This window comes from Sphingomonas alpina (assembly GCF_014490665.1).
GTDB classification, from domain to species: Bacteria; Pseudomonadota; Alphaproteobacteria; order Sphingomonadales; family Sphingomonadaceae; genus Sphingomonas; species Sphingomonas alpina.
Genome location: NZ_CP061038.1, coordinates 3,832,079 through 3,889,433, shown reverse-complemented (window position 1 = coordinate 3,889,433; position 57,355 = coordinate 3,832,079). Strand labels below are relative to the sequence as shown.

Sequence of the window (57,355 nt, the reverse complement as noted above, 5' to 3'; positions counted from 1 at the left end):
TGCCTAGGCGGTGCCTGACGCATGAGGAAGCACGCGCGGCAGTATAGTTACGCGCGGACCCCCGAGATGCGAGATATCGATCGCCGCTCTTACCGATTCCGCGAGACTATTCTCCAATAGTCGGCGGATCCATTCAATGGATAGGTGACCTACGTAGTATAACGGGTCCGGAATATCACGATTGTACATTAACGGAATTCTGCGACTCGACGCAGCTCGGTTAACCATGTTGCCACGACGGCAACGGGGGATACCAATGGACGAACCTTTTTTCGGCAGCGCTGTGTGTGACGTGACCGGCGGAGGTCACATCCTGCTGCCGCCTCGCTTCGGCGAAACCATCCGACTCCGCTCACCGGATCAGAGGCTTTTCATCGGATTGCATGAGGACGCACAATGCCTTGTTGCGTTCGATCGCCGCTATGCGATGCAGCGCCCGGTCGATGACGAGGCCGGCGGCATGTCGGACGCTCATCGCCTGCGCCGCACCTATGGCTTTGTCGAATCCACGCTGGTCGCGCCGGATGGCATGATCGCGATGCCCGCGCTGATGCGCGAGCGCGGTCATATCGGGCACTCGGTATTACTTGTCGCCACTGGGCAACGCTTCGAGATCTGGGATCTGGTTTGTGTCCTCAAGCGAGGCCCCTCCGATCTCATCACGCTCGCGACCCATCATCTCATGGCTCATATAGGAAACGAGGTTCTCCATGTCCCTGCTCTGTCATCTGTTAAACCACGCCCCGGTGCTCGACGCGCAGCTCAATCAGGGGTTTGCCTTCAGCCAGTGCCGGCGATGCAGCCGCGACATGATCCGATCGGTCGGGGGGCGGCCGGCAACTGAGTGGAAGGCCGTGCCGAGCGGCTTTCGCGTCGTGCGCGGGTCGCATGCCGCCCAATTCGCGCCGGCAGGCGAGGGGGCGCTATCGGGCGACGGTCGGCACCGCATGCCGCCGGGGGATGCCCTGCGCATTGGTGGCGCGCTGCTATACTGGCGATTGAGCGACTTGCTGACGGAATGGCGGCCAAGGCGTGAGGTTGTGCGGCGCCTACCGATGGGGTGAGCTTGCTGGCCCCATGATCGCGTTCGCCGGGACCATTTGCGCAGGATTGGACCGATTCGGACCAGATAGCACTTCCATGGTCATTCCTGCGCGCCTCTAAATCTTTGCAGCGTTAGCGTTCGACTCCGCTATGAAGCGCTATCGGAAAGGAAAGCAAAGATTTGAAGCGGCAACTCGCTGCGCGTCGGACGAACGCCGCAGTCGAAGAGCAGAGGATCGTGTTCGGCCTTGTCACGGCCGCGGGACTTATCAGCGGTATTGCGTTTACCGGATGGTTGTTCGATGTGCCGGTACTTCAGGGGGCGGGCATTGCCGGCTACCCGATGTGGCCCCTGGCGGCACTGGGGTATTTGTTCCTCTTCGCCGGATTCACTGCAACCCTGCGTGACCGCCGCCTGGCGCCGTTGCTGCTTGGCGTCCCTCTCCTGATCGCGTTGCTCGCGTTCGTCGAACAGGGCGTTGGCGGCTTGTCGGGCGTCGAGGCGCGCCAGCCCATAGACCGGTTGATGCAGATCATTGGATTCCGGGACCCGCCCGCGGTGAATTCGATCGTCGCATTCGCGTTTCTCAGCACGGCATTGCTGCTGTCGGCGCATCGCGGCAACACCAGTACGGGGCTTGCCAATCTGCTCGCTGCCGCGTCGCTGTGCGTCGGCCTGTTCTCGATGGTGCTGCTGTTCGCAATCGTTCCGGCGCGCGATAGCGTCACGCAGATACTCATCTCGCCCTTTCCGGCGGCGCTCGCCAACATATTGCTCGCCTCCGCCTTCCTGCTTTGGCGCCAGGGAACGCGCTGGAATCCTTTTCGCGCGCGCAACCGCCTCCGATGGCCCCTTGTCGGGCTGGTGGTGCTGCTGCCGATCCTGCCGATGGTCGTGGCCCGCTGGGTACCGGCCACGCTTCACGTATCGCCGCTCACGACGGACATGATCGCCATTCTCTGCAATATCGGCGTCGTTGGATTGCTGGTCCGGCTGTCCGTCGACCGGCTCGTGCGTCAACAGGCCAGGTCACAGGAGATCGCCGACGCGCTGGATGTCGCAGCGATCGTTCTGACCAGACCCAATGGTGAAATCGTCCATTGGTCGCGCGGCTGCGAACAGCTTTGCGGCTGGTCCGCCACCGAGGCGATCGGCCGAAACAAGACGGCGTTACTGCAGCCGCGCAGCGCGGAAGGGAGTGAGGAGGAGGTTCCCCGGGTGCCTTCGGTCGGCGAACTTGATGTGAGTGTCCGGTGCAGCGACGGAGCGCGGATTCGATTGCTCCAATACACTCAAGTCGTTGAACGCCCCGGTCATGAACCGATGTTCGTGGTCAAGATGCTGGACATTTCCGATCGCGTTCGCGCCGAGGAAGCGCTGCGCGCCAGTGAAACGCGCTTCGCGATCGCTGCGGAGGCCTATCAGCTCGGCATATCCGACTGGAATGTCCTGACCGGGCAACTCGAATGGTCATCCGGGTCCGAGCAGCGGCTGGGCCTGGAACCCGGCAGTCTGGGCAGTTTTGCGCAGTGGGATGCGCGGGTCGAACCGGAGGATGCGAAGGGGGTGATGGACTCGGTCGCGAGGGCGGCCGCCAATCACGATGAACGGATCACCTTCCAGTATCGCTTCAGACAGCCAGACGGCACCATGCGCACGATCGAGGGGACTGCCCGGCTGATCTATCAGGAAAACGGCCAGCTTGCCTCGGTCGTCGCGGCCAATATCGATGTCACTGAACGCAATGAGCGCGAAGCGGCGCAGCAATTGCAAACCATCATTGATATCGTTCCGGGCGCGACGATCGTTTTCAACATGGCCGGCACGATTCGCAGCTTCAGCGCGGCGGCCGAGCGCATGTTCGGTTGCGACAGCAAGGCGGCGATCGGCAGCGATGTCAAACGGCTGATCCCGGAGTTGATCGTGGCGGTGCAGGGCCAGTCGGTCGCGCCTCCATCCGATCGGGGGCGGCGGCATGCGGGCGGGGTCGCCCGCGAACTGACCGGCCGGCACGTGGATGGTTCGACCTTTCCGGTCGAGTTGAATGTCGGCGCCGCCTGGTTTGGCGGAGAACGCATGTTTACCGGCGTTATTCGCGATATCTCCGACCGGCGCGCCACGGAGCAACGGCTGAGCGAGCTCAACGCCGAACTTGCCCATATCTCGCGTCAAAGCGCGATGAGCGAAGTCGCGGCAGATCTGGCGCACGAACTGAACCAGCCGCTCAGCGCGACCGCAAATTTTCTCGCGTCGGCGCGCATGTCGATCGAACGTGGCGAAGACAGTGCGCGAGTCGCCCACCTGCTCAAAATGGGCGAAGATCAGACGTTGCGGTCGGGCGAAATCATCCGGAGATTGCGCGACTTCCTCACCAAGAGCGAGACGGAAATGCGTGCCGAATCGCTCACCAAGACGGTTCGTGAGGCAGTAGACCTCGTCCTGTTCGGCACCGCCCAGTTCGGAATCAAGCTGAGCTATCGCCTCGATCCTGCCGCCGACATGGTCTTCGCGGACCGTATCCAGGTACAACAGGTGATGGTGAATCTCCTGCGCAATGCGGTCGACGCACTGCGCGAACAGCCGACTGGTGCACGCGAGATTGTCATCGCCTCGCGCCGGGTGGCGGATGGCATGAACGAGCTTTCGGTCAGCGATAATGGCCGCGGCTTGCCCAAGTCGGTCGGTGATGAACTGTACGCGCGGTTCGCGACGACCAAGTCGGGCTCCGCCATGGGCATTGGCTTGTCGATATCGCGGCGCATCGTCGAAGCGCATGGCGGCAAGCTGGTGGCGACGGACCGGATCGGTGGCGGTGCGGAATTCCGCTTCACGCTGCCGGCATTGGAGGAGCTGGAGGAACTGGAGGAGTTGGAGGGATGACACGCACAATCTATCTCGTCGACGATGACGACGCGGTCCGCGCGTCGCTTCACACTCTATTGTCGCTGCAGGCCAATCTGGTGGTGCACAATTTCCGCAGCGGCGACCGGTTTCTCGCAGGGGTGCCCGATCTTGATCCAGGTGTTGTGCTGCTCGATTTTCACATGCCGGGGGCCAGCGGACTCGATGTGCTTCAGGCACTCCGCGATCAGGCCGCCAAGGCGTTCGCGGCGATCATCGTCACCGGCGAGGGGAATGTGGGGCTTGCGGTGCAAGCGATGAAGGGGGGCGCAATCGACTTTATCGAAAAACCCTATCAGGCCGAAAAACTGCTCGCTGCGATCGAGGTCGCGTTTGCCAAGCTGACCGAGGACGGTGCCGGCGCGGCGCATATGCAGCAGGCCGCGGCCAAGATCGCCGTGCTGTCGCCGCGCGAGCGGGAGGTGCTGACCGGGCTGATCGAGGGGCGGGCCAACAAGGTCATCGCGCATGAACTCGACATCAGCCCGCGAACGGTCGAAATTTACCGTGCCAATCTGATGACGAAACTGGGTGTGCGCACATTGTCCGAGGCATTGCGGATCGCTTTTGCTGCAGGACTCATTCCGCCCGGATAGTCCGCGAATCGCAGCTTCATGCGCGGCGTGATCAGTATTGGGACGAATATGCTTGATATTCAGCGTGAATTTTTCTTGCAGTTGTGCCTATGGAAATTCACTATATTGTCCGGAACGGCGCCTTGTTGCAGATTCTGACAATCGCCTTCTTATGCGGAAGGCAAGGGGCGGCCTGGATCTTGAAGCGCTCCCGTTGGGATTTGAAAGCCGCCATGCCCCACTATTTTTTCGATATTGCTGATGGTGAGGACCTGCCTGACCTGGACGGATCGGAATGGCCAGATCTGGCTGCGGCGAGGATGGAGGCGGTGCGGTATTCGGCCGAAGTCCTCAAGGAAATGCCGGAGCGTTTCTGGAACTGCGAGGCGTGGAAGATGACCGTTTCCGACGCTGACCGGGTCACGTTGTTCACCCTCAAGTTTTTGGCCGAGAGTGCGGGGCCGTCGACTGCCTCGTCGCTTGCGGGGACGACCGAGATTCCGGCCTGAATCCGGCCGAAGCGATTAGATCATTCTGTCCCGCGTTTTCTTGAGTGTGCTTACGAACAATGGGCCGGCGCTGAGCAACTTGCCCTTATCGAAACATGCCGCCGCCCCGCTGGCCATCGCCTCTTCCACTTCGACTGAGCCGTCCTTGGCGGACGATGACAGGACGATGATCGGGGGATGCGGATGCCCCTTCAGTTCTCGCAGGAAATGAAGGCCGCCCAGGCCGGGCATGGTCAGGTCCAGCGTTATGACATTGGGATGGCTGGTGCGCATCAGGGAGCGGGCGTCGTCGATGTCCGCTGCAATGCCGACCACCTGGCACTCCGGATCGCGTGAGATGATATGTTCAAGCATCGCGCGAATCGTGAGGGAATCATCGACGATCAACACCCGGAAGGGAATCATGATATCTGCCGCGATATCTTTGCGGAGGCCTGTTCGGTAAAGGACGGAGCCGGAGCGCATGCGGTGCCCGGGCGCTTTATGACGGACTGGATCGCAATCCCGTCGCCAGCCCAGTTGCGCGTCCCCGGCAGCCAGGGTGACCCGAGTTCCTCGGTTTCGGCAATAAGGGGGAACAGTTCGCGTTCTTCGCGGTCCAGCCTTATTCGCATGCCGATGATCAGTATCTTCACGGCCTTCTGAAAATCCGGCCAGCGTGCCGCTATCTCCTTGGCCGTCCACATCGCCACATGTGCCTTGTACGCGATATGGAGCTGCTCGATGCCCGCCATGCAATCGTTTGCGGCCCTGCGCGACAGCGGGTCCGGATCATCCCTGAGGCGCCGGAACAATTGCCGTTCCTCATAGGCGAGATGCCGGTGCACCGTTCGCGTCATCTCGCAACGTTTCTGCATCAGCTCCTCCGAATCGCATGGCTCACGGCTCGAAACAAGCACCGCCAGATCTGCGCCGATGGCACGAAGTTTGTCATGATCTCGGAGCAATCTGGTGAGCATCGTCATTCGCCTCTGCCGTCCGGATTGGCGGCATCGAAAGACGATCCCGTCAACCCGCCTGGTTTCGGGCCAACCGTTCGGCGAGGCGGCCCGTAAGCGGAAAATGCGCCCAACGCCGCTTGTCGCAGTCGTCGATGACTCAGGCCTTACGATGTGGCGCTGTACTTATACGGAGGCGAGCCGGCGGCGCTTGATAAACGCCGCCGATTTCAACCCCTTGCGTAGCGCCAGTTCGGGCGTGCCGCCAATGTCAGCGATGCGGTCAGCCGCTCGCATGGCTCCAGTCGAGCACGACCTTCCCCGACAGGCCCTTGCGCATCAGGTCGAATCCCGCAGCAAAGTCATCGACCGCCAGGCGATGCGTGATCAGTGGCTCAAGGTCGAGGCCGCCTCGGATCAGGCCGAACATCTTGCGCCAGGTTTCGAACATCTCGCGTCCGTAAACGCCGCGCACCGTGACCGCTTTCAGGATGATGTCCGACCAGCTGACCTGCATGTCGCGGCTGGGCAGCCCAAGCATGGCGATATTGCCGCCCATCGCCACATGGGCGACGGCCTGCCGGATCGCGCTTTCGACGCCCGACATTTCCAGCACGACACCAAATCCCTCCGGCACGCCCTGTTCATGCATCACATCGCGCAAATCCTCGCGTCCGACATTGACCGGCCGGACGTCGGCCAGCCGCGTCGCCAGGTCGAGGCGATAATCGTTGACGTCGGTCAGCACCACGGATCGCGCGCCCGCCCGGCGGGCGACTGCGGCGGCCATGATCCCGATCGGTCCGGCGCCGGTGACGAGCACATCTTCGCCGAGCAGGTCGAATTGCTGCGCAGTATGCACCGCATTGCCGAACGGATCGAGGATCGCGCCGACATCGAGCGAGACATCCTCCGGCAACGGTACGACATTGAACGCCGGCAGGCTGAGATATTCGGCAAAGGCGCCCTGGCGGTTCACGCCGATGCCCTGAGTGCCGGGATCGAGATGGAACTTGCCCGCGCGCGACGCGGCGCAATTGATGTCGATGATGTGACCTTCGCCGGAGACGCGCTGGCCGATGCGCAGATCGCGCGTGACCGCCGCGCCGATCTCGACGATCTCGCCGGAAAATTCATGGCCGAAGATCATCGGCACCGGCACGGTGCGCGCCGCCCATTCGTCCCAGGCATGGATATGGACGTCGGTGCCGCAGATCGCGGTCCGCGCGATCTTGATCAGCACATCGTCGGGACCGGGCGCCGGGATCGGCGCGCGCGTTGCCCACACGCCTTCCTTCGCCTCCAGTTTGGCGAGACCTCTCATCGTCTTCACGGTCGTTTCAGGGCGAGCGAGAACGGCGGTGTTCATTGAATGATCTCCAGCTTGCGGCCCGCCTGGGCAAAGGCATTGACGGCGTGATCGATCTGATCGTCGGTGAAATGGGCCGACATCTGCGTGCGGATGCGCGCCAGGCCGCGCGGCACGACCGGGAAGGAAAAGGCGGTGACATAGATGCCCAGCGCCAGCAGCTCCTCCGCCATGCGCTTGGCCTTGGGCGCGTCGTACAGCATGACCGGCACGATCGGGTGTTCGCCGGGCAGCAAGTCGAAACCCAGCGCGGCAAGCCCCGCACGGAAGCGATGCGTGTTGCGCTCGAGCCGTTCGCGCAGCGCATCGCCCTCGGTCCCGCGCGCAATCTCGATCGCGGCCAGCGCCGCGCCGCAAATCCCCGGCGCCAGCGCATTGGAGAAGAGATAGGGGCGCGCGCGCTGCCGCAACAGGTCGATCACCGGGCGGCGTGCGGCGACGAATCCGCCCATCGATCCGCTCAGCGCCTTGCCGAACGTGCCGGTGAGAATGTCGATCCGCCCTTCGACACCGCGATAGGCCAGGCTACCCCGCCCACCCGGTCCCAGCAGCCCGGTGGCGTGACAGTCATCGACCAAAGTGAGGGCGCCATGCTGTTCGGCCAGGTCGGCGATCGCACCAAGGTCGGCGATCGTTCCGTCCATCGAAAAGACTCCATCCGTGGCGATCAGGATCGTACGGGCACCCTCCGCCCTGGCCTGCGCCAGCACGCGATCGAGATCCGCCATGTCGTTGTTTGCAAAGCGATAGCGCCGCGCTTTGGACAGGCGGATGCCGTCGATCAGCGAGGCATGATTGAGGCTGTCGGAGACGATCGCGTCTTCCGCGCCGAGCAGCGGCTCGAACACCGCGCCATTGGCGTCGAACGCGGCGGCGAACAGGATCGAATCCTCAAATCCCAGATAGTCGGCGGTCGTCGCTTCCAGCGTCTTGTGGATCTCCTGCGTGCCGCAGATGAACCGGACCGAGGCGAGGCCGGCACCCCAGCGATTGGTTGCCTCCACCGACGCCGTGACCACCCGGGGATCGGCCGCCAGCCCGAGATAATTATTGGCGCAGAGATTGAGGACATGCTGGCCCCGCACCGAGACCATGGCCTGTTGCGGGCCCGCCAGCACGCGTTCCGCTTTCAGCAGCCCGTCGGCTTCGATGCCCCGCAGCGAGTCGCTGATGCGGTCGTAGAATGGCTGATCCATGCTGAGCTCCTTTGAACACAGCATAAATGCAATATAACGGACACGGAGTCCAGTATATAAGAATTCTACCCAATCACGACAAGCAACGCGCGCGCCGGATCCGGTCCCATATTGCTGATTTCATGCGATATATCGGCAGGATAGCGCGCCGTGGCGCCGATTCCGACGATTTGCTCGGCGCCTTCAAGGGTCACGCGCAACTCGCCGTCCAGCACGGTGAGGTGCTCGCGCGTGCCATGCGCATGCGGCGCCGATGTCAGCTTGCCGCCGACGGCAAATCGTATCTCATACCATTCGAGACTGTCCGCCCGGTCTGCCGGGCTCAGGATTCTCAGGACACAGGCTCCGTCTTCGGTCCGGATCTCGGGGGTAAATGAGGGTGAGGCCACTTCGATGTGCGGGCGCCGCTCCGGCCGCGCGCCGCCCATCAGCTCCGATACATCGATCTTCAGCGCCTGGGCCAGCGCCCATACGGTCGCCACCGTCGGGTTGGTCTGGCCACGCTCGATCTGCGACAGCATCGACCGCGACACGCCCGACGCATGCGCCAGCACGTCGAGCGTCATGCCGGCCTTTTTGCGGCTGTGCTGAAGCGCCGGGCCAATTTGCGGAGAACCAAAATCTGACATTGCCGATACGTCACCGTCAAACGCGGCAAGGTCAAGCGTCCCGCGCTGTTCCCGTTTCGGTCAGCGCCAGCCGAGCGCCGGTGCCACATGAGTCAATATGGCATCGATCACATGCGCGTTATAGTCGACCCCGAGCTGGTTCGGGACGGTGAGCAGCAGCGTATCCGCTTCCGCGATCGCTTCATCCGCCCTCAGCTCCTCGATCAGGCGGTCGGGCTCGGCGGCGTAGGACCGGCCGAACACGGCGCGCATCTGGTCGATGATGCCGACCTGATCGCTGCTGTCGCCGCGCCCGAAATAGGCGCGGTCGCGATCGTCCATCAGGGCAAAGATCGAGCGCGAGACCGATACGCGCGGCTGGCGCGCATGGCCGGCTTCCTTCCACGCCGCGCGATAGGCCCGGATCTGCTTGGCCTGCTGAACGTGGAACGGCTCACCCGTCTCGTCCGCCTTGAGCGTCGAGCTTTGCAGGTTCATGCCCATCTGCGCCGCCCATATCGCGGTGGCGTTCGACGCCGAGCCCCACCAGATGCGGTCGCGAAACCCCGCCGAATGCGGCTCGAGCCGCAGCAATCCGGGCGGGTTGGGGAACATCGGATTCGGATTGGGCTGCGCAAAACCGTCCCCTTTGAGCAGGTCGAGGAACACTTCCGCATGGCGGCGTCCCATATCCGCCTCGCTCTCGCCTTCGGCCGGCGCGAAGCCGAAGTGCCGCCAGCCATCGATCACTTGCTCGGGCGAGCCGCGGCTGATCCCCAATTGCAGCCGCCCGCCGCTGATCAGATCGGCCGAACTCGCATCCTCGATCATGTAGAAGGGATTCTCGTAGCGCATGTCGATCACGCCGGTGCCGATCTCGATGCGCTTCGTCTTCGCGCCCACGGCCGCCAGCAACGGGAAAGGCGATGCGAGTTGCTGCGCGAAGTGATGGACGCGGAAATAGGCCCCGTCCGCGCCAAGCTCCTCGGCTGCGACGGCAAGGTCGATCGATTGCAGGAGCACGTCGCTCGCGGAACGCGTCGCCGACTGGGGCGATGCGGACCAGTGCCCGAACGAGAGAAAGCCGATTTTCTTCATGAAAACTTCCCGGATGATGTCATCAGGGAACTGAGGGTCGGTTGCGCCGATCGCAACCCGCTAATCGGAATTGCTTGGTTTCGATTATTGGCTGTTCCCTGCCGGCGCCGAGCATCTGCCTTGCCCGGTAAGGCTAGCCAGCGATGTCGCGGCGAGCCAGGGCCGCACCGAGGGCAGGATGCGGCATCGTTTCCCTTCAGGAGGATGGGATTTCGCCGATGGGTTCGACAAGGTGCGCACGGGAGGGGCCGGGGTCAAACCGATCGGAGAAATATTGCGTCTCCCTGGCGACCAGCCCGTCGCGGAACTCCATGATGCTCACCACGAAAGATGGTGCGCCGTCATAGGTGAGGATGAATTCGGTGATCCACAGGTCGCCGCCGCCAATGATGCGCCGGATCGTAAAGCGCTTCGCGTTCGGCTGAACGCGCCGGCTCTCCTCGATCCTTTCGCGGCTGCGGAGCCTTTCGCCCGACTGCGGATACTCGAGCACGGCATCCGCATGATAGATTTCATGCTCGGCGGTGAAATCGTCGGCGTCCGCGGCACGCCAATGGCGATCCAGCGCGGCCCGTATGGCTCCATCGTTCATTGTGCCCTCCCGCGACATGCTTCCGGCATTCTACGCTGTCCCCAGGGCGGGGCGCCATCGCCGATCAGGATGCCGATCCTGGAAAAGCGCTTTCCGAATCCTGCTCCGGCCTTTTAGGGCGTCGGAGGCGTGCTGCGCATGAGCGGGAGTGATCGGATGAAGACCATAGGCCTTATGGCCCTCCTGCTGGCCGCCGGGACGGCGGTCGTCATGGCGCCGCACCCGGCCTTGGCGCAGCAGGCGACGGCGCCGGCCGATGTCAGTGACGATATCGTGGTGACGGCGCGCCGCTCGGGTGCGCCGATGTGGACGATCGACACATCTGCCGGGGTCGTTATCCTTGTCGGTGAGATCGCTGAAGTCCCAAAGGCGACGCCGTGGCAGCCGGAGCGGCTGGAAGCCGCGACCGGGCGGGCGCAGCGTATCATCCTCGGTACCAAGGCGAAGATATCGCCCGGCGATATCTTCCGGCTCATTTTCAAGGGCGGCCGGCTCACCAAGCTTCCCAAGGGGCGCGTCGCGGCGGACTATCTCAACCCGCAGCAATTGCGCAGGCTGCAGGCGCTCGAGCGCCGCTTCGATCAGGATTACTCGCGGCAGAATTTCCTGATGGCGGCATTCGACCTGCTGTCGAAGCGCCTCGCATTCAATCGCGATACGGCCGATGACGCCTCCGATATCGTCCGCAAGGCTGCCCGTCATGCGAAGATACCCGCCCAGCCGGTCGGCGAAGTGCGTGGCGAGGACATGCTCGACAATCTCTTCGGCGCGGCCGCCGAGACCCATATCCCCTGTCTCGAGGCCGCGATGACCGCGACGGAGGCGGGAGCCGGGATCGTGACCGAGCGCGGCCGGGCCTGGACCAGGCTCGACGTGCCGGCGGTGATGGCCAATCCGCTTGAGGAAGCGCTCGGACGCTGCTGGCCCTGGACCAACGACGGCTTCGGTCACGCCCTGCGCCAGCAATGGGTCGACGCCATCCGCGACGCCACGGTGAAACCCGGCGTCACGCTCGCGGTCGTGCCGCTCAGGGTCCTTGCCGAACGCGATGGGGTACTCGACCAGCTCGAAAAGCGCGGTCTTGAGATCAACGGACCGGCATGGCGGGAATGACAGATATTTCGTGGGCTCGCCATCACGCTGCTGGATGCCGAGACGGAGGCGAGCGTTGCCTATCTGATGGAGTTGTTCGGGCATGTTAATGCCGAGCGGGAGCGTGTGGTCGGGTAGGTTGGGGGCTTGTGGGCGACGTTGCTGCAGGGTGTCCGGGAGAGGTGGGAAGTGGTTGTTCTGAGTGCCCAGGCCGATTGGTGGAAGCGCCGGCATTCTCGCGACGTGTGTGCCTTGCGGCCCGCACGGGGGAACCACGGTATCCTAGGACACCAATCTCGCGCGCGTTATCATCAGCTAAACCGATGCAGGCGAGAATACCGGACCCCGCCAGCTAACCCCAAGAATATACCGGTCGCAACTCTTTTTTCGCCAGCAGGTGATAGACGCTTAGGCCCGACCAATCCACGAAACCTGCCCAGTTCTCAAGTTCCTGCGTCGCGGCTTGGCCAAAAACCTCAGCACCAAAAATCCTGTTGAGGACATCGCGCTTCGTTTGGGGAGTCAGATCGGGCGACGATATCCAATCGTTCAGAAGCAAAAAGTCTTCGGTATCCCGTAAAAAATCAACGTCGGGGCTTGTTATCCTCGTCTCGACGAGAGCGTTCAGCGCGGCCAAATCAGGGGCGAACCGGAGCTGGTCTTTCAGATAGCAAAATTTGAGTGTGATAAACGCAAAGTAAGAGATCGATCCGTTCTGATAAAAGGCCTTGAGAATATCTTGGATGTCACTGGAGCGAAGGAATTCGGCACCAACAAACAGCGATCCCACTATCAGTAGATTAAAGACTTCTACCGAGTCCTTGTAGCCGAACTTTTCTCCTTCCCGAGCTTGAAACGAACGTAGGATCGCTAAGCACTGGTCCATTATGATATGCGAGATCAAATCTTGCTGCTCTTCCGAAAAGAGTTGCGCACCTTCTCGGAGTGAAAGACAGAATTGAGCTATTGAATAGGTGGACCGAACGCGGACATCGATCGCACAGACGTAAAAGGCCTGTTCCAAAATCGTGACGACGACATCACCGATCAGTGGGTGCATTCCGTCTGGAAGCTCGCCCTTCATGGAATGCATGGCGACGCGGCTTAGTCTTTTCAGGCGAGACATGACCCAGCCACTGATGTTAGCAAAGGCGATCTCGTACTTGGAAACGACGAGGCGGATTTCGGCCATCAACGCCTTGAGGTGCCGGTGATGCCGACGCGCCTCTGCGGGTTCCTCTGCCTTACGCAAGTCGTGCAAAGTTGTCCGAATGTTGCGCAGCAACGACCCAACTTCCTGTCGGGCGAGGGATAGCTTCGAGACGAAAGGGCGAACGAACGTATCAACCTTCTTGTCGTTTACGTAGAGTTTATAAAACTCTAGCTGCTTCCGGATTTCGTTTTCGACGATATCCAAGGTATCGGTTGTATTAGAAAACACGAAATAGTCATCTACGTAGCGATGTACGTTGTAATCAACATTGAGCCGTAGTCCCTCAGTCTTGAGGTCCTCAACAATATTATTGTCAATTCTTTGAAGAATGATCTCGGCGAAAATACGAGAAAATTCTGGGCCAACAACAATACCGTTAGTTTCGTTGTAGTTTGAGAGTTGCATCAGTTTGTCAAATTGCGCCTCGAATGTGTAAGCTGACTTGAACTCTTTCGCTACTATCTTCTCCTTGACTGCCCAATTAATCGTATGAGAGTATATATTGTAAAAACACTTAGAAACATCCAGCGTGCGATATCGTAGATATCGACCCTCAAGTCTAATAAATTCGCGCGAGCCAATGAACTTTCCTAGTAGATTATATCTTCCATATGCAAAATACGAAGGAATGTGAGAAACATCTGGCTGCTTCTCATTTACAAGAAGTTGAGCGACGCCTAGGCGTAATTTACCTTCTTCATCAACTGTTTCGCTAGATATGTAGGGCGATGCAAGACTTACTGGTCGTCGGAGGGATATGTGTCCGTTCGAGCAGTGGCTAAGAAGGCTGGAATTGTGGGCCTCATAGAATTCGGCCATTTCTTCCTGAATTCTTGGATGAATCACGCTCAGAACGGTCGTGCGATTATCATCCTTTGCAATCTCGTAATTGTAGGGGATTGTGTAGGCTTTCTTCCCCTCCCGCATTTTTTTCCAAAGCCTCTCGATTTGCGGCGGCATAGTGGCCGATAACGCTGCGTGAAGCTTATCATTCGAGAAGATGACCGGCACTTCATACGGAAGGGTATCGGTCAGCAAGCTCCGTACGCGCAGCGCCTTTGGTATCTCAGGCATTGCGCCAAATCGCTTTCAGTTTGGAGAAGCGCTGAAACGGTACCCGGACCATCCGCCGACCTTCGAAGCCTCGTTCGAACGATAACCCGTCGAGCCTTCGGCGTTGAGGAAGCGGCAGCCCACTTATGGCGACTCTGAATTTTCCGCCGTGCGTCTTCATATGTCCATGCAAGAACCTATCAACGTCTCGTAAACTTTCGGGTGCGGCAGGACAGTGAATCCCATTGATGTATTCACCACACCGCCAATAGTTATAGTATATTCCCGCATAAATATAACGGGATCTGCGAATAAAATTAACGCCTCGACGATTAATACGATAGTTACCGGTCAAAACGCGCAGACGGTCGATTAGCATATTGCCGTCGCCATCCTTCAGAAACGTTTTGAGTGATAGATATACTCGTGTTTTCATCAGCCTAGTTTTCTTATCCGCAATCGAGACCCAAATCTTGCGTGGGCGATCTCGATTGATCCGTTGCTCGGCGGTGAACCGATAGCCGAGGAAATCAAAATTGGCGGTCGAGGGGCGAAGCGGGTCTGGCGGGCTGGTAGTGTCTCCCGCGAACGCATATTCATCGGATTTAGCCTTATTAAAAGCCATACCTGGTAGCTTCTTCAGAGCAGCGTCAACGCGCTCTTTTACCTCTCCCGGATCCTTGTAAGTCAAAATGAGCATATCATCTGAGTAGCGGAAGTATCGATATACGCCTGGTATTGCACGGATCGCCTCGTCAAACGGCTGCATCGCTAGCTCAACCAGCACGGTAGTTAGCCCCACACCTCGCGGAAGACCGATAATGTTCACTCCACAGTGGTGCTCGTAAAACTCACGCAGGTAATGCCGCACGGACCGCGGAATGGCCGTGTCGTAGAGCAGCCGGTTTCTCACCGGCTCAAGCGGCACGGTCTCATAGAAAGAGGCAAGGTCGCGACGGATCACGTAGATCGGCGTCTGATCGAACATCGCCTCGATTACGCCACGTATGATACGATCGCGGCTCGTGGCTACGACGCGAAACCGACGCGAAACGTAGTTTGCGACCGCGCGAAGCACGATATTCTCTGGGTAGGCGTTATAGGCAACGCAGTCTTTGCGCTTGACCTTTGCGGTGATGAATGCGGCCATCGGGACCAGCCGCAAGGCTGCGTCGGCGGCAATCTGCGCTATGATTGCCTCGCCATCGGCTTCCAGCTCTAGGCCGAAACGTCGGCTGTCGCCTGATCGCACGAGACGCAGCAAGCGTCTTACCGAAAAAATGCTTTCGAACATTTGATCCCAGCCCCTTCCCACTGAAGTCTTTGCGTGAACCAGGGCCTGGATCAAGTAAAAGACAATCGGAATGGGCGGGATTTCCAACGCGATACGTAGCGGGAGAAGAGGCGCCTTTGCGACTGGCGCTCTCAGAGCAAGACTAGGGGCCTCGGGATTGCCCCGGAAGAAGACCTTCCCTTGCTGAGCATAGGGACCGCCTGAACGGGCGGCTGCTCTCGGGATCGCTCGCGGATTGCCTGAACAACCGAGTTGGGACGCCTAGCGGCCATCCGCACGAACGTCTGCAGATGAGGCGTCAGCCGTCAGTCCGATTTATGAGCCACGACCTAGCGTCGATCAACATCAGCGCCGGATGGCATGCTGGCCGCATCGATTCAACCCAGCCCCCGCTCATGCCAGCATAACGGCGGACGGAATGCCAGCCGGCGCTTCGTCCCGCTCTTTGACATGACTGGATAGAATTGCGCGCTTTGGACCCGCTGTTTCGGCATGAACAGCGGTCGGCTCACCCCTGTTCCGGCGCGTTCCACCCCTGTTATCCGGAACAGGGGTGAAGGGGGCTCAAGGCGCTGGAAATGGGCCGGAAATTCGCACTCCAAATCCAACATAACAGGGGTGGCGTTTTTTATTTGCAAAGAACAGCGGAAAACCGCGATTCAGGGGTGCGCGACTCGCATCGTACCCGCCCCCGGTCGACCATCGATTGGGCCCGGACCCGCACCGGCAACAATCATCCGCCTGTGACGATCAAGCCGCCGCGTCCAGGGCCAGTCGCCGGTCGTTCAGCACGGCGATGTTGCGGGCATGCGCCGCGCGGTCGATGCGGTATTGCAGGATCGTGATCACCGCCAGCAGCGAAAACAGCGCGGCGCCGGGGCCATAGACCAGGCCGAGCAGGTGCAGGCTGCGCTCCGGCACATCGCCCGCACTCAAATGACTGCCCTTCGGCAAGGCGATGAAACCGAGCAGCAGGCCCGCGACCAGCGTTCCGCCCGCCGATGCGGCTTTGTTGGCAAAGGCATTGCCCGCCGCGAACAGGCCTTCGCGCCGGGTGCCGAACAATACGTCATGCTGGTCGGCCACGTCCGGTCCCATCGCGTTCATCGCGATCCCGGCCGCGCCCATGAACATGCCCATCATCAGCGCGAACAATGTCAGGGCGGTCGCGAGCGTGGCGCCCTCGAACGGGAACAGCCCGGCCAGCCGCAGCAGCACCGGGGCGGACTGGCACGCCAGCAGCACCGAAATGCCCAGCGCCAGCACGGTGCGCTTCTCCAGCCGGGAGAGCAGCAGGCCGCCCAGCGGCGCGCCAAGGAACAGGCCGAAGAACAGCGCCATGGTAACGGCCTGGGTCTGTCCGCCGGTCAGCCCCCAGAACAGGGTATTGGCGTGGATCCCGAGCACGCTGTTGACCCCGAAACCGACGAAGAAGAGTATATTGGTCGTCAGCACGATGCGGAACGACGGGTTGCGCAGGCACTCGGCGAGTTCCCGGAAAAAAGCCGCGCCGGAATGCGCCTCGGCGGTCGGTGGATGCTCCCGTCCCCGCGTCGTCAGCGCCGTCCAGCACGCCACCAGCCCGCCGCCGATGATGATCAGCGACAGCGCGATCGCGAACGGCGTGTACTGGCCGCGCGCCATCAGGCCTTGAGGCCCGGCAAAGAACAGGCCGAAGCCGAGCAGCAGGCCGGCGATGCCGCCCGACATGAAGAAGAACCAGCGCAGCGTCATCAGTGTGGAGCGCTCGCGATAATCGTCGGTGAGCTCGGCGCCGAGCGCGGTCACCGGCAGCAGGAACAGTGATACGGACACGCGCAACGCCACCGACAGGAACGCAACCCAGGCGAACAGGCCAACGCCGGCGAGCGAGGATGGCAGCGAGAAGAGCAAGATCAGGCTGAGCGCGATCGGCAGCAGCGAGCCGAGCATGAAGGGAAGCCGCCGGCCGAGCCTGGACCGGCAATGATCCGACACCGAGCCGATGAGCGGGTCGGCGACGGCATCCACGACCAGGCCCGCTGCAATCGCCGCGCCGGCCAGGCCGGGGGCCATCCCCGCAACGCTGGTCAGATAGAAGAGCAGGAAGATGTTGAGCGGGTGCAGCGCCGTGCCGTCGACCAGACCACCGGCGGCAAAACCGAGCTTTTGCCTGAGCGGCAAGCGGTGCGCGCGCGCCGCCGCTGCATGGGCTTGGCTGGCCATGGGGTTCATCCAGTGTCTCCGCGTCATTTGGTCAGCCTGGCAAACAGCGCATGGGTAGCGCCATCACGATCGTTGAGCGACTGCAGCCTGAACCCGCGCGGTGGCCGCACGTCGAGGGGAATGGACCCCGCACGGATCACCGCGCCGAACCCCTCCGGTTGACGGCACAGCGCGACCGAAATCCCCTCCGCGCCTGCCGGCACCACGCCGTCGGCGGAATCGAGATCGAACAGATTGGGCATCACGCGTGCCCGGGCAAAGCCGGGCTCGGCCGGCGCCACGCCCAGCACATGCCGGGAAAGGAAGTGCGTCGGCGAGGCGGAGAAGCCGTGGCACAGGCTCGCCCAGGGCGTGCTCGCCTCCCATAAAGTGGAGGAGCCCGCCTCGATCATCGGCGCAAATCGCCGTCTGATATTGTCGAGTGCGGTCCCACCCCGCCCATGTCTGGCCAGCGCCTCGTTGACGAAATGGCTGTAGAAGGTGTTGGCCACGACCACCCCATGTTCTTCGTCGAGCGGGGTCCCATGGGGAACGACCGGCGGCGCGGGTGTCACGGTTTCGCGAGCCGGGTCGGTCGCCCAGTCGAAGGCGCGTGCGATCCGCTCGGGCACCGCCTCACCCCATAAGGCGAGCGCGGCGATGCCATGCTGCGATGTCCGCTTGATCTGTGTGCCGCTGAGCGGGTCGACCATATCGACCCATGCGCCGCGCCGCTGGTCCCAATGCTCGGCATCGAGCCTGGTCGAAATGGCCCGCGCGCGGCCCTGATAGATGCGGGCGACCCGCTGATCCTCCAGCGCACCGCTGATCGTGGCCGCCGCGCGGTACGCACCGGCCAGTTGTGCGTTGAGCGCCAGGGCCTGATGGTCGCGGCCGAGCCCGGCCCAGTCCATGAAGTGCCAATAGGGCATATCGACCACCAGTCCGTGCGGCCCGGCAATTCGTTCGAACCAGCCGAGCGCCTTGCGGATCGATGGCCAGATCTGCTCCAGCGTCACAAGGTCGCCGGTGAGCTGCCAGTAATCCGCCGCGCAGAGAATCCATTGCAGCGTCCAGTCCGGGATCAGGCGTGCATTATGGCCATGATCACCGGGCGCGAACATCTGGGTCAAACCATCCGGCCGCTGGCTCTCGGCCGCCTGGATCAGGTATTTGGCGGTCAACGCGGATGCCGAATTGCCGAATGCCGCGTGCGCCGCGAGGTTCTCGACCGTCACATCGCCCAGCCATTGGCGTTGTTCGCGGCTCGGGCAATCCTCCCAGGCATCGTGCATGCATTGCTTGAGCGTATAGGCGCCGGCCGCCCATAATTTGGTCAGGATCGGGTCCGAACAGGAGAAACGGCCGCGTTCCTCGACCGGGTAATGGGTTTCGATCGCGCCCAGTTGGCGGATGGTCAGGCCGGCCGGGGCGTTGCGCACGACGACATGCATGTACCGGACGGCGCACCATTCGAAGCGCCGAAAACGCTGACGCCCGGGGCGGGCGACATAGCGGCAGAGATGGGCGTCGGTGCCGATATAGGGTCTGGGCTCGATCCGCGCGTCTTCGGCGACCTCGCTTGACCATTCCCCGGGCAGTCGCTCGGCGCATGCGATCTCGATCACTTCGCCGCCCTTCGCCTCGATCTCGAAGAAGGGATGGCCTGAGAAGATGCGACCGAAATCGAGCGTGAAGGCGGTGTCGATACCGTCCGTGGTGCGGATCGCGGTCGAGGCCTCGCCATCGCCCAGAAGCTCCCCGATGTTGCGCGCCGCGTCGAGCGGCGCGGGCACAAGCGGCTCTTCATAAAGCCGCTTGTGCAACGGCAGGTCGGGCCGGGACCGCTGCCCTTTGATCCAGCGGACGCTCCGCGCGCGCGTCGCGAATTCGCGGAGCGCGGGGATGCCTCGAGGCAACAGGATGGGAAACGGACGGACGGTCATGCCCTGGTACAGCGATTCCGGGCCGCCTCCACCGGCAAGCAGGGGGCGCGCGATATCCCAGGCGGAATCGTCAAAGCCCAGCGCCGCCCAGTCGGCCGGCAGTTCATTGGCATCCAGCGCTTCGATGAATCCCAGGCTGTGATTGGCCTGCGCCACATCCTGAAGCCAGGCAGCCGATTGTGTACAGCGCCATGGCTGGCGGGTGTCGACGACCGGGCCTTCGACCCATAGCCCGCCGTCACCGAACACCGGCTGCCACAATCCGCGAACCCCTTCGTAAAAGGCGGTGTCGACGCCATAGGTATGAACCAGAACCGCGACGATATTCCGCCCCGGCCGCAGCGCGGATGCGATGTCATGGGTGTCGTAGCGCTGGGCGAGCGGGCTGCACCGCACCGGGCCTCGCCCTTGCTCTTCGCCGTTCACATACAGGATATAGCGTCCATCGACCGTGATGTTGGTCGGTGCCGTGGTCATCTCCGCCTCGAGCTCAACCGCGGTGCGGAACAGGAACCAGCGGTTCTTGCCGTCGTCCCGCGCCGGCAGGTCCCTTGAGGCAAGCAGCCAGTTCTCGGCAATCGGCTGCTGCGGCGTCCAGATGAACGGGGCGCGGAAAAGGGTCATGGGGCTGGCGTCTTTGCGGGCATCGGGACGTGCGGGGTGGCCGCCAGGCCGTGGCCAGGCTCGTCGATCAATGCCGGAACTTCAGCGTCACGCCGCGGGTCAGGGGCTCGTTCCTGAGCAATGCCGAGCTGGAAAATTTCTGCATCGAAAACGCCTCTCCCTCTTTGTTGGCGTTCCGTTACGCGCCTGCACGACCGCTTTCCTACGGGTCGCACAAACGGTCTAATAACATATTTATTGGCCGTCCAGCCAGTTTGTGTAATCGTGGAGAGGCAGCTGCAATTAAGGCCCGGCACCCGGTCAGTTCTGGGGCGGTGGCGGTGGGTTGCAGACATGGACCAGGATGGCGAAATCCTGGCCGCCATCGTCCGTGACGACCTGGCGAACCTGACTCAGCCATACAAAGCGACGCAGGGCTGCGGAGCCTTGGCTTGTGCGTTGTCCACAGGCGATCTGCCGCTCCTGATCGACGATGCGGACATCGCGAAGACTGGTTCCCGGCTCACCGATGACCTCGAGGATCTGCTTTTCCACCAGAGCGAGCGCTGCGGCATCGCCTTCTGCCCCCGGCGACGAAGGAGCGCTGAGCAATGCTTCCGGGGTGGCCGCGGTGGGCACCACGACGATTTCATCCTCGCTTGGTTGCGGCCGGTCGCCCGACCACCAGAACAACCCGAACAGGACAAGCACGGCGAATGCGGCGAGTGCCAATGCGCTTTTGATCATGCGGATATCCTGCTTCACATAAGTACCGGCTCGACGCTCCGGGCGGCATTTCCCAACGGCCATGAACCTGCCGCCGAAGACATACCGCCCGAAGAGCCGCGAAACCTGGCCGGGCGTGGTGGCAATCGGCGCTAGGGGCGCCGCGCCGCGACCAGGGAGACCATGTCCTGCATCGGAAATTGCATGTCGAGCACATGCAGCCCGACGTCGCCGATCAGTATCTGACCGATCTGGTCCAGCAAGTTCGGCGTGAGTTTGACGATGCCGTGACGGGGGTCGGTGGCCGCCATTTCCTCCCTGATCGCGAAGAAGCGCATGCGCGGATCGGTCGCAGTGACGCAAGCGCCGCTATACGCACTGCTCAGGCGGGTGAAGGACGCGGTCTGCGCGTCGCTTCGAACAAAGCCCGACGAATTTGCCGCCGGCATCAGGAGCGTCCCTTGCAGCAGCGCGCGCCCGTTCCGGCGTGCATCGGGAGAAAGTGACGGGTTATCGAGCGTGGCGGGATTGACGCACACGCGCTCCTGTCCGGCGGGAGTCGGGATACGTGTATCGGTTCCAGGGTTCGATCCCTCGACATAGCTGCCGAAGGCGATGAAACAGCCCGTTTCCCCGGGCAGGGTGCAGACCGGAACATTGTTGAAGGTACCGCCGAGCTTCTGGCCGACCGGCACATTGACGGGGATGCCGGCCAATATCCCCAAAAGGAGCTTTGCGCGCAGTTCCGGCGACGGATCGAACCGGCTCTGGATGACCTTGATCAGCAGCTCGCTTCCCTGAGAGTGACCGATCAGGACGATTTTCCGGCCCTGATTATAGTTCGCCAGATAATAATCGAAGGCAGCGAGAACATCGGATGCCGCCACCTGAATATACATTTGCCGGACAAATTCCGGCAGCACATAGGCGCCGATCGTTGCCTGGCGATATTGGGGCGCAAACACGCGGCACTCGCTACTGAACGACGCCGCTTGAGCCGCAGCTGCTGCGTCAATCGCGCTGGTGTCGGTATTATAGGGGTCGGGATTGCCCGGAATGAGATTCACGCTGGCCGTCGGGTAAACATAGAAGCAATCGACCGAGCTTGTGGTCGCCGGCACCAGCGGCGGAACCGGCACGGATGACCCGTTTGCGAGCAACTGAACGGCCTGCAAGTCGCGTGAACAGGCATCAACACGTCCAGGCAAGCATACCCATCGGCCTGCATCGGCATATTTGGCGACATTGTCCGGATTGGACGCGGGGAGTGCCTGGGCGCTGGCCGAGCCTGGCCCTGCGGTGGCGGCCAGAAAAGCGATGGCCCCGGCAACGAGCCGAGTCCAGAAGGGAGCCTTGGTTTGCCTCAACATAGAAGATCCTTTCCCGCTCTGTGCCGATCGAACTCGAGTCCGATTTCTTGTCCGGTGAGATCCATCGGTGGCTTATGAGCGCGGCGATAATGCATGATATCGCGCGCATTTCAATTACTAACTGTTTAGCCAGCAAGTTGTGAAATCGCACAAGCGAACCGAGGAGCGGCGGTTGGCTCTTGCCGGGAAGAGAGGGTGGCGATGATTTAATATATTCAATCTCAATTCAGATAGGTGATGTAGAGGCGTAAAAATGAACCTCCCGCGTGGAGACGGCGGCGATGGATCGCGAAGGAGACGGCGCTGTGATGAAGGATGACGTTTCCGTATTGGGCGACTGCTTGATGCGCCTGCGCAAGCGCCGCGGATGGTCGATCGCCGAGACGGCGCGGCGCGGGGGATTGTCCACCTCGATGCTGTGGAAGGTGGAGAACGGCCAGACCACGCTGACGCATGGCAAGCTGGCCCAGCTTGCCAAAGGGCTCGAAGTGCCGATCGGCGATCTTTTCGCGCCGCCGGAGTTGGCCGTGCGCAAGGGCGGCCGGCGTGTCGTCAATCGCGCGGGCACCGCGCCGACCATCGATTGCGGCGGCAATCTCCACCATTTCCTGGCGACCGAGATCGCAAGCAAGCATTATTTCCCATGTCTTATCGAGGTGAATGCCGAGGGAGACGGGTCGGATGCGGAGCCGCACGGCGGCGAGGAGTTCGCCTATGTGATGAGCGGCCGGGTCAGGCTCCACTGCGAAGGCTATTCGCCCGTCATCATGGAGGTGGGAGACAGCGTTTATTTCGACGCCTCGCTCGGGCACCGCTATGTCAGTGTCGATGGGCCGGCGCGGATGCTGTGCGTCTATTCGCATCCCGAACATGCCCGGCAGGACGAAGCCACTGAACACGAGAGGCATTCCCGCGCGATGCAATTACTGCGCGGCGGCCCTGATCCTGCGCTCCTGGCAGAAGATGCGACGCCGGCTCGGCGCAGTGGTGCACGATCCTGAACAGAGAAGTTTTTTAATATGTGAAAAATTCTAGTTGCATGTTCCCAATGTGTGTATTAGTGCGCTATTACACATAATGGGGAGTGGATTATGAGAAAGAGGTTGGCGCTTGCCGCCATGATCATCGCTGCGGCCACAGCCTGGCCGGCGATTTCGCAACGTCCGGTGCCGGTCACGCCCACTCTTCCGCAGCCGGCCCCCGCCGCTCCCGTCGAGCAGGCATCGACCGCACCACAGCTTACCGCGACCGATCTCGCCGCTTGGCTCGACGGCTTCGTGCCGACGACGATCAAGCAGGGGAAGATCGCCGGCGTGCAAGTGGTCGTGGTCAAGGACGGCCAGATCCTGGTCAAGAAAGGCTATGGCTTTGCTGATGTCGCGACCAAGAGGCCGATGGATCCGGATCGGACCACGGTGCGCATTGGCTCGACATCGAAACTGTTCACCTGGACCGCGGTGATGCAGCTCGTTGAACAGGGCAAGATCGACCTCAACGCCGATGTGAACCGCTATCTCGACTTCAAGATTACGCCGCGCGCCGGCCGCGCGATCACCATGAATGACCTGATGCGGCACCGCGGTGGATTCGAAGAAGGGTTGAAGGACGTCCTTGAATCGGACCCGAAGCGACTCCAGACCAACGAGACCTATCTCAAACAACATCTGCGTCCGCGCCTCTTCCCGGCCGGTGCTGTGCCTGCCTATTCCAACTACGGCACGTCGCTTGCGGGCTATATCGTTGAGCGCGTTTCGGGCGAGCCGTTCGACACCTATGTCGAACGCCATATCCTCGCGCCGTTGCACATGGCGCGCACCACATTCCGCCAGCCATTGCCCGCGCGCTTCGTCGCCGATGCGTCCAAGGGCTATATGCAGAGCAATGTGCCGCCGAATGCATTCGAGCTCGTCACCACCGCGCCGGCCGGCAGTGTCAGCGCGACCGGCGCCGACATGGCGAATTTCATGATCGCGCACCTTCAGGATGGGCGTTTCGGCGATGCGCAGATTCTGCGGCCAGAGACCGCCCGGCTGATGCACACGCCGGCGGTACCGTCGCAGCCCGGCTTGGACGACCTGGCCCATGGCTTCTTCCATGGCCATCGCAACGGTCAGTTGGTCATCGGACATGGCGGCGACACGGTGGTCTTCCACACCGACATGAACCTGTTGCCCGACAGCGGAGTCGGCATTTTCGTCAATTTCAACAGCCGCGGCGAGGATGGCGCGGTATATGGCGCACGCGACCGTCTGTTCGACCTGTTCATGGACCGCTATTTCCCGGCGGCGCAGGCCAAGGATCCGCCGGCAATCGCTTCGGCCGCCGAGCATGCGCAGGCGATCGCCGGGCGCTACGAAAGCTCCCGGCGCATCGAATCCGGTTTCCTCGGCTTGTTCTATCTGCTGCAGCAGGATGTGGTGACCGCCAATGACGACGGTACCATCAGCCTGGGCTCGATCGAGGATCGCAAGTTCCGCGAGATCGCGCCTGGCTTGTGGCGCGAGTTGGGTGGCACGCGCCAGCTTCAGGTGACGACTTTGGACGGCCGCCGCACGATCATCGACGGCAGCAATCCGACCGCGGTGATCCAGGCGGTCCCGCTCGCGCGCAATGCGCTGCTCAACCAGATCGTTGCGGGGCTCTCGCTGCTCGTGCTGCTTGCCACCCTGTTCGTCTGGCCGGTGCGTGCATGGTTGCGGCGGGCCTATAGCCTGCCGGCGGCGGCAACGGGCCGCGCGGCATTGGTGCAGACCCTGGCGCGCAGTGCTGCCGCTGCCGACATCGTCTACCTTCTCGGCTGGTACTCGACGCTTGCGCCGATCCTGCAGAACAAGCTGGACGTATATAATGGCAGCATGGACGGATGGATCCGCATGATGCAGGTCGCCGCGATCCTGCCGCTGGCCGGGGCCGCGATCGGACTGTGGAATGTGTGGCTGACGTTCCGTACCGGCCGAACCTGGGGCGCGAAGACGCGCAGCGTCCTGCTTGCCGGAGCGCTTGTGGGCATTCCCTGGTTCGCCTGGATGGGAAGCCTGATCAACTTCAATCTAAACTATTGAGACCACCCTCCGCCGGCTTCCTTTTGGCCGGCCGGCGGAGGGCAGAGCCGTCATGACATACGGGGAAGGCCCGTTCGATCCAGCAGATCCGCGATTTCCTCGGCCGAGTATCCGAGTTCTGAAAACACCCGCACCGTATCGACGCCCGGTTGCGGCAGCGTGGCTGGACCGCCCGGACGGACGCCCGCCAGTTCGACCGGGAGTGCGGGTAGCGCCGCTATGGTCCCATCGGACAGAGTTGCCGTCTCCAGCCCGCCCGAGTCATTCAGGTGGCGGTCTGCCGACATATCTTCAGGTCTGCCGATTGGTGCGAAGGGTAAGCCGGTCCCTTCCAGCTTCGTAATGATCTCGTCGCGCGTAAAGCGTGCCACGAGCGTGCGGATCACCGGCAGGATTCGGTCGCGGGCATGCACACGGTCATTGTTGCGGCGCAGGCTCTCGTCCGCCCAGAGCGCGTCAAGGCCGAACAAGGCGCAGAATTTCTCCCAGAGCGTGTCGCTGACCACGCCGATGAAGATCGGGTGGTCGCTGGTTTCAAAGATATCGTAGATCGCCCAGGCGGAAATGCGGGCCGGCATCGGCGCCGCGGCTTCACCCGTCGCCGCCTTCTGCGCCATGTGCTGCCCGACGAGGTAGACCGTCGTCTCGAACAGCGAGGCCTGCACCTTCTGGCCGCGACCGGTGCGGTGCCGCTCTTCGATCGCTGCAAGCGTGGCGATGACCCCGAACATGCCGCCGGTCACGTCGATGACGCTCGATCCCGCGCGCAAGGGGCGACCGGGTGGGCCGGTCATATAGGCGAGCCCGCCCATCATCTGCGCCACCTCGTCCAGCGCGGTGCGCCCTTCATAAGGGCCGGGCAGGAAGCCTTTGAGCGAGCAATATACCAGGCCGGGATTGTCCGCCGCCAGCGTGTCATAGTCGAGGCCGAGCCGGTCGAGTGCGCCAGGGCGGAAATTCTCGATCAATATATCGGCACTGGCGACGAGCCGCTTTGCCGCCGCCAGCCCTTCGGGCGATTTCAGGTTGAGGCACAGGCTCGCCTTGTGGCGGTTGTACATGGGGAAATAGCCGGCGCCCGAGCCGATCAGGCCGCGCGTATGATCACCGCCGGGTGGTTCGACCCGGATCACTTCGGCGCCCAGGCCGGCCAGGATCGCGCCGGCGGCCGGGCCCATGACCATATGCGTGAACTCGATAACCCGGAGGCCGGCGAGCGGCGTCGGCCCGCTCATGCCGTTCGCCGATCAAGCCCGAGCGGAAGCCCGGCATCGGGCGTGAAGCCGTAGAGCGGCTCTCCCGGCAAGGCGTCCGCAAGAATCGCGCGAACCCGCATCAGCGCGTCCAGGTCGATGCCGGTCTCATAGCCCATGGCGGCAAGCATGAATGCCAGATCCTCCGTGACGATATTGCCCGAAGCTCCCGGTGCGAACGGGCATCCGCCCAGGCCGCCGAGCGACGCATCCAGCGTGGTGATCCCTTCCTCCAGCCCGGCCAGTGCGTTGGCGAGGCCAAGGCCACGGGTATTATGGAGATGAAGGCTGTTGAGCCGTGCGTCGCCCACCGCCGCCTTTACCTTGCGCACCAGCCGCCTGACCTGTGCCGGATCGGCATAGCCGGTGGTGTCGGACAGGCCCACCTCGGCCGCGCCGGCCGCGATCGATGCCTCGGCCAGGCGGATGACAGTGTCTTCCGGCACATGGCCCTCGATCGTGCAGCCGAACGCGGTCGACAGACCGACCTCGAAATGCGGCGGGTCTTCTTCCTGCGCAACACGCGCTGCGATGGCGCCGATTTCCGCCACCATGGCGGCGTGATCCTTGCGGACATTTTTCAGGCTGTGGGTCTCGGACATCGAGAAGGGGATGGATAGTTTTCGCGCACCCGCCCGGATTGCCAGTTCGGCACCCTTGAGATTGGGGACGAGCACAGCAACCGAAAGGCCGGGGATCGTGCCGGCGAAGGCGACCAGGGCGGCCGTGTCCGCCATTTGCGGCAACAGGCTGGCGGGTACGAAGCTGCCCACCTCGATTTCGCGCACGCCGGCTGCCGCTTCAGCGGCGATCCAGGCCTTTTTCGCCTCGATCGGCATGATGCGATCGATCGATTGAAGCCCGTCGCGCGGGCCGACCTCGCTGATCAATATGGCTGTCATGACGTGGCTTCCAGATAAATCCAGGGTCGCGCGATACGATCGGCGATGTGGAACGCTGCAATTGCCGCGGCGTGTCGCGCGGTGAGGTCGATCGCGTCGAGCCCCTGGGCGAGCATCGCCTTCGCCTCGGTATCGATGGCGAACGGCGCAGCGACGTCTCCCGATGTCACGGTCTGGGCGAGGAGGTCGATCGTGACCGGGCCTCCGGCCGCGGTGATGGCGAGGATGGCGGCCGCATCGAGTATGACCGGGATGATGCCGTTGGTGACACAATTGCCGCGAAAGATCGGCGCGAAGCTTGGTGCAATGACCGCGCGAAAGCCATATTCGTGTAGCGCCCACACGGCATGCTCGCGGCTTGATCCGCAGCCGAAATTCTCGCCCGCAAGCAGGATCGGCGCCCGGGCAAAGGCAGCGTCGTTGAGGATGAAATCGGGGTCGGGCACGCGGCTCCCCGGCTCGAGATAGCGCCAGCCCGCAAACAGGCCATCGGCAAGCCCGGTCTTGCCCACACCCTTGATCTCGCGCGAGGGGATGATCGCGTCGGTGTCGACATTGGCGCGCAACAGCGGCGCGGCGATGCCTGACACAAGCGGGACGGGAGCGAAGACCGACATCAGCGCGCTTCCGCACCGGCGGTGAAGGCGTGTGCCCGGTCGTCGGCCTTGCCATCGCCAGGCGCGGGCAGAGGCGGCCAATCGCGCGGATCGGCGATCGCGCCCGCGATCGCGCTGGCGGCGACCGTTTCGGGACTGGCGATATGGGTACGGACACCCGGGCCCTGCCGCCCTTCGAAATTGCGGTTGGTGGAGGAGATGACGCGCGCGCCGGGTGCGAAGCCGTCGCCCCCGGCGTAGAAGCACAGCGAACAGCCGCTCATGCGCCAGTCGAACCCGGCATCCATGAAGATCCGGTCGATCCCTTCCGCCTCTGCTGCGCGGCGCACCGCGGACGAGCCAGGGACGATGATCGCGGTAATGCCATTGGCGACATGGCGGCCACGCACGATCGCGGCGACACGGCGCAGATCAGCGAGCCGGCTGTTGGTGCAGCTGCCGATAAAGGCCGCATCGATCGGCGTGCCCAGCAGCTGCTGGCCAGGCCTAAGCGCCATATAGTCGAGCGCCCTCGCGCTACTCCCTGTGTAGGGCGGGGTCGGGATCGAGGCATCGATCGGCACCGAATCCTGCGGGCTCACGCCCCAGCTCATCATCGGCGCCACGGCGTGAGCGTCCATGACGATCTCACGATCGAAAGTCGCGCCTGGATCGGTGGCGAGCAGGCGCCAGGCGGTGAGCGCCGCATCCCATGCCGGACCTCGGGGGGCGTAGCGGCGGCCCTTCAGATAGTCGAAGATGACCTCGTCGGGCGCCACGAAGGCGGTCATCGCGCCGAATTCAGCCGCCATGTTGCACAACGTAAGCCGCCCCTCGAGATCGAGCGCAGCCACCGCTTCGCCGGCAAACTCGATCGCGTGTCCCTTGCCGCCGCTGGCACCGTGTGTCGCGATCAATGCCAACGCCATATCCTTGGCGGTCACGCCCGGCCCGAGCCGGCCCGAAAAGGTCACGCGCATGGTTCCCGGACGGCGCACGCGCAGCGTCCCGGTCGCCATCGCATGCTCGGCCTCGGTCGAGCCAATACCCCAGGCGAGCGCTCCCAACGCGCCTTGGCTGCAGCTATGGCTGTCGGGGCAGACCAGGGTTGCACCGGGCAGGACGATGGCGAGTTCGGGCGAGATGACATGGACGATGCCCTGATCGGGATCCTCGACATCGAACAGGTGGATGCCCGCCTTGCGGGTTTCCTCGCGGGTCGCTTCGAGAAAAGCCGCACCGCCCGGCACAAGCGTCCCGGTGCGGCCGGGCAACGTGTCGACGATATGATCGGTGACAGCGAAGATCCGGCGCGGATCGGTAACGCAGCGGCCGCTGGCGGCCAGCGAACGTAGCGCGACCGACCCGGTGCGTTCGTGTAGGAATACCCGGTCGATCGCCACCAGATCTTCGCCCATGCCCAGCGATGCGATGACATGAGCATCCCAGAGCTTGGCGAAAAGAGTGCGCGAATTTGTCATAGTCTTATATGTAATGTCCTAAGCGTCGTGCATTGAAACATCAATGTCCATGGACGACGTTTTTCGGTGCGCAGCGAATTTCAGCCATTCTCAATAGCTGATGCCCTTGGCGGCGAGCCGGGCATGCAGTGCCGGCTCGACCGCGTCCTCATGCGCACGGCGGAGTTGGACGATCGAGGCGAGTGGCGCCTCGACATAATGGAACATCCGCCAACCTTCCGGCTTCAGCCGCAGCGCCGCGGTGATCCGCACCGGGCCGCCGAATGGCCGGGGATAGAGCCGCGACCCGGGGATGTAGGTGCTCCAATTGGCGTCGAACAGGATGACCGCCAGGCCAGGCGCGGCCTCTTTGGCGGTCAGATTCTTCCACGTCACGAGCCGTTCGGATTTCGACCGGTCGATGCGCCAATAGCCGAGCACCGCCTCCCAGCCGATATGCGGATCGCATTCCTCGGCCAGGTAGATCGGCAGCGGATCCTCCTCGTCCCAACAGGTTTTCATCGCCGGCACGTCGTAGCGGTTCCATGCCTCGAAATAGATGTCCAGCCATGCGGCGATTTCCGGTTCGATCGACATTGGTCTTCTCCCTTATCGCGCGCCGAGCTTGCGCAGTCCGAGCGGACGGCGCGGGATGCTGACGGTTTTCTGACGAGTATAGAACGCCTCGCAGGCCCGGCCGCCTTCGGCACCGACGCCTGAATCGCCATAGCCGCCAAACGGCGCGCGCAGTTCGCGCATCATTGGCGTGTTGCACCACACGATGCCGCTCGACAGCCGGTCCTGCGCTTCCATGATGGTGGCGATATCCTGCGACCAGACATAGCTGACCAGGCCGAAGCGGGTGCCGTTGGCGAGGGCATAGGCCTCTTCCGCGGTGTCGAAGGTCGTGATCGCGGCGAAGGGACCGAAAATCTCGTCCTGGCAGATGCGGTCGTTGATATCGGCGACGGTGACCACGGTCGGCTCGATATAATTGCCATGGTCGAACCCCGGCGCGCGACGCCCGCCGGCAAGGAGCTGCACGCCGGTGCGGTCGGACACCGGCACGAACCCCAGCACATGATCGAGGTGCCGCCTGGAGGCGAGCGGGCCGATTTCCGTGTCGGGAGCGAGCGGATGGCCGATCCTGAGTGCTTTGGCGCGGGCCACGAACGCCTCGATGAAGCGGTCGGCGATGCCACGCTGGACCAGGATGCGCGAGCCGGCGAGGCATTGCTGGCCATTGGTGGTGAAGATGCTCAACAGCGCTGCGTCGAGCGCCTGGTCGAAATCGGCACTGTCGAAGATGATGTTGGCGGACTTGCCGCCAAGCTCCATCGTCGCCGGCTTGAGGCCCTGGCCGGCCGCCGCCATGATCGCGCGCCCGGTGGCAGTACCGCCGGTGAAGGAAACGAGATCGACCTGGTCGTGGCGAACCAGTCGGTCGCCGGTCGTGACGCCGCGGCCATTCACCAGGTTGACCAGGCCGGTGGGCAGGATTTCCTGAAGCAGTTCGACGAGCCGGTCCACGCCGAGCGGCGCCTGTTCCGAGGGCTTGATGACGCAGGCATTGCCGAAGGCGATCGCGGCGGCGATCTTCATCGACCCGAGCGCGATCGGCGCGTTCCACGGCGCGATCAGTGCAGCGACACCGACCGGCTCGCGGCGCACAAAGGTCAGATAATTGGGATCCTGTTCATATAGCTCGGACGTCGACTGGCCGATATAGTCAGCGAAGAAACGAAAATTATAGGCGGCGCGAGCGATCTGTCGGTCGCGCACCTGGCCGATCGGAATGCCGGTATTGGCAGTCTCCAATATGGCCAGTTCATCGGTGGCGGCATCGATCCGATCGGCGCAGGAGCGCAGGGCCGCCTGGCGCGCCTCCACGTCCATGCGCCGCCATGGCCCTTCAAAGGCGCGGCGCGCGGCAGCGACCGCGCGGTCGACCAGCGCGTCGCCTGCCTCGGCGATTTCGATGATGACCTCCTCGGTCGCGGGATCGACTACCGCGATCGGGGGGCCGGACGCGGCGGTGATCGTTGCGCCGTCGATGATCGCGCTGACCGCGGGGATCGTTCCGGGGATCGGGGTGGAGATCATGACAGGGGTCCTTGGATTGCGGCACGGTAGCGCGCGCGCCAGTCGGGGAGGGGTTGGCCCAGGCTGGCGAGCAAGGCTTCGGCGAGGGCGAGATTGGACGAGAGGATCGGCGGCGTGCCCGGCGGCGGGTCGGCGATCAGCGACAGGGACGGCATGCCCGTTCCGGTGATCAGGATGACGTCGGCTGAAACAGCGCCGAGATCGGCGAGCGAAGCCCGCGCATCCGCGCTGCCAAGCGCATAGATGCCGCGTGTATCGGTGCCGGAGATGGCGGCGTTCGCCACAGCGACAGGTGCAAAGCCCTGCCCCTGCCAATAGGTAATAGCGGCCTGGCCCAGCGCTGCGGGATAGGGCGAGACAAGCGCGATGCGGCGTGCGCCGAGCGCGTGCAGCTTCCAGGCAATGGCGGCGGCCGCGGTGATGACGGGATAGTCGTAGCGGGCTTCGGCAGCAGCGACGATCGCCGCCTCGCGCCCCGGCGCCATGAGATAGGAGGCGGCGGTGCAGGCGAAGCCGAAGACCTGTGGGCGCAGCGTGTCGAAGCTCGCAAGCGCAGGCTCGAGCTGTTCGATATAGTCGCGCAACCGGTCCTCTGACGCTTCGGCCCGGCTGGTCAGCCGTGTGGTGATGCGAAGGATCGTCGGTGGCAGCAGGATCGCCATTTCCGCCTCGACTGTCGGGTTGGCCTGTGGCGTGCCGATCCCGACAATGCCGTCGCGGCCATAGTCATTGCCAGCGTTCATGCGATCGCCGCAGCGAGGCGCAGGCCGGTGATCATCGAGCTTCTCAACAGATGCTCGCGCACACTCTCGGGGTTGCCGGCGATCCGCTGGAGGTCGGCGAGCATGTCGCGGCGTTTCGCGATGTCGCGTTCCTGCATGCGGGCGCGATTGCGGTCCGATTGGCCGAGTATCTCGGCCAGGGCGACCGGCCGGCGGCGGCGGGTATAGCGGTCGAGCAGTGAGGCGTCGGCGCCGTTCCAGACCTGGGCGAGCGTATCGACCAGTTCGAACGCGTCATGAATGCCGCCGTTCATCCCCATGCCGCCGGACGGCGAATTGACATGTGCGGCATCGCCGGCGAGCAACACCCGGCCGGAGCGATAATTTTCGACGATGCGCATATGGATCCGATAGGCGCGGACCTCCAATACCTCATAGTCGCAGTCGCGCGGCACGATCGCCTGCAGCTTGCGCTGGATGCTTTCCGGCTGGAGGCCGTCCTCGATCGATTCTTCCGGATCCGGATAGAGGCTGCAGCGCCAGAGGTCCGGGAGGCGCAACAGGCTGAACGTGCCTTTCTGCTTCCAGACATAATTGACGTTGGACAGGTCGGGCAAATGTTCCTCGAACGGAAAGGTCGTCGTCCCCAGGATCGTCGTTTCGGGATAGGTCTTGCCGTCAAAGGCGAACCCCATGTTGCGCCGCGCGGCGCTGCGCGAACCGTCGGCGCCGATCAGATAGCGGCCCTCGATCGCCTCTACCTTGTCGTCCCGGCCGACCAGCGCGGTGACCTGGTTCGCATCCTGCGCGACCTGTTCGATCCGCGTGCCCATCCGCACCTCGCCCTTGCCCTCCGCCAGCACGCGATCGAGCAGCAGCCGGCAGAGTTTCGATTGTTCGCATTGCAGGCGGTACGGGTGGTGCGTGTCGGCGGCGATCGCGGCGAGATCGAAGACCGCGCGCTCGCCGGTTTCGTGCATTCGGATCTGCCAGGTCGGGCTGATCAACCCCATGGAGATCAGCGGTGCGGCAAGACCCAGATCGTCGAGCATGTCGAGCGTCGGCGGATGAAAGGTCGAGGCACGCAGATCATTGGCCAGTACCTCTTCGGCCTCGACCAGCGTAAAGGGGATTCCGCGGCGGCCGAGAAGCAGCGCCGCGACAAGCCCAACCGGACCTGCCCCCGCGATGATAACCTTGTTTCGATCCACCCTTGACACCGCGCCACTCCCCGCAGATGATTTGTACTAGATGTAGGGCAAATCGATTGGGTGCAACGTCTTTTTGCGATTATGGTGCGATCTGGCAGGATGGCTGCAGCGATCCGCCGGGCTTCAGGAGATCCTCGATGACGATTCAGGCCGGGATGACGGGCGCGAATGCGCCGGATACGATCCCCGATATCGAGGCACTGGCCGTCGCGACTCATGACGAGATCGGCCGGCAGCGATTCTGCAGCGCGCTGCGCCGCCATGCGATCCAGGATATGGCGGGCACCCTGGAACATGATTTCCGGGAACGCGTCGCGCGCCCGGCCGAGGCAAAGGGCATGCACTTCGACGATTGGCGCATGATCGACCGGGCGATGGAAGGCGAGGCGTCGTATCGTTTCTACAGCAGCGTCCGGTACAACGCGCAGGAGATGTGCTTCCTGTCGGTCCAGCCGCAGGTCGAGCGCGCGCTGCCGGCAATGATCGAGGTCGCGCGCGACGCGGCCGCGCTGAGTCCGGCGGGCGGATCGTTGCGGCTCGATCCGGCACTGGCGCCGCCGCGCTATGTCGACGCGCTTGACGTGCATCTCATGCCTGGCTGCTTTCATAGCGAATATGCCGAGGACGATGTTGCGCAGGGCGCGGTGGCGAGCCTCGGGTCGCGCGTTTTCACCGCCAATCAGAGCCATCGCAGCTGGGGCGGGGTCGCCAAAGTGATCTCGCGCTGGCTGAAGACCGATCATCCCGGCTTCGCGCCGCGGCGGATGCTCGATATCGGCACCAGCTCTGGCAAGAATCTGCTGCCCTATGCCGAGGCCTTTCCGGGCGTGGAGGCGCACGGTGTCGATGTTTCCGCCCCGCTGCTGCGCTATGGCCATGCATTGGCTGAACATGAGGGTGTGGCGCTGCATTTCAGCCAGCAGAATGCCGAGGCGCTGGACTATCCCGACGGCCATTTCGACCTCATCGTCTCGAGCTTCTTCTTTCACGAGATTCCAGTGAAGGCGGCGCGGCGAGTCCTCGCTGAATGCCGGCGGCTGCTCGCGCCCGGCGGAATGATCGTCCACCAGGAACTGCCGTCCTCGCATCTTGTCGATGCCTATGAGGATTATTTCTGGAACTGGGACACGCTCAACAACAATGAGCCGGCCTATACCGCATGGCGCGCCGAGGATCATCGCGCGCTGTGCATCGAGGCTGGCTTTGATCCGGCCGCGACGTTCGCGCTGATCCTGCCCGACACAGGTGCTTTTCCGGCGCGTGGTACGGCGTTCGCCTGGGATGAACCGGGTCGCCCGATGCACGGCCGGGGCGGCTGGTACGTGTTCGGCAGCAAGATCTAGATCGACCAAATCGACTAAAGGGAACGATGATGGAGCAGCGGACGCATTCGATCGCTTATCAATGGTATGTCGTCGGCCTGCTGTTGCTGGTCTTCATCCTGTCCTATTTCGACCGCTATATTCTCACCCTCATCATCGAGCCGATCAAGCAGTCGCTCCACCTGAGCGATTTCCAGGTGGGGCTGTTGCTTGGGCCGGCCTTTTCGCTGTTCAACGTGCTGATGGGCATTCCGCTCGGCTGGTATGCCGACCGGGCGAGCCGGAAATGGATCCTGATCGCCGGGATCGTCTTCTGGTGCGCAATGACCACGGCAAGCGGGTTTGCGACCAGCTTTGCCGTGCTGCTGCTGCTCCGCCTCGGTCTCGGCCTGGGCGAAGCGGTGGTCAGCCCATGCTCGGTCTCGATGATCAGCGATTATTTCGACCGGCCGCGCCGCGGTCGGGCGATCAGCGTCTATATGGCCGGCCCCTATCTCGGTGCGGGCCTTGCCTTTCTCGTCGGCGGCAATCTGGTCGGTTGGCTGACGACAATGGGCCACAAGCATTTCCTCGGCCTGGGCGAGTTCGAGATGTGGCAAATGGCGTTCTTCCTCGTCGGCATTCCCGGCTTCGTCTTTGCCGGGCTGATGCTGACGGTGCGTGAGCCGGCGCATAGCGAGCGGATCAGCGATACCGGCCAGCCCAGGATCAATGCCTTTCGCTATATTCTCGCGCGCTGGCGTGGCTTTGGCGCCCTGTTCATCGGCGCCACCTGCAATTTCGCGATGAGCACGCTGACCTTCTGGAACGTGCCGCTGTTCCAGCGCGTCTGGGGCTGGGACATCGCCACGATCGGCACCGTCACCGGCCTGTTCTACTTCACCGCTGGACCGATCGGGACTGCGATTGCAGTCTGGATGACGCGGCATTTCCTCAAGCGTCATGCCGATGCGGCGATGCGCGTGCTGCTGCTCGGGCTGGTGATCGGGGTGCCGATGAGCGCGCTCTATCCGGTGATGCCGACCGCGCAGCTCGCCGTCGCGGCGATGTTTGTCGCCTTTGTCGGCAAGTCGATCGCTACTGCCGGCGGTCCGTCGGCGCTGTCGCTGGTGACGCCGGGTGATATCCGCAGCCAGTCGGTGGCGATCTTCAACACCGTGATCACGCTGGTGGGGCCTTTGCTCGGCCCGCCGATCATTGGCTGGGCCACCGATTATTCGGGCGATCCGAAATCGATCGGCATGGTGCTGTCGATCTTTGTAGTGTGTGTCGGGATCCCGTCGATCCTGTTCGTGATCCTGGGCCTGAAACATTATCGCCGGGCGCTGGTCGAGCTTGAAGCGACGCTTGACGTGCCCGATCCGCTTGCCGGCTCGCCGGCGACGGCCTGATGCCACATCGCGCCAACCGGGTCGCGCGATGACCATTCCGGCGACCGGTGCGCTTCCCGGCGAGCGGCGCGGCTATGTCCAGTGCGGCGACCGGCAGGTCCATTACCGCGAACAGGGAAGCGGGCCGGTGGTGCTGCTGATGCACCAGGCGCCCTGGGCATCGATCCAGTATCGCCGCGTCATGCCGCTGATCGCCGCGGCCGGCTTTCGCGCGGTCGCGCCGGATCTGCCCGGGCACGGCCTGTCCGATCCGCTGGCCGAACCGACGATCGAGGGGTTCGCGACACTCCTGCCGCCGCTGCTCGATGCGCTTGGTGCGGCGTCGGCGGCGATTGTCGGTCAGCATGGCGGCGCGCTGGTCGCGGGAAGGATGGCGGCGGCCTATCCCGATCGCGTCGTCGCGCTCGCGATGGACAACGCGCCGCTCTACACATCGGAGCGTCGTGCCCAGCGCCAGGCTGCGATCGACGAATCGCAAAGCGTCGCGGCGGACGGCAGCCATTTGCTCGATCGCTGGTCGCTGGTGCGCCGGATCGCCGAGCCCGACTGGAGCGCTGAGACGGTCCATGTCTCGGTGCTCACCTATTTTGCCAATGGGCCGACGCGCGAGCATGGGCACCATGCCGCGGCGCGGTACGATTTCTCATCCGATCTGGTGCGAATCGCTTGCCCAACGCTGGTTGTCGCGGGACTGACCGATCCGGTTTTCTCTTCCGGCCGTCAGCTGATCGAGCGTCGTCCGGACTGGGGCTATACCGAGCTACCCGGCGGTGCCGTCATGTTGCTGGAACGTCCGGCGGCATGGTGCGCGGCCATCCTGCCCTTCTTGAATACCCATCTCGGAGTGCCCCAAAAACTAGCACTTGATTTGCACTAATCTTAGTACATAATCGCGAAATAAGCTTGGCGGAGCCCTGCAGGGAACAGGGTCGGCGAAGGAGAATGAGAGCCGCATCAACGCGGCCGGTTGCGTAGTGGGAATGTCACTTACGGACTCGGAAGGAACGAGCCGTCCCATCGACATAAAGGGAATGACGCGAATGACTGGTAACTCGAAGAGGATCGGGACGGCCTTCGGACTGGCTCTGTTGATGAGCTCGACCGCGGCGCTTGCTCAGACGGCGCCGGATGCGTCCCAAGCTCCGGCGGCGGCGCCGGAAACGCCCCAGGCCGATGCGGGCGATACCGGTGGGATGGCCGATATCGTCGTGACGGCGCAGCGTCGTTCGGAAAATCTGCAAAAGGTGCCGCTCGCGGTCAGCGCTTTCACCGCACAGGAGCTCGACCTTCGCCAGGTGTCGCGCACGCTCGATCTGATCGCCTATGTTCCCAACCTGATCGGGCACAACAACACCGCGCTTGGTACCGCCAATGCCTATACGCTGCGTGGCCTGGGCAATACCGAATCGATCGCGACCTTCGACGTGCCGGTCGGCACCTATGTCGATGACGTGTATCTGTCGCGTCAGGGCGCGAACAATTTCTCCTTCTTCGACGTCGAACGGGTCGAGGTGCTGCGCGGTCCGCAAGGCACATTGTTCGGCCGCAACACTACCGGCGGTGCGATCAACGTCGTCATGAAGAAGCCGGGCGAGGAGTTCAAAGGCTTCGCAGAGGCTGGCTATGGCCGTTACAACCGTGCCCAGCTGCGCGGTTCGGTCGATATCCCGATCATCGCGGAAAAATTGCTCACCAAGGTGTCGGCCTATTTCACCGACGGCGACGGCTATGTCTATAATCAGACCACCGGCCAGCGCCTCAACGGCGACCGCAGCTGGGGCGTCCGGGGTGCGATCCGCGGCCTGCTGTCCGATTCGGTGACCTGGGACCTGTCGTCGGACTATACCTATGCCAACGGTTCGAACCTGGTGAACTTCTATCGCGACAGCGACAAGAAGCGGATCGATTTCACCAAGCTGCGGACCGATAAACCGCTGGGCGGGATCGTTTCGCCTGACCTTGCCGACAACACGCTCGGCAATACCGCACGGTCCTATTCGTTCATCTCGAACCTTCAGGTCGAAGCGGGCGCGGCGACGATCAACTTCATCACCGGCTATCGCCATCTCTATCAGGAATATGTCACCGACAGCGCCGACAGCCGCAACATCGCGTCGGTCCTCTACAATGACTATGACTATATCTCGTCGAACCCGGGCACCACGACGGTGCTGGCCAATGACAGCTATCACCAGCAATTCACTCAGGAGATCAAGATCACCGGCAAGGCGTTCGGCGGCGTGCTCGATTATGTCGGTGGCTTTTATTACCTGAACGAAAAGAACCGGACGATCTTCGCCAACGTCAATGTGCCGCTGACCGGATCGCCGACCGTGACTCAGGACCGCACCGTCAACAACGGGACTGAGGCCTATGCCGGCTATGCCCAGTTCGACCTCCATCCGATCAAGCCGCTGACGCTGACCGCGGGCATTCGCTATACGGATGAATTCAAGGACATTCAGTTCGCGCCCAACCCGAACAGCCTGCCGCGGTCCGGCGCCAACAACCAGCCCTTCTCGACCATCGACGTCACCAATGCCGGTATCCCGGTGACGCAGCGCGCACGCGTCTGGACTCCGCGTTTCGCGATCAACTATCAGATCGACCCGGACGTGATGCTCTTCGTCTCCGCGACCAAGGGCTTCAAATCCGGCGGCTGGAATGCGCGCGCCAATTATGCGGCGCTGGCGGTGCCGTTCACGCGCGAAACCATCTGGTCGTACGAGGCGGGCATCCGCTCGGAATTCTTCAACCGCCATCTGCGCGTGAACCTGACCGGCTTTTCCTATGTCGATCGCGATTTCCAGCTGCCCGCCGGCTATCTCGACCCGGTCACCAACACGATCCTCTATCTCACCCGCAACTTCGCCGACCTCAAGAATTACGGCCTGGAAGGCGAAATCAACGTGGTGCCGGTCAAGGGGCTGAACATCTACTGGTCGTTCGGTATCCAGAAGGCGCGCTACGAGAATCTGAACCCGGCGGTCTATGCGCAGGTCGCCCGCTGCAAGGCGGGCATCATCGCCAATAATTGCAACGCCGGCATCGTCACCCCGACCGGTGAAGTCGCGGAGCCGGTGCGCGTGCCGCGCTTCTCATCGACGCTCGGTGCCAATTATACTTTCCACCTCAACGACACTGTGTCGCTCGTGCCCAGCGCGGCGTGGGAATATACTGACGGATCCTGGGTTGCGACCTCGGCCGATCCGCGCGGCTATCAGAATGCGCACAGCCTGTTCAATTTCGGTCTCTCGCTGCGTAGCAGCGCGCTGAAGGCATCGCTGACGGCCGAATGCACCAATTGCCTCGACAAGACGATCAAGACCTCATTCCTGATCTACCCGTATCTCAATGAACCGGGGCGCTGGATGCTGCGCCTGCGCAAGGATTTCTGATCGGGGTTGTACTGGAAGAGCGGCAGGGCGCATCCCTGTCGCTCTTCGATTTTTGAGTCGCGAAAAGGTGCCAGCATGGCGAAGACAGCCCCGGGCGAGGTAAGCCTGCCACGCGTCAGCAAGGGCAAGCGACCGCAATTCTTCGACGATCCGTCGCTCGATCAGATGATGACCTTCCTGCTCGAATTGATGGCTGAGACATCGGCGTTGCGCGACCGGGTCGATACGATCGAGCGATTGCTCGACGAAAAAGGCAGCATATCCCGCGCGGACATCGAGGCCTATCGCAGCGACGATGCGGTCGAGGCCGAACGCACCGCCTGGCGCAAGGGCTTTATCGAGCGCGTGCTGAGGATGCACGCGCCGGCCTGAGCCGTATGACCGCCTATCCGCATCTGTTCTCGCCGGTAAGGATCGGCACGCGCACGCTGCCCAACCGCATCGTCCATGCATCCATGTCGACGCATTATGCCGATCGCGGCCGCGTGACCGATCGATTGATCGACTATCATGTCAATCGCGCGCGGGGCGGCGCATCGCTGCTGGTCAGCGAACCGATGGCGATGCTGCACTGGCATCGGCTGCCGACCCGGCCGATGGCGTTCACGGCGGAAAATGAGACGGCGCTCGCGCGCTGGGCGACCGCGGTCGAGGCTGCGGGCGGGCTGATGCTTGGCCAGGTGCAGGATAATGGCCGCGGCTTTCGCGGCGGCGGGCGCAATGATTTCGCGTTTGGCGCGTCCGCCCTGCCGGACGATCTGAGCTGGACGATCCCGCACGCCCTGTCGACCGACGAAGTCCGGCACATGATCGATGAATTCATCGCCTCATCGCTACGCCTCGCGCGCGCCGGCTTTGCCGGCGTGGAGATTTCCGCCGGGCATGGCCATTTGTTTCATCAGTTCCTCTCCCCCCAGTCGAACATCCGCGAAGATGCCTATGGTGGGGATCGTGCCAATCGCGCGCGCCTGCTGACCGAATTGATCGAGGGCCTGCGGGCGGCATGTGGGAGGGATTTCCTGATCGGCGTGAAGCTGCCCGGCGAGGATGGCATTGCCGGGGGAGTGGACCTGGCCGAAGCGGCGGCGATCACTGCGCTGGTCCAGGCGACCGGGGCACCGGACTATCTGACCTGGTGCTGGGGCGCGCATGGCGACTCGCTGGGCGAACATCTCCCCGATCTCCACGGCCCGCGCGCGCCCTATGTCGATCGCATCGCTGAGCTTGGCCGGTCCGCCCCCGGCACGCCGATCGGTGCGCTCGGGCTGATCACCGATCCCAATGAAGGCGAGCGTATCATCCGCGATGGGCTGGCCGACCTGGTCATGCTCGCCCGCCCGCTGGTTACCGACCCGGCCTGGGGCGTGAAGGCGCGCGCCGGCCGCGAGGCGGAGATTCGCTATTGCGTCTCCTGCAACACTTGCTGGCACATGATCACCAGCGGCCGGGATCTGCTCTGCGACAATAATCCGCGCGTCGGGGCCTCGGACGAGGCCGACTGGCAGCCCGCTCCCGCTCCGGCTCGCCGCCGGATTGCGATTGTCGGCGCAGGGGTCGCCGGGATGGAAGCTGCCTGGGTCGCCGCTGCGCGCGGCCATGACGTGACGGTGTTCGGCGCCGGAGATGAGACCGGCGGCAAGACCCGGCTGCATGCCGTGCTGCCGGGCGGTGAAAATCTCAGCAGCATCTATGATTATCAACGGCTACGCGCTGACCGGCATGGTGTGCGCTTCCGGCTTGGCGGCGCTGTCGATGTCGCGGCACTATTGGCGCTCGCGCCCGACCATGTCGTCCTGGCGACCGGCTCGACCCCGGCATGGCCGGCATTCCTGCCCGACATTTATCGCGGCGAGGGCATTTTTCCCGATCTGCGCGAAGCGGTCGCGATGCTGGCCGGCTTTGCGGCGCGCCAGCCGGGGACGGCAGTGATCTATGATCAGGATCACACTGCCTTCACCTATGATGCCGCCGAAATGCTCCACGCCAAATTCGAGCGCGTCGTTCTGCTTACGCCGCGCGACCGGATCGCCAGCGATGCGGCCGTCGTCGTGCGACAGGGCGCCTATCAACGCCTCTATCGGCTCGGCGTCGAGATCGTCACCTCGGTGCGGCCGCTGCCGGACTCGCGCTTCGAGGAAGGCGAGGTCGCCTATGCCAATATCTACAACGCACAGCCTGGGCTGATCCGCGATGTCGCGCTGTTCACCTATGCCACGCCGCGCCGGCCCGATGATGCGATTGCCGCCGATCTGCGTGCCGCCGGCGTGCCCGTGACGATCATTGGCGATGCCTATGCGCCGCGCACCGTGTTGGCCGCGACGGCCGAGGGCTATCGCGCTGGAATGGAGATCTGACATGACGATGTATCCCGACATTACGGGCAAGGTGGCAGTGATCACCGGTGCGGGCCGCCGCAAGGGTCTGGGCGAGGCGATCGCGCGCAAGCTTGCGTCGGACGGCGCCCGTATCGTGCTCCACGATCTCGGCCGGACCGCCGGCGACATGGCCCCCGCGCACGGTATCGGCGGCGATGACGAGATGCATGCGGTGGCCGAGGATATCCGGGCGATGGGCGCGGAGGTCACCACTTTTGCTGCCGATATGCGCGTCGAGGATGAGGTCGCGGCGCTGGTCGCGCACGCTGTCGCTACCTTCGGCCGGCTCGACATATTGGTGAACAATGCCGGGGTCGGCTATCTCTTCGGCCCGCTGATCGAGGCGACGCAAGATCGCTGGGACACGGTGCTCAACGTCAATCTGCGCGGTGCCTTTTTCGCGATCAAACATGCCGCGACGCAGATGCTGTCACAGGAAATCGAGCCAGGCTGGGGTCGGGGACGGATCGTGTCGATCGCCAGCCGGGCGGCGAAATCCGGTTCCGCGCTGACCTCTTCCTATGTCGCCTCGAAACATGGGCTGGTCGGCCTGACCCGATCCGCGGCGATGGAACTCGGGCCGGAGCAAATCACCGTCAATGCGGTCTGCCCCAACCATGTCACGACCGGCCTCGGCGAGTGGCAGAATGACTATATGGCGAAGATGCGCGGCCAGAGCGTCGAGGAATATCTGGCGGCGATGCGCGGGCGCATCCCGCTCGGCCGGGTCGGCGAAGTCAATGATACTGCCAATGCCTGCGCCTTTCTCTGCTCGGGTCAGGCACGCTACATCACAGGCGAAGCCATGAATGTGTCGGGCGGCGAGGAGATGCATTGAGCTCCACGCCCACCACCTGCTCAGCCGCCAAGCGTGTCGAGCCCGGCTTGCGCAACGCCTTCATCGTCGTCGGGACGGCCACCCGAAATCCCAATTCCACCGACGCAAACGCCTTGCGCGACAATCGGCAAACCGCCCTCCATCGGCAGATATTCGGTGAGCCGGAGCAAGGCCGGCTCGTTCGCCACCCGCTCGGCCAGGATGCGAGTCGATCCGCGCATCAGTGCCGCGGTGCGCGCCTTGGCCAGTGCGACCGACGGCGTCATCGCGCCCGCGCCGTCCATCCGCACGAGGCGCATGGGATAGCCACCATCATCAACGATCGCGACCGACATGGCGAGACCACGCCTTGCGGCGTCTGCGAGCGCGGCGGCGAGCATCGGGTCCAGTTCGGCGGCGGTGAGCACTGGCTTGGTTTTCATCAAAGGCTTCTTTCCGTCGTGGCGGCGATCGGGCAGTATCGGCTTCATGGTCAGAGTAAAACCAGGGAGCGTAATCCTTTGAAAAAAATCGACGATGAAGTCAGCGGCATCGATCGCATGCATGCAGTACCGCTATACCATCAGATTTTCCTGCGGCTGCGAGAGGAAATCACCAGTGGCGAGCGTGCGCACGGGTCGCGCATGCCGACCGAACAGGAACTCGCCGCCGCCTTCGGTGTCTCGCGCATTACCGCGCGCCGCGCGCTGGCTGAACTCGCCAGCACCAATCTGGTCGCGCGCAAACGTCGCGTGGGCACTCATGTCATTTTCGAACCGCCTGCGCGCCCGATCGAGGGCAGCATCGATCAGGCGATCGAATCACTGCTGACCTTCGGGCGATCGACTCAAGTCAAGCTGATCGAACTTGACGAGGCACCGGCCCGGGCACCAATCAGCGACGCATTGGGAGTCGAGGCAGGGACGCCGTTGATCCGCGTCGTGCGCGTCCGCTGGCTCGAAAACGAGCCGCTCGGGCATCTCCTCAGCTATGTGCCGGCCGATCTGGGCGAGCACATCACGCGCGCCGCACTCCGCACCACGCCGATCCTGGCGCTGATCGAACAGGCCGGGGTCAAGATCGGCAGCGCGACTCAGACTATTTCCGCAACACTTGCCGACGCGTCGCTGGCCGCCGCGCTGTCGGTCGAGATCGGTGCGCCGATCCTGCGCATCAGCCGCACCGTGATCGATACCAATGGCCGGCCGGTGCAGCACATCCTCGCTCAGTATCGCCCCGACCGCTATCAGATCCGCCTCGACCTGCATAAGAACAAGACGGACCTGCATTTCGGCTGATGGCGGACTGGACCTCCACATCGACACCCCGGCTGTCGCGCTTCCGTATGGCGACGATGGGGGCGCCGGATCTTGACCGGCTGGAGCATTGCTATGTCGAATGGCTGGGCTACCGGGTGCGCGAGCGTGGAACGGTCCCTGCCGATCTTGCCATTGGCTGGGGCGCGACGGGGGTCGCGGGACGGCGCTATCTGGTCCTGAGCAGCGATGGCGCGGACGATGTCCATATCCGCGCCGTCGAGACCGATGCGATCCCAGGCTATCGCCCGCTGACCAGCTTCGGCTGGAACGCGTGCGAGATCATCGTCGATGACGTCCATGCGCTTGCCGCTCGGCTACGTGAGTCGCCGTTCGAGATCATCGACGGACCGAACCCGCTTCAGTTCATGCCCTCGATCGAGGCAATGCAGTTGATCGGTCCGGCCGGCGAGTGTCTCTATCTGACGATGGAAGGGGGCGATCGCACCACGTCGATTCTGCCCAGCCCGCGTGCGGCAGTCGACCGGCCCTTCATCCTGGTCGTGGCTGGCGCCGATTTCGCAGGGACGCACCGCTGGTACATTGATCGCTTCGATCTTCGCCAGCGCCCGATCCGCGATGCGCGCGTGCGGATCATTCAGCGCGCCCAGGGTCTTGCCGAGGAGGAAAGCTTTCCGCTCACCACGCTTGGCCTGGCCGAACATGGCTTCCTGATCGAGCTGGACGGCTATCTCACCGGGCCGGGACGCATCGCCGCGCCGCGCGCGACCGCGCCGGGCATGCTACCGATGGGCAATGCCATGGCGAGCTTCGAGATCGACGATATTGCGCTGGTCGAGGATATTGCGATTGCGCCGCCGGTGAGTCGTCACGGTCTGGGCTATGATGGCGGGCGGAGCTGCACGGTGACCGGCCCGGCCGGCGAGCTGATCGAATTGATCGAGCGTCAGGCGAGATAAATTGACGGAACTGACCCCAAAGCCGTTCGGGCTGAGCCTGTCGAAGCCCACGCTCCCAAAGGGGCGCGGTCGCGTGTGGAGACAGCCCTTCGACAAGCTCAGGGCGAACGGCGGTAGGGATCAATTCCGATCGAAATCGCTTCAACGCTTAATTGTATCAATGCTAGAACAAAACCATTGCCCTGCCGGTTGTGACGACATAGCATGGTCCCTGCCACTGTTTCGAAGGAGTGCGTCGTGAAGGTCCGCGATCTCCAGCATGAGGTGCTGCCCCAGGCGACACCCGAGGAACTGAGCCGCCAGCGCGCGGTCGTGTCGCTGCGCAAGCTGCTCAATGCACGCGTCCGCTCCGGCAATGTCGCGCGTTATGACAGCGAAGGCGCGCCGGCCTTTGCCGCGCGACAGGGACGGCAACCGCAATCGCCCGAGGAAATCCGCGCCGCCCTGTTCGAATCGCAGCGCTACCGCATGTGGAGTGCCGCCAATCGCTCGGCGCAGGAAATGCTGTGGGTTTCGGTTGGCGAGCCGGTCTATCGCGACCTTGACCGGATGAGCGCGGCGGCGCGTGCGCTGATCGACGCGCCGGAGCGCAAGGGATCGCTGACGCTCGATCCGGGCTATGAACCGTCGCCCGAAGTGGCGGACATCGACATTCATCTCCAGCCCGGTGGCTATGGGCTCGACCGCGGTCCGGACGATGTCGTTGCGGGCGCGCTGTACGAGACCGGCGGCAATGTCTTTTCCTTCGGCCAGGGCGCAGGACGGTCGGACAGCAAGACCGGCGTCGCGGTGCGCCTCCTCGGGGAACATTTCCCGGATTTCACGCCGCAGCGGATTCTCGATCTTGGCTGTTCTGCGGGCGCCGCCTCGGCCGCCTATGCCGCGACCTATCCGGATGCCGATGTGCATGCGGTCGATATCGGCGCCGGCATGCTGCGCTATGCCCATGCCCGCGCTGAATCGCTCGGCGTCGCGGTGCATTTTCATCAGATGGATGCGTCCGCACTGTCGTTCGCGGATAACAGCTTCGACCTCGTCGTCTCGCATAATCTGCTGCACGAGATCGGCGCGGAGAAGCGCCGCGGCATGATCCGCGAAGCCGCGCGCGTGGTGCGGCCGGGCGGGATCGTCATTCATCAGGACGTCTCGATCCGGTTCGAACCGACGATCGTGCATCAGGTGGAGCGTGACTGGGACACGCATTTCAACAATGAACGGCATTGGCACACTTACGCCTCGGCTGATCTGATCGCCGATATGCGCGCGGCCGGGTTCGATGCCGAAGGAATCGTCGAGCATAATCTGCCGGCGGTGCAGGGCGCGATCCGCTGGTACGCCATCACTGCGCGGAAGCAGGGCTGACATGACCAGCGCCGCAGAAGCGATCCTTGCCCTGGTTGATTCCGCGCGGGGTACGCGGCCGCAAAGCCTGGACGACCGCGAAGTCGAGGAAGTGCTCAACATCGCGCTCGCGCTGCTGGTCGAGCTGTCGGTGTCGAACGACCGGATCGACCGGCTGGAACGGATCGTCGCCGCACAGGGCGGGATCACTACCGAGACGCTACGTGACATTCGTTATGACGGCGCGGAAGCGGATCAGCGCCAGCAGGCGATGGAAGCGCTGCTCGCCCGGGTGCTGCGCATCCTGATCGATCCGCGCGTGCCGACCGATGGGCGACCGGCGCGGGGCTGAAGGCCCGGGTAATTTCTGGCGTGAGTGACGAAGGACGACAAATGGCGGATGTGATCGGGACCCGGATGATCGACGACGGGCGGACCGCGCGCGAGATATTCGAAGAAGTGATGGCAAATCCGGCGCGCCGCAAATTCGGCTTTGGCGAGAAACTGGCGATCGTGAATGTCGATTTCCAGCAGGCCTATACCGCGATCGACACGTTCGCCACTGCCTATGAAGCCGACCCGCAGCAGATCAATTATGTGAACCGGATTTCGGCGCTGGCGCGCGCCAAGGGCATGCCGGTGATCTGGAGCCATGTCGCCTATATGGACAATGCCGCGGACGCGGGGGTGTGGGGCACGCGCACCAACACGCCGGATTCGCTGCAGAACATCAAATATGACAGCGAGCGCCACGCCTTCGACCCGCGCTGTGCAATCGATCCGGCCGATATGGTATTCACCAAGCGCATGCCGTCGGCCTTTTTCGAAACGCCGCTCGCCAGCTATCTGGTCTGGCATAAGGTCGACACTGTGGTGGTGACCGGCGGATCGACCTCGGGCTGCGTCCGCGCGACCGCGGTGGAGTCCCTCAGCCATGGCTATCGCACGATCGTGCCGATCGAAACCTGCGCCGACAAGCATGCCAGCTATCACTTCGCCAATCTGACTGACCTGCAGCTCAAATATGCCGATGTCGAACCGGTCCAGGCGGTGATCGACTGGCTGGAGGCGCGGTGATGCAGGAGGGCGCTGCCGATCCCGGCCTGTATGATTTCTCGCCTTATCGCGACCGGCCGAAGATCGTCTGGCCGGGTGGCAAGAGTGTCGCGGTCTGGGTCGCGCCCAATCTCGAATATTATGAGATCGACCCGCCGGCCAATCCGTCGCGCAAGAGCTGGACCAGACCGCATCCCGATGTGGTCGGCTATAGCCACCGCGACCATTCCAACCGCGTGTCGCACTGGCGCATGGCGGAGGCGATGAGCCGGCACGGCTTTCCCGGCTCGGTCTCGCTCTCGGTCGCCTTGTGCCAGCATCATCCCGAGGTGGTCGAGGACGGCGCGAAGCGCGGCTGGGAATTCTTCAGCCACGGCATCTACAATACCCGCTATACTTACGGCATGGACGAAGCGCAGGAGCGCGCGATCATCGAGGATTCGATCGCGACCGTGCAGGCCGCGACTGGCCAGCGCATCCGCGGCTGGCTTGCGCCCGCGCTCACCCACACGCCACGCACGCTCGATCTGATCGCCGAATATGGCCTGGATTATACCTGCGACCTTTATCACGACGACCAGGTACAGCCGGTCAAGGTGAAGAGCGGGCGGCTCGCCTCGATCCCGTACAGCCTGGAGGTCAACGACCATTATGGCTTCTTCGTCTATAATATGAGCCCGCGTGACTATGCCGATACGCTGATCCGTCAGTTCGATCGCCTCGCTGCCGAAGGCGAACGATCGGGCACGGTGATGTGCATCCCCCTGCATGCCTATCTGATCGGCCAGCCGCACCGGATCGGCGCGTTCGAGCGTGTGCTCGAACATATCGCCGCGGACGGCCGCGCCTGGATCGCGCGCGCCGGCGAGATCGTCGATGCGTGGCAAGCTCAGGCGGGGCGCGCTCAGACGGGAGACGCGGCATGAGCCTCGATCCGGCCTATCTCACTTATTCGAAGCGCCGCCTCGGTTATGACCATGAACTTTATCCCTGGTCGTCGATCTTCGATCGTCCGCCCGTTTCATGGCCCGGCGGCAAGACCGTGGCGGTATGGATCTGCGTGAGCCTTGAATGGTTTCCGATTACCCCGACCGACACGCCATTCCGCGCGCCCGGGCATATGGTCACGCCCTATCCCGATTACCGTCACTACACCTCGCGCGACTATGGCACGCGGGTTGGGGTCTACCGCTTGCTCGACGCCTTTGCGAAGGCCGGCGTCACGGCATCGATCGCGACCAATGCCGCCATTGCCGAACGCTATCCCGAACTGATCGCCGACATCATCGCCGCCGGTCATGAGATCATCGCGCATTCGACCGACATGAACGGCACGATCGCGACTGGTTTGCCGATCGAGGATGAGCGCGCGCTGATTTCATCCTCGCTCGACACGCTGGAGCGCGTGTCGGGGATCCGGCCGCGCGGCTGGCTGTCGATCGCACGGTCGCAAAGCTGGAACACCCCGGATCTGTTGCGCGAAGCGGGGCTCGATTACACCTGCGACTGGGTGAATGACGAACTGCCCTATCGCTTCGCCAATGGCCTGATCAACCTGCCGCTCAACCATGAACTGTCGGATCGCCAGATCATCACCGTGCAGCAGCAATCGGCCGACAGCTATGCCGAACAGATGCGCGATGCGTTCGACTGGCTGGCCGGCGAGGGGCGCACCCATGGCGGGCGGCTGCTGCCGCTGCACATCACGCCGTACATCATGGCGCTGCCCTATCGGATCGACGCGTTCGAGACGCTGTTGCAGGATCTCACCGGCCGCCCCGAAGCCTGGGTCGCGTCCGGCGGCACGATCGTGGATCAGTGGAGCGGCCAGCTGCGGGCTTAAGTCCCGGAATTCTGCAAGGCTCGCGGCCGAAATCGATTATTTCAGATTAACTATCTGATATATAATGAATTATAAGACATCGGCCGAAGCGGTGGCGGAAGAGATATGGGACATTACTGGTGTCCCATATCTCTTCCGCCGCCCTTCAGTCCCTTCCGCACAACCAGAGCTGCTGTGCAGATGTCTCGCTATTCTCCAGATTGGCGGACAATCCATAGCAACGGACCAGCGAACGCCCCGCCGGGGCGAGATCGACCGACAGCCAGCAATTCGCCGCAAGCAATGAGCGCATCCTATGCGACTGTTGCTCCGGCAGGACCTCAATGCCCGATTGGTCGCGCCGTGCCCTGAGGAATAATGTCGTGCCCGCGCGGCCCGGCACGTCGACGCTGACCGGTTCGCCTGTCTCCGGTGGACGGCCCAGCATCGCTCGGACCGCTGCCAGCACGAAAAAGCGGAAGCCGAGCAGGGCTGCGACCGGGTTGCCGGGCAAGCCGAAAAACAATGTGCCATCGGCAAAGCTGGCGAAGAGCACCGGCTTCCCCGGGCGCATCCGCACGCCGTGGAAATGAATCCGCGCGCCCATCGCGCGCAGCACGGCGGCGATATGGTCGTGATCGCCGCCGGACACCCCGCCGGTGGAGATGAGGATATCAGTCGACCCGCTCGCCAGCACGGCGCGGAATGCCCGTTCGATCTGTGCGGGATCGTCATCGACCGGCGCATGGCACTGCACTGGCAGTCCAAGACTCGCGGCGGACGCCCGGATCATCGGGCCATTGGCATCGGGAATGGTGCTCGGCGCGGATGCCCCGCCCAGCTCGTCACCGGTCGGAATGATCGAGATCCGGGGGAACGGAACACCGGCACATCGCTGACGCCATAGCTGGCCAGCGCACCGATCGCTTCCGCCGTGATCCTTTGCCCGGGCGTCAGGACCAGAGCACCGACCTGCGCATCCTCGCCCTGGCAACGGACATTCCGCCCGATGGTCTCGGGCATGTGAAAGACCAGGAAGCGCTGCCCGCTTTTCTCGATAACCCTCGCCCGTTCGGTGGTGATCACCGTGTCGCAGCCGATCGGCATCCTCGCGCCCGTACTGATCGGGTAGGCCGCGCCGGGGATCGCCGCAGTGGACGAATGGCCGGCCCGATACTCTCCGGCGATCGCCAGCGCGACCGGCATTTGCGCGGTCGCCGCTGCGGTGGCGTCCGCAGCAAAGGCGAAACCGTCCATCGCCGACGCATTGAAGCCGGGACAGTCACGCGCGGCGAACAGGTCGGCCGCCGTCCAGCGACCCAGCGCGTCGGCAAGCGGCACGATCAGCTCGACTGGTGGCGGCGCCGATGCCGTGACGATCGCGCGCGCCTCGTCGAACCCCGGCTTTGCGTCATCGCCGCGCTCAGTCACGCGGGAATGTCCGTGCGAGCAGCGACAAATCGTCCGGCGTGTTGATGTTGGGCAAGTCCTCGGCCAGCGACAGCACCGCCGCCCCGACCTCGGTCGCCCAGCCACGCATCGATCGCCGGCGGTCGCTGGCGAGGAAAATGTCGAGTTGGTCGGCGAGGTCGGCAGGCCACAGGCCGATGATCGGTATCGCCTCGACATAGGACGGGCATCCGCTCGCCCGGAGCCGTTCGGCCAAATCCGGCGGCAGCACCGGCATGTCGCACCCGACCGTCATCACCGCCGGATACCCTTGTGCGCGCGCATGATGAAGCGCGGCGTTGAGCCCGCCAAGCGGGCCAAGGTCGGGAAGCGGCCGGTCCGGTATCGCCGCGATGTCGCCGGCGCGCCCGACCAGCACCATGCTATCGACTTGCGGCGCAAGCGCGGCGACGACGCGATCGATCAGGCTTTGTCCGGCAAGCAGCGCGACCGCCTTGTCCGACCCGAACCGCTGCGATCGTCCGCCGGCTAGGATCGCGCCGAGCAACCGCGTCATGCGGCGACAACCAGCGCGGCATCGGGCCGCGCCAGAACGACGAGCCGGACCCCCGCCGCGCGCGCTCGCTCGACGGCGAGCGTGGTCGGTGCGGAAATCGTGACGAGCATCGGACAGCCGGAGAGCGCGGCCTTTTCGACCAGCTCATAGGAGCAACGCGATGACAGCAAGGCAAAGCCCCCATCCCAATCCTCGCCCGCGCGCGCCATCGCGCCGATCAGCTTGTCGAACGCGTTATGCCGCCCGACATCCTCGCGGACGGCAACGATCGTTCCATCCGGCCGGCATTGCGCGGCGGCATGGACCGCGCCGGTTTCCCGGTTGAGCGGCTGCAGGTCGCGCAAATGGGCGAGCGCGGCGAAGATCGCTGCCTCGTCCGCCTGGCTCGCCGCGGTGATGACGGGCAGGGGGCGCAGCGCCTGTTCCAGATTCTCGATCCCGCACAGTCCGCAGGAGGAATCGGATATGCGGTGGCGGACGCGGCCAAGCAATGTTTCGGTGCGCGTTGCGGCCAGGGTGATGCGCAGGATATGACCGGCGGGCGAGGGATGGTGATCGATCGCGAGGATCTCGCTCGGCTCTTCCACCAGCCTTTCGCTGAGCGCGAAGCCGATCGCGAAATCCTCCAGGTCGGCCGGGCTCGCCATCATCACCGCATAGCCGATGCCGTTGAATTCGACCGAGACCGGCGCCTCGATCGCCACCGCACGCACGACATCGTCATGTCCGCCATCCGGCGTGATCCGGTCGAAGGAGACCGGCCGGGTCGCCTCGCTCATCCGGCGTCTGATGGAGGCACACCGTCCGCGCCGACGGCGAAGTCGGTGGCGGGAGTCTGTGAAGGCGTTGTGCCCTTGTCGCGCAACATCGTGACTGCTTTCCTTGCCATGTCGTTCAGGCCATCGCCGCCCTGATCGAGATAAGCAATGATCTGCGCGCACATGCGCGGATCCCAGAAATGCCAGAGATGGTCCCAGGTCGCGGTCGCCGCGTTCGCGCCTTGCTGATGCTCCAGCTCGGTCGCGATCTGGTTCGCCATCCTGACCAGTTTGTCGATCGTCCCGCTCATTCGGCGGCGACCGTCTCGATCCGCCGCGAAAGGAGCGAGCGCGCCTCATAGCGTTCCTGCCAGTCGGTCGGGCCGTTGGAGCGCCCGACCTGCACTGCGGTCACCTTGTATTCCGGGCAATTGGTCGCCCAGTCCGAATTGTCGGTGGTGATGACATTGGCCTGAGTGCTGGGATGGTGGAAGGTCGTATAGACCACGCCCGGCGCGACCCGGTCGGTGATCAGCGCGCGCAGCGATGTGTCGCCGGCGCGGCTGACCACCGTGACCCAATCGCCGTCGAGGACACCGCGCTGCTCCGCATCATGGGGGTGGATCTCCAGCCGGTCTTCCTCGTGCCAGCGACTATTCTCGGTGCGGCGGGTCTGCGCGCCGACATTATACTGGCTGAGGATGCGCCCGGTGGTCAGCAGCAGGGGGAAGCGCGGCCCGGTGCGTTCCTCGGTCGCGACATATTCGGTGCGCACGAACTTGCCCCGCCCGCGCGCGAAACCACCGATATGCATGACCGGCGTACCCTCCGGCGCTGCGTCATTGCACGGCCACTGGATCGATCCGAGCTCATCCAGCCGCGCGAACGACACGCCGGCAAAGGTCGGCGTCACTGCGGCGATCTCGTCCATGATCTCCGAGGCATGGCCATAATGCATATCGCAATCGAGCGCGCGCGCGAGCAATTGCGTGATCTCCCAATCCTCATAGCCATTTTTCGGCTGCATCACCTTGCGCACCAGCTGGATGCGCCGCTCGGCGTTGGTGAAGGTGCCGTTCTTCTCCAGGAAAGTCGATCCGGGCAGGAAGACATGCGCGTAATTGGCGGTCTCGTTGAGGAACAGGTCGTGCACCACGACGCATTCCATCGCGGCCAGGCCGGCCGAGACATGCCGCGTGTCCGGGTCCGACTGCAAAATATCCTCGCCCTGGATATAAAGCGCCTTGAACGTGCCATCGACCGCCGCGTCGAGCATGTTGGGGATGCGCAAGCCCGGCTCATGATCGAGCTCTACGCCCCACAGGTCGCGGAACATGTCTCGCGCCGCATCGTCGGAGACATGGCGATACCCCGACAGCTCGTGCGGGAAACTGCCCATGTCGCACGCGCCCTGGACATTATTCTGCCCGCGCAGCGGATTCACCCCGACGCCGTCGCGCCCGAGATTGCCCGTCGCCATGGCCAGGTTGGCGATCGCCAGCACCGTGGTCGATCCCTGGCTATGCTCGGTCACGCCGAGGCCATAATAGATCGCGCCATTGCCGCCGGTCGCATAGAGCCGCGCCGCCGCGCGCAAATTCGCGGCCGGCACCTGAGTCATCAGCTCGGTCGCCTCCGGGCTGTGGCGCGGATCGGCGACGAACTCGGCCCAGTCTTCGAACTCGGACCAGTCGCAGCGCTCGCGCACGAACGCTTCATTGACCAGCCCTTCGGTGACGATGACATGCGCCATCGCCGTCAGCACCGCGACATTGGTGCCGGGGCGCAGCGCCAGATGCTCGACCGCCTCGACATGTGGCGAGCGCACGATGTCGGTGCGGCGCGGATCGATCACGATCAATTGCGCACCTTGGCGCAAGCGGCGCTTGAGCCGGCTGGCGAAGACGGGATGCCCGTCGGTCGGATTGGCGCCGATGATCACCACCACATCCGCCGCCATCACGCTGTCGAAATCCTGCGTGCCGGCCGAGGTGCCGAACGCGGTCTTCAAGCCATAGCCGGTCGGCGAATGACAGACGCGCGCGCAGGTATCGACATTATTATTGCCGAACCCGGCACGAATCAGCTTCTGGACCAGGAACGTCTCTTCATTGGTGCAGCGGCTCGAGGTGATGCCGCCGATCGAGCGCTTGCCGTACTGGTTCTGAATCCGGCGGAATTCCGCCGCGGTATGCGCGATCGCTTCCTCCCAGCTCACTTCGCGCCATGGATCGTCGATCGAGGCGCGGATCATCGGGTTGAGGATGCGTTCCTTGTGATTGGCATAGCCCCAGGCGAAGCGCCCCTTGACGCAGCTATGCCCGCGATTGGCCTTGCCCTCTTTCCACGGCACCATCCGCACCAGCTCCTCGCCGCGCATCTCGGCGCGGAAAGTGCAACCGACGCCGCAATAGGCGCAGGTGGTGATGACCGATCGGTCGGGCGTGCCGATTTCGACCACTTTCTTCTCGATCAGGGTCGCGGTCGGGCAGGCCTGGACGCAGGCGCCGCACGATACGCATTCGCTGGAGAAGAAATCCTCGCCCTGGCTCGCCGCGACCTTGCTGCCGAACCCCATGCCCTCGATGGTCAGCGCGAACGTGCCCTGCACTTCGTCGCATGCCCGCACGCAGCGCGAACAGACAATGCATTTCGACGGATCGAAATCGAAATAGGGGTTGGAGGTGTCCTTGGCCTGGCCCAGATGGCTCGCACCGGTATCGCCATAGCGCACATCGCGCAGGCCGACCGCGCCGGCCTGGTCCTGCAACTCGCAATCGCCATTGGCGGCGCAGGTCAGGCAATCGAGCGGGTGATCGGAGATATACAGCTCCATCACCCCGCGACGCAGTTTCTTGAGCTTCTCGGTCTGGGTCCGCACCACCATGTTCGGGGTAACCGGCGTGGTGCAGGAAGCGGGATAGCCCGCGCGGCCCTCGACCTCGACCAGGCACAGCCGGCACGATCCGAATGCCTCCAGGCTGTCGGTCGCGCACAGTTTGGGGATGCTCGTTCCCATCAGTGCAGCGGCGCGCATCACCGATGTGCCTTCGGGCACGCTGACCGGCTGCCCGTCGATGGTGATCGTCACCATCGCCGCGCCGGGGGCGGCGGGCTTGGTGCCCAGGTCGGTTTCGCCGCGCCACGCCATGACTTTACTCCGCCGCCACGGGCAGCGCCGTCGCGCCACCGAAATCTTCCGGGAAATGATCCAGCGCGCTCAGCACCGGATAGGGCGTGAAGCCGCCCAATGCGCATAGCGACCCGAACTTCATCGTGTCGCACAGGTCGCGCAATATCTCGATATTGTCGTCGATCCGCTCGCCGGCAATGATCCGGTCGACCGTCTCCACCCCGCGCGTCGATCCGATCCGGCACGGCGTGCATTTGCCGCAGCTTTCGACTGCGCAGAATTCCATCGCGAACCGCGCCATCTTCGCCATGTCGACACTGTCGTCGAACACCGTGATCCCGGCATGACCGATCAGCCCGCCTGCGGTCGCAAAGCTTTCATAATCGAACGGCAGATGAAACATCGCCGGCGGGAAATAGGCGCCAAGCGGCCCGCCGACCTGCACCGCGCGCACTGGCCGGCCACTCTCGGTCCCGCCGCCAATCACCTCGACCAGCTCGCCCAAGGTGATGCCGAACCCGATTTCATACAGCCCGCCATTGCGAACATTGCCGGCCAGCTGCACCGGCATGGTGCCGCGCGACCGGCCGAAGCCGACCGCGGCATAGGCCGCTGCGCCATTGGCCAGGATGAACGGCACCGCGGCGAGGCTCAGCACATTGTTGATCACGGTCGGCTTGCCGAACAGCCCGGCGATCGCCGGCAGCGGCGGCTTGGCGCGCACCTGGCCGCGCTTGCCCTCGATCGAATCGAGCAAGGCCGTTTCCTCGCCACAGACATAGGCGCCCGCGCCGACCCGCACCTCCAGCGTGAAGGGCGCGACCTGCGCCGCCGACCGCGCGATCGCCTCGCGCATCACCGCCACGGCAAAGGGATATTCGGAGCGGATATAGATGTAACCATGCCCCGCGCCGACCGCATGCGCGGCGATCGCCATGCCCTCGATCAGGCCATAGGGATCGCCCTCCATCAGCATCCGGTCGGCAAAGGTGCCGCTGTCGCCCTCATCGGCATTGCAGACGATGAATTTCTCCGCGCCCGGCGTATCGAGCACGGTCTGCCACTTGATCCCGGTCGGGAAGCCAGCGCCGCCCCGGCCGCGCAGCCCGCTGTCCCGGACCATCGCCACCACCGCCGCGGGCGCCAGCGCGCGGGCGGCGGCAAGCCCGGCCCAGCCGCCATGCGCGGCATAATCGTCGAGATCGATCGGATCGATCACCCCGCAGCGCGAGAAAGTGAAACGCTGCTGCGACGCGAAAAAGGACAGGTCGGCGACCTTGCCGATCCGGTTGGCATGGCTCCCGTCCAGCACGGCGCCAACCTCATCGGGCGCGACCGGGCCATAGCCGATACGCCCGTCCGCCGTCTCGACCTCGACCAGGGGCTCGATCCGGAACAGGCCATGGCTGCCGGTGCGGACCACCTCGGCGCCGGCCCGGGCGAACGCCTCGGCCACCTCATCCGCGCCGAGTGCGACCGAGGCCATGTCGCGGCTGATAAAGACCCTCACGCCGCCACCTGCGCCGCCAGCCGCTCGAGCCGGGCGCCGTCGATCCGCGACACCGGCACGCCATCGACCAGCGCATTGGGCCCGGTCGCGCACAGCCCAAGGCAATAGACCGGCTCCAGCGTCACCCGGCCATCGGCGCTGGTCGTGCCCATCGCCACGCCGAGCCGCTCGACCGCGGCGCGTTCGATCGCCCGGCCACCGCGCGCCTGGCAGCTTTCGGCGCGGCACAATTTGATGACATGGCGCCCGGCCGGCTGGCGGCGAAAATCATGATAGAAAGTGACCACGCCGTGCACATCGGCGCGGCTCAGGTTCAGCGCCTCGGCGACATGCGGCACCAGCGCATCGTCGATATGGCCGAACTCCTCCTGCAACGCATGGAGCAGCGGCAACAGCACGCCGCGCCCATCCGCCACGCCGGCCATGAAGCGGCCGATCGCCTCGCGATACGCAACCGCTTCCGCCGTCAATGCCGGGGCCGGCCGCTCGCTCTCTCTTGTCCTGCGCATATCAGGTGAAGATAGGCCCCGCTCCGGGCGTCAGGTCAAATCGACTGACTTCATGGCTGATAGAGACTCTCTATCAGCCGTCGCGATACCCACGCGGCAG

General features: G+C 63.6%; 52 protein-coding genes (1 of these 52 only partly in view). 21 read left to right on the top strand and 31 right to left on the bottom strand.

The window, feature by feature from the left end:
• The first annotated feature begins 256 nt into the window (after nt 1-256).
• The 4 genes from H3Z74_RS18075 to H3Z74_RS18060 all read left to right on the top strand — a co-directional run bounded on the left by H3Z74_RS18075 (nt 257) and on the right by H3Z74_RS18060 (nt 5,030).
• Nucleotides 257-844 (top strand): division/cell wall cluster transcriptional repressor MraZ, encoded by a 588-nt coding sequence (locus H3Z74_RS18075; RefSeq protein WP_187760962.1) that lies wholly within the window; start codon nt 257-259, stop codon nt 842-844.
• A 381-nt stretch (nt 845-1,225) separates the two neighbouring features.
• The gene (locus H3Z74_RS18070) at nt 1,226-3,925 is read left to right on the top strand and encodes a PAS domain-containing sensor histidine kinase (protein ID WP_187760961.1); all 2,700 of its coding nucleotides are present in this window, start codon (nt 1,226-1,228) and stop codon (nt 3,923-3,925) included.
• On the top strand, nt 3,922-4,542 hold the full coding sequence (locus H3Z74_RS18065; RefSeq protein WP_187760960.1) for a response regulator transcription factor: 621 nt from the start codon (nt 3,922-3,924) through the stop codon (nt 4,540-4,542). Before H3Z74_RS18070 ends, H3Z74_RS18065 begins: the two co-directional genes overlap by 4 nt.
• A gap of 89 nt (nt 4,543-4,631) precedes the next feature.
• On the top strand, nt 4,632-5,030 hold the full coding sequence (locus H3Z74_RS18060; protein WP_187760959.1) for a DUF6894 family protein: 399 nt from the start codon (nt 4,632-4,634) through the stop codon (nt 5,028-5,030).
• A 15-nt stretch (nt 5,031-5,045) separates the two neighbouring features.
• Here the strand turns inward: H3Z74_RS18060 and H3Z74_RS18055 are convergent, their stop codons facing one another.
• The 7 genes from H3Z74_RS18055 to H3Z74_RS18025 form a co-directional block, all read right to left on the bottom strand.
• A complete protein-coding gene (locus H3Z74_RS18055; protein WP_187760958.1) occupies nt 5,046-5,417 on the bottom strand; it encodes a response regulator in 372 nt (123 codons plus the stop codon).
• A 14-nt stretch (nt 5,418-5,431) separates the two neighbouring features.
• Complete coding sequence (locus tag H3Z74_RS18050) at nt 5,432-5,995, bottom strand: hemerythrin domain-containing protein (protein ID WP_187760957.1); 564 nt, start codon at nt 5,993-5,995, stop codon at nt 5,432-5,434.
• Between the two features lie 256 nt (nt 5,996-6,251).
• Nucleotides 6,252-7,337 (bottom strand): L-threonine 3-dehydrogenase, encoded by a 1,086-nt coding sequence (tdh, locus tag H3Z74_RS18045; RefSeq protein ID WP_229726653.1) that lies wholly within the window; start codon nt 7,335-7,337, stop codon nt 6,252-6,254.
• Entirely contained in the window at nt 7,334-8,533 is a 1,200-nt protein-coding gene (locus tag H3Z74_RS18040; protein WP_187760956.1) for a glycine C-acetyltransferase, read from the bottom strand. The genes tdh and H3Z74_RS18040 overlap by 4 nt, the downstream gene beginning before the upstream one ends.
• 65 nt (nt 8,534-8,598) lie before the next feature.
• Nucleotides 8,599-9,162: a helix-turn-helix domain-containing protein gene (locus H3Z74_RS18035; protein WP_187760955.1), complete on the bottom strand. Its 564-nt coding sequence runs from the start codon at nt 9,160-9,162 to the stop codon at nt 8,599-8,601.
• A gap of 60 nt (nt 9,163-9,222) precedes the next feature.
• Nucleotides 9,223-10,239 (bottom strand): LLM class flavin-dependent oxidoreductase, encoded by a 1,017-nt coding sequence (locus tag H3Z74_RS18030; RefSeq protein WP_187760954.1) that lies wholly within the window; start codon nt 10,237-10,239, stop codon nt 9,223-9,225.
• Nucleotides 10,240-10,435: 196 nt separating this feature from the next.
• The gene (locus tag H3Z74_RS18025) at nt 10,436-10,831 is read right to left on the bottom strand and encodes a nuclear transport factor 2 family protein (RefSeq protein ID WP_187760953.1); all 396 of its coding nucleotides are present in this window, start codon (nt 10,829-10,831) and stop codon (nt 10,436-10,438) included.
• Nucleotides 10,832-11,005: 174 nt separating this feature from the next.
• On the opposite strand from H3Z74_RS18025, the gene H3Z74_RS18020 reads away from it, so the two are divergent.
• On the top strand, nt 11,006-11,944 hold the full coding sequence (locus tag H3Z74_RS18020) for a TraB/GumN family protein (protein WP_229726652.1): 939 nt from the start codon (nt 11,006-11,008) through the stop codon (nt 11,942-11,944).
• A 331-nt stretch (nt 11,945-12,275) separates the two neighbouring features.
• On the opposite strand, the gene drt3b is transcribed toward H3Z74_RS18020, so the two are convergent.
• From drt3b to H3Z74_RS17990, 6 genes are all read right to left on the bottom strand, one after another.
• Nucleotides 12,276-14,174 (bottom strand): antiviral reverse transcriptase Drt3b, encoded by a 1,899-nt coding sequence (gene drt3b / locus H3Z74_RS18015; protein ID WP_187760952.1) that lies wholly within the window; start codon nt 14,172-14,174, stop codon nt 12,276-12,278.
• 28 nt (nt 14,175-14,202) lie between these two features.
• Nucleotides 14,203-15,570 carry an antiviral reverse transcriptase Drt3a gene (gene drt3a, locus H3Z74_RS18010; RefSeq protein WP_187760951.1) on the bottom strand — a complete coding sequence of 456 codons (1,368 nt, stop codon included), beginning with the start codon at nt 15,568-15,570 and terminating at the stop codon, nt 14,203-14,205.
• Nucleotides 15,571-16,233: 663 nt separating this feature from the next.
• Nucleotides 16,234-17,688, bottom strand: a complete 1,455-nt coding sequence (locus H3Z74_RS18005) for an MFS transporter (RefSeq protein WP_187760950.1) — start codon at nt 17,686-17,688, stop codon at nt 16,234-16,236.
• A 23-nt stretch (nt 17,689-17,711) separates the two neighbouring features.
• Nucleotides 17,712-20,237: an alpha-L-rhamnosidase-related protein gene (locus H3Z74_RS18000; protein ID WP_187760949.1), complete on the bottom strand. Its 2,526-nt coding sequence runs from the start codon at nt 20,235-20,237 to the stop codon at nt 17,712-17,714.
• 300 nt (nt 20,238-20,537) lie between these two features.
• Nucleotides 20,538-20,963 (bottom strand): hypothetical protein, encoded by a 426-nt coding sequence (locus tag H3Z74_RS17995; protein ID WP_187760948.1) that lies wholly within the window; start codon nt 20,961-20,963, stop codon nt 20,538-20,540.
• A 131-nt stretch (nt 20,964-21,094) separates the two neighbouring features.
• Nucleotides 21,095-22,063, bottom strand: a complete 969-nt coding sequence (locus H3Z74_RS17990) for a DUF3089 domain-containing protein (protein WP_187760947.1) — start codon at nt 22,061-22,063, stop codon at nt 21,095-21,097.
• 515 nt (nt 22,064-22,578) lie between these two features.
• On the opposite strand from H3Z74_RS17990, the gene H3Z74_RS17985 reads away from it, so the two are divergent.
• Together H3Z74_RS17985 and H3Z74_RS17980 are read left to right on the top strand one after the other, a co-directional pair.
• A complete protein-coding gene (locus H3Z74_RS17985; RefSeq protein ID WP_187760946.1) occupies nt 22,579-23,313 on the top strand; it encodes a helix-turn-helix domain-containing protein in 735 nt (244 codons plus the stop codon).
• A gap of 90 nt (nt 23,314-23,403) precedes the next feature.
• Nucleotides 23,404-25,374 carry a serine hydrolase domain-containing protein gene (locus tag H3Z74_RS17980; RefSeq protein WP_187760945.1) on the top strand — a complete coding sequence of 657 codons (1,971 nt, stop codon included), beginning with the start codon at nt 23,404-23,406 and terminating at the stop codon, nt 25,372-25,374.
• Nucleotides 25,375-25,424: 50 nt separating this feature from the next.
• Here the strand turns inward: H3Z74_RS17980 and H3Z74_RS17975 are convergent, their stop codons facing one another.
• The 8 genes from H3Z74_RS17975 to H3Z74_RS17940 form a co-directional block, all read right to left on the bottom strand.
• Complete coding sequence (locus H3Z74_RS17975) at nt 25,425-26,609, bottom strand: CaiB/BaiF CoA transferase family protein (protein WP_187760944.1); 1,185 nt, start codon at nt 26,607-26,609, stop codon at nt 25,425-25,427.
• Nucleotides 26,606-27,529, bottom strand: a complete 924-nt coding sequence (locus tag H3Z74_RS17970; protein WP_187760943.1) for a hydroxymethylglutaryl-CoA lyase — start codon at nt 27,527-27,529, stop codon at nt 26,606-26,608. The genes H3Z74_RS17975 and H3Z74_RS17970 overlap by 4 nt, the downstream gene beginning before the upstream one ends.
• Nucleotides 27,526-28,146 (bottom strand): 3-isopropylmalate dehydratase small subunit, encoded by a 621-nt coding sequence (leuD, locus tag H3Z74_RS17965; RefSeq protein ID WP_187760942.1) that lies wholly within the window; start codon nt 28,144-28,146, stop codon nt 27,526-27,528. The genes H3Z74_RS17970 and leuD overlap by 4 nt, the downstream gene beginning before the upstream one ends.
• Nucleotides 28,146-29,606: a 3-isopropylmalate dehydratase large subunit gene (locus tag H3Z74_RS17960; protein ID WP_187760941.1), complete on the bottom strand. Its 1,461-nt coding sequence runs from the start codon at nt 29,604-29,606 to the stop codon at nt 28,146-28,148. The genes leuD and H3Z74_RS17960 overlap by 1 nt, the downstream gene beginning before the upstream one ends.
• Before the next feature lie 90 nt (nt 29,607-29,696).
• The gene (locus tag H3Z74_RS17955) at nt 29,697-30,182 is read right to left on the bottom strand and encodes a nuclear transport factor 2 family protein (protein WP_187760940.1); all 486 of its coding nucleotides are present in this window, start codon (nt 30,180-30,182) and stop codon (nt 29,697-29,699) included.
• A gap of 12 nt (nt 30,183-30,194) precedes the next feature.
• A complete protein-coding gene (locus tag H3Z74_RS17950) occupies nt 30,195-31,688 on the bottom strand; it encodes an aldehyde dehydrogenase (protein ID WP_187760939.1) in 1,494 nt (497 codons plus the stop codon).
• Complete coding sequence (locus H3Z74_RS17945; RefSeq protein WP_187760938.1) at nt 31,685-32,431, bottom strand: aspartate racemase/maleate isomerase family protein; 747 nt, start codon at nt 32,429-32,431, stop codon at nt 31,685-31,687. The genes H3Z74_RS17950 and H3Z74_RS17945 overlap by 4 nt, the downstream gene beginning before the upstream one ends.
• Complete coding sequence (locus H3Z74_RS17940; protein ID WP_187760937.1) at nt 32,428-33,630, bottom strand: FAD-dependent oxidoreductase; 1,203 nt, start codon at nt 33,628-33,630, stop codon at nt 32,428-32,430. The genes H3Z74_RS17945 and H3Z74_RS17940 overlap by 4 nt, the downstream gene beginning before the upstream one ends.
• A 128-nt stretch (nt 33,631-33,758) precedes the next feature.
• Between H3Z74_RS17940 and H3Z74_RS17935 the strand changes: the two genes are divergently transcribed.
• The 7 genes from H3Z74_RS17935 (at nt 33,759) to H3Z74_RS17905 (ending at nt 42,945) form a co-directional block, all read left to right on the top strand.
• Complete coding sequence (locus tag H3Z74_RS17935) at nt 33,759-34,964, top strand: class I SAM-dependent methyltransferase (protein WP_187760936.1); 1,206 nt, start codon at nt 33,759-33,761, stop codon at nt 34,962-34,964.
• Nucleotides 34,965-34,993: 29 nt separating this feature from the next.
• Nucleotides 34,994-36,334, top strand: coding sequence for an MFS transporter (locus tag H3Z74_RS17930; RefSeq protein WP_187760935.1), 1,341 nt, complete (start codon nt 34,994-34,996; stop codon nt 36,332-36,334).
• Between the two features lie 28 nt (nt 36,335-36,362).
• On the top strand, nt 36,363-37,211 hold the full coding sequence (locus H3Z74_RS17925) for an alpha/beta fold hydrolase (RefSeq protein ID WP_187760934.1): 849 nt from the start codon (nt 36,363-36,365) through the stop codon (nt 37,209-37,211).
• A gap of 214 nt (nt 37,212-37,425) precedes the next feature.
• Nucleotides 37,426-39,732: a TonB-dependent receptor gene (locus H3Z74_RS17920; protein WP_187760933.1), complete on the top strand. Its 2,307-nt coding sequence runs from the start codon at nt 37,426-37,428 to the stop codon at nt 39,730-39,732.
• Between the two features lie 75 nt (nt 39,733-39,807).
• Nucleotides 39,808-40,104 (top strand): hypothetical protein, encoded by a 297-nt coding sequence (locus tag H3Z74_RS17915; protein WP_187760932.1) that lies wholly within the window; start codon nt 39,808-39,810, stop codon nt 40,102-40,104.
• A gap of 5 nt (nt 40,105-40,109) precedes the next feature.
• Nucleotides 40,110-42,086, top strand: a complete 1,977-nt coding sequence (locus H3Z74_RS17910; protein WP_187760931.1) for an oxidoreductase — start codon at nt 40,110-40,112, stop codon at nt 42,084-42,086.
• A 1-nt stretch (nt 42,087) separates the two neighbouring features.
• Entirely contained in the window at nt 42,088-42,945 is an 858-nt protein-coding gene (locus H3Z74_RS17905) for an SDR family NAD(P)-dependent oxidoreductase (RefSeq protein ID WP_187760930.1), read from the top strand.
• A gap of 20 nt (nt 42,946-42,965) precedes the next feature.
• On the opposite strand, the gene H3Z74_RS17900 is transcribed toward H3Z74_RS17905, so the two are convergent.
• Nucleotides 42,966-43,367, bottom strand: coding sequence for a GlcG/HbpS family heme-binding protein (locus tag H3Z74_RS17900; protein ID WP_187760929.1), 402 nt, complete (start codon nt 43,365-43,367; stop codon nt 42,966-42,968).
• Nucleotides 43,368-43,445: 78 nt separating this feature from the next.
• Here H3Z74_RS17900 and H3Z74_RS17895 point away from each other — a divergent pair, with 78 nt between their 5' ends.
• The 7 genes from H3Z74_RS17895 to H3Z74_RS17865 all read left to right on the top strand — a co-directional run bounded on the left by H3Z74_RS17895 (nt 43,446) and on the right by H3Z74_RS17865 (nt 49,400).
• Nucleotides 43,446-44,222: a GntR family transcriptional regulator gene (locus H3Z74_RS17895; RefSeq protein WP_229726651.1), complete on the top strand. Its 777-nt coding sequence runs from the start codon at nt 43,446-43,448 to the stop codon at nt 44,220-44,222.
• Nucleotides 44,222-45,160 (top strand): hypothetical protein, encoded by a 939-nt coding sequence (locus H3Z74_RS17890; protein ID WP_187760928.1) that lies wholly within the window; start codon nt 44,222-44,224, stop codon nt 45,158-45,160. The genes H3Z74_RS17895 and H3Z74_RS17890 overlap by 1 nt, the downstream gene beginning before the upstream one ends.
• Nucleotides 45,161-45,397: 237 nt before the next feature.
• Nucleotides 45,398-46,522 (top strand): class I SAM-dependent methyltransferase, encoded by a 1,125-nt coding sequence (locus tag H3Z74_RS17885; RefSeq protein ID WP_187760927.1) that lies wholly within the window; start codon nt 45,398-45,400, stop codon nt 46,520-46,522.
• A gap of 1 nt (nt 46,523) precedes the next feature.
• Nucleotides 46,524-46,853, top strand: coding sequence for a hypothetical protein (locus H3Z74_RS17880; RefSeq protein ID WP_187760926.1), 330 nt, complete (start codon nt 46,524-46,526; stop codon nt 46,851-46,853).
• Nucleotides 46,854-46,894: 41 nt separating this feature from the next.
• The gene (locus H3Z74_RS17875; RefSeq protein ID WP_229726650.1) at nt 46,895-47,578 is read left to right on the top strand and encodes an isochorismatase family protein; all 684 of its coding nucleotides are present in this window, start codon (nt 46,895-46,897) and stop codon (nt 47,576-47,578) included.
• The gene (locus tag H3Z74_RS17870) at nt 47,578-48,483 is read left to right on the top strand and encodes a polysaccharide deacetylase family protein (protein ID WP_187760925.1); all 906 of its coding nucleotides are present in this window, start codon (nt 47,578-47,580) and stop codon (nt 48,481-48,483) included. The genes H3Z74_RS17875 and H3Z74_RS17870 overlap by 1 nt, the downstream gene beginning before the upstream one ends.
• Nucleotides 48,480-49,400, top strand: a complete 921-nt coding sequence (locus H3Z74_RS17865) for a polysaccharide deacetylase family protein (RefSeq protein WP_187760924.1) — start codon at nt 48,480-48,482, stop codon at nt 49,398-49,400. Before H3Z74_RS17870 ends, H3Z74_RS17865 begins: the two co-directional genes overlap by 4 nt.
• Nucleotides 49,401-49,545: 145 nt before the next feature.
• Here the strand turns inward: H3Z74_RS17865 and H3Z74_RS17860 are convergent, their stop codons facing one another.
• The 9 genes from H3Z74_RS17860 to H3Z74_RS17820 all read right to left on the bottom strand — a co-directional run.
• A complete protein-coding gene (locus H3Z74_RS17860; RefSeq protein WP_229727098.1) occupies nt 49,546-50,193 on the bottom strand; it encodes a molybdopterin-binding protein in 648 nt (215 codons plus the stop codon).
• Nucleotides 50,169-50,810 carry a MoeA family protein gene (locus H3Z74_RS17855; protein WP_187760923.1) on the bottom strand — a complete coding sequence of 214 codons (642 nt, stop codon included), beginning with the start codon at nt 50,808-50,810 and terminating at the stop codon, nt 50,169-50,171. Before H3Z74_RS17855 ends, H3Z74_RS17860 begins: the two co-directional genes overlap by 25 nt.
• Entirely contained in the window at nt 50,803-51,345 is a 543-nt protein-coding gene (locus tag H3Z74_RS17850; RefSeq protein WP_187760922.1) for a molybdenum cofactor guanylyltransferase, read from the bottom strand. Before H3Z74_RS17850 ends, H3Z74_RS17855 begins: the two co-directional genes overlap by 8 nt.
• Nucleotides 51,342-52,124: a formate dehydrogenase accessory sulfurtransferase FdhD gene (fdhD, locus tag H3Z74_RS17845; RefSeq protein ID WP_187760921.1), complete on the bottom strand. Its 783-nt coding sequence runs from the start codon at nt 52,122-52,124 to the stop codon at nt 51,342-51,344. Before fdhD ends, H3Z74_RS17850 begins: the two co-directional genes overlap by 4 nt.
• Nucleotides 52,121-52,414 (bottom strand): formate dehydrogenase subunit delta, encoded by a 294-nt coding sequence (locus H3Z74_RS17840; protein ID WP_187760920.1) that lies wholly within the window; start codon nt 52,412-52,414, stop codon nt 52,121-52,123. Before H3Z74_RS17840 ends, fdhD begins: the two co-directional genes overlap by 4 nt.
• Nucleotides 52,411-55,254: a formate dehydrogenase subunit alpha gene (gene fdhF, locus H3Z74_RS17835; RefSeq protein ID WP_187760919.1), complete on the bottom strand. Its 2,844-nt coding sequence runs from the start codon at nt 55,252-55,254 to the stop codon at nt 52,411-52,413. Before fdhF ends, H3Z74_RS17840 begins: the two co-directional genes overlap by 4 nt.
• Before the next feature lie 4 nt (nt 55,255-55,258).
• A complete protein-coding gene (locus H3Z74_RS17830; protein WP_187764384.1) occupies nt 55,259-56,722 on the bottom strand; it encodes an NADH-ubiquinone oxidoreductase-F iron-sulfur binding region domain-containing protein in 1,464 nt (487 codons plus the stop codon).
• A 20-nt stretch (nt 56,723-56,742) separates the two neighbouring features.
• The gene (locus H3Z74_RS17825) at nt 56,743-57,171 is read right to left on the bottom strand and encodes a formate dehydrogenase subunit gamma (RefSeq protein WP_229727097.1); all 429 of its coding nucleotides are present in this window, start codon (nt 57,169-57,171) and stop codon (nt 56,743-56,745) included.
• Between the two features lie 157 nt (nt 57,172-57,328).
• A protein-coding gene (locus H3Z74_RS17820) for a LysR family transcriptional regulator (protein WP_187760917.1) crosses the window boundary here: on the bottom strand, nt 57,329-57,355 show its 3' end. It continues 879 nt past the right edge of the window; 27 of the gene's 906 nt are visible here — the last part of the coding sequence; its start codon lies off the right edge, out of view — the gene reads right to left on this strand; it ends in the stop codon at nt 57,329-57,331.

Excerpts from the sequence above, each read along its gene's own strand:
- H3Z74_RS18075 (WP_187760962.1), top strand. The coding sequence starts at position 257 with ATGGACGAACCTTTTTTCGGCAGCGCTGTGTGTGACGTGACCGGCGGA.
- H3Z74_RS18065 (WP_187760960.1), top strand. The coding sequence starts at position 3,922 with ATGACACGCACAATCTATCTCGTCGACGATGACGACGCGGTCCGCGCG.
- H3Z74_RS18060 (WP_187760959.1), top strand. The coding sequence starts at position 4,632 with ATGGAAATTCACTATATTGTCCGGAACGGCGCCTTGTTGCAGATTCTG.
- H3Z74_RS18050 (WP_187760957.1), bottom strand. The coding sequence starts at position 5,995 with ATGACGATGCTCACCAGATTGCTCCGAGATCATGACAAACTTCGTGCC.
- tdh (WP_229726653.1), bottom strand. The coding sequence starts at position 7,337 with ATGAACACCGCCGTTCTCGCTCGCCCTGAAACGACCGTGAAGACGATG.
- H3Z74_RS18040 (WP_187760956.1), bottom strand. The coding sequence starts at position 8,533 with ATGGATCAGCCATTCTACGACCGCATCAGCGACTCGCTGCGGGGCATC.
- H3Z74_RS18035 (WP_187760955.1), bottom strand. The coding sequence starts at position 9,162 with ATGTCAGATTTTGGTTCTCCGCAAATTGGCCCGGCGCTTCAGCACAGC.
- H3Z74_RS18030 (WP_187760954.1), bottom strand. The coding sequence starts at position 10,239 with ATGAAGAAAATCGGCTTTCTCTCGTTCGGGCACTGGTCCGCATCGCCC.
- H3Z74_RS18025 (WP_187760953.1), bottom strand. The coding sequence starts at position 10,831 with ATGAACGATGGAGCCATACGGGCCGCGCTGGATCGCCATTGGCGTGCC.
- H3Z74_RS18020 (WP_229726652.1), top strand. The coding sequence starts at position 11,006 with ATGGCCCTCCTGCTGGCCGCCGGGACGGCGGTCGTCATGGCGCCGCAC.
- H3Z74_RS18005 (WP_187760950.1), bottom strand. The coding sequence starts at position 17,688 with ATGGCCAGCCAAGCCCATGCAGCGGCGGCGCGCGCGCACCGCTTGCCG.
- H3Z74_RS18000 (WP_187760949.1), bottom strand. The coding sequence starts at position 20,237 with ATGACCCTTTTCCGCGCCCCGTTCATCTGGACGCCGCAGCAGCCGATT.
- H3Z74_RS17995 (WP_187760948.1), bottom strand. The coding sequence starts at position 20,963 with ATGATCAAAAGCGCATTGGCACTCGCCGCATTCGCCGTGCTTGTCCTG.
- H3Z74_RS17980 (WP_187760945.1), top strand. The coding sequence starts at position 23,404 with ATGAGAAAGAGGTTGGCGCTTGCCGCCATGATCATCGCTGCGGCCACA.
- H3Z74_RS17975 (WP_187760944.1), bottom strand. The coding sequence starts at position 26,609 with ATGAGCGGGCCGACGCCGCTCGCCGGCCTCCGGGTTATCGAGTTCACG.
- H3Z74_RS17970 (WP_187760943.1), bottom strand. The coding sequence starts at position 27,529 with ATGACAGCCATATTGATCAGCGAGGTCGGCCCGCGCGACGGGCTTCAA.
- leuD (WP_187760942.1), bottom strand. The coding sequence starts at position 28,146 with ATGTCGGTCTTCGCTCCCGTCCCGCTTGTGTCAGGCATCGCCGCGCCG.
- H3Z74_RS17960 (WP_187760941.1), bottom strand. The coding sequence starts at position 29,606 with ATGACAAATTCGCGCACTCTTTTCGCCAAGCTCTGGGATGCTCATGTC.
- H3Z74_RS17955 (WP_187760940.1), bottom strand. The coding sequence starts at position 30,182 with ATGTCGATCGAACCGGAAATCGCCGCATGGCTGGACATCTATTTCGAG.
- H3Z74_RS17950 (WP_187760939.1), bottom strand. The coding sequence starts at position 31,688 with ATGATCTCCACCCCGATCCCCGGAACGATCCCCGCGGTCAGCGCGATC.
- H3Z74_RS17945 (WP_187760938.1), bottom strand. The coding sequence starts at position 32,431 with ATGAACGCTGGCAATGACTATGGCCGCGACGGCATTGTCGGGATCGGC.
- H3Z74_RS17935 (WP_187760936.1), top strand. The coding sequence starts at position 33,759 with ATGACGATTCAGGCCGGGATGACGGGCGCGAATGCGCCGGATACGATC.
- H3Z74_RS17930 (WP_187760935.1), top strand. The coding sequence starts at position 34,994 with ATGGAGCAGCGGACGCATTCGATCGCTTATCAATGGTATGTCGTCGGC.
- H3Z74_RS17925 (WP_187760934.1), top strand. The coding sequence starts at position 36,363 with ATGACCATTCCGGCGACCGGTGCGCTTCCCGGCGAGCGGCGCGGCTAT.
- H3Z74_RS17920 (WP_187760933.1), top strand. The coding sequence starts at position 37,426 with ATGAGCTCGACCGCGGCGCTTGCTCAGACGGCGCCGGATGCGTCCCAA.
- H3Z74_RS17915 (WP_187760932.1), top strand. The coding sequence starts at position 39,808 with ATGGCGAAGACAGCCCCGGGCGAGGTAAGCCTGCCACGCGTCAGCAAG.
- H3Z74_RS17910 (WP_187760931.1), top strand. The coding sequence starts at position 40,110 with ATGACCGCCTATCCGCATCTGTTCTCGCCGGTAAGGATCGGCACGCGC.
- H3Z74_RS17905 (WP_187760930.1), top strand. The coding sequence starts at position 42,088 with ATGACGATGTATCCCGACATTACGGGCAAGGTGGCAGTGATCACCGGT.
- H3Z74_RS17900 (WP_187760929.1), bottom strand. The coding sequence starts at position 43,367 with ATGAAAACCAAGCCAGTGCTCACCGCCGCCGAACTGGACCCGATGCTC.
- H3Z74_RS17890 (WP_187760928.1), top strand. The coding sequence starts at position 44,222 with ATGGCGGACTGGACCTCCACATCGACACCCCGGCTGTCGCGCTTCCGT.
- H3Z74_RS17880 (WP_187760926.1), top strand. The coding sequence starts at position 46,524 with ATGACCAGCGCCGCAGAAGCGATCCTTGCCCTGGTTGATTCCGCGCGG.
- H3Z74_RS17875 (WP_229726650.1), top strand. The coding sequence starts at position 46,895 with ATGGCGGATGTGATCGGGACCCGGATGATCGACGACGGGCGGACCGCG.
- H3Z74_RS17870 (WP_187760925.1), top strand. The coding sequence starts at position 47,578 with ATGCAGGAGGGCGCTGCCGATCCCGGCCTGTATGATTTCTCGCCTTAT.
- H3Z74_RS17865 (WP_187760924.1), top strand. The coding sequence starts at position 48,480 with ATGAGCCTCGATCCGGCCTATCTCACTTATTCGAAGCGCCGCCTCGGT.
- H3Z74_RS17850 (WP_187760922.1), bottom strand. The coding sequence starts at position 51,345 with ATGACGCGGTTGCTCGGCGCGATCCTAGCCGGCGGACGATCGCAGCGG.
- fdhD (WP_187760921.1), bottom strand. The coding sequence starts at position 52,124 with ATGAGCGAGGCGACCCGGCCGGTCTCCTTCGACCGGATCACGCCGGAT.
- H3Z74_RS17840 (WP_187760920.1), bottom strand. The coding sequence starts at position 52,414 with ATGAGCGGGACGATCGACAAACTGGTCAGGATGGCGAACCAGATCGCG.
- fdhF (WP_187760919.1), bottom strand. The coding sequence starts at position 55,254 with ATGGCGTGGCGCGGCGAAACCGACCTGGGCACCAAGCCCGCCGCCCCC.
- H3Z74_RS17830 (WP_187764384.1), bottom strand. The coding sequence starts at position 56,722 with ATGGCCTCGGTCGCACTCGGCGCGGATGAGGTGGCCGAGGCGTTCGCC.
- H3Z74_RS17825 (WP_229727097.1), bottom strand. The coding sequence starts at position 57,171 with ATGGCCGGCGTGGCGGATGGGCGCGGCGTGCTGTTGCCGCTGCTCCAT.